At 68.3% G+C, this 42,099-nt stretch carries 36 protein-coding genes, 1 tRNA gene and 1 pseudogene (1 of these 38 running past the window's edge); 22 read left to right on the top strand and 16 right to left on the bottom strand.

Annotation, left to right across the window (positions count from 1 at the left end):
* Positions 1-192: the start of a class I SAM-dependent methyltransferase gene (locus tag M1L58_RS04830; protein WP_248658020.1), read on the bottom strand. The gene continues 693 nt to the left of window position 1, outside the view; the window shows 192 of its 885 coding nt (coding positions 1-192); it begins with the start codon at positions 190-192; the stop codon falls past the left edge of the window.
* Positions 193-240: 48 nt separating this feature from the next.
* Here M1L58_RS04830 and M1L58_RS04835 point away from each other — a divergent pair, with 48 nt between their 5' ends.
* Both M1L58_RS04835 and M1L58_RS04840 read left to right on the top strand, forming a co-directional pair.
* Positions 241-828 carry a helix-turn-helix domain-containing protein gene (locus M1L58_RS04835; protein WP_154884542.1) on the top strand — a complete coding sequence of 196 codons (588 nt, stop codon included), beginning with the start codon at positions 241-243 and terminating at the stop codon, positions 826-828.
* Between the two features lie 50 nt (positions 829-878).
* Positions 879-2,138, top strand: a complete 1,260-nt coding sequence (locus M1L58_RS04840) for a L,D-transpeptidase (RefSeq protein WP_248658059.1) — start codon at positions 879-881, stop codon at positions 2,136-2,138.
* On the opposite strand, the gene M1L58_RS04845 is transcribed toward M1L58_RS04840, so the two are convergent.
* Positions 2,135-2,902, bottom strand: a complete 768-nt coding sequence (locus tag M1L58_RS04845) for an SDR family NAD(P)-dependent oxidoreductase (protein WP_248658021.1) — start codon at positions 2,900-2,902, stop codon at positions 2,135-2,137. The two genes, M1L58_RS04840 and M1L58_RS04845, sit on opposite strands and share 4 nt — an antisense overlap.
* A gap of 86 nt (positions 2,903-2,988) precedes the next feature.
* Between M1L58_RS04845 and M1L58_RS04850 the strand changes: the two genes are divergently transcribed.
* Both M1L58_RS04850 and M1L58_RS04855 read left to right on the top strand, forming a co-directional pair.
* Entirely contained in the window at positions 2,989-4,116 is a 1,128-nt protein-coding gene (locus tag M1L58_RS04850) for an ROK family transcriptional regulator (protein WP_248658022.1), read from the top strand.
* A gap of 69 nt (positions 4,117-4,185) precedes the next feature.
* On the top strand, positions 4,186-4,995 hold the full coding sequence (locus tag M1L58_RS04855) for a transglutaminase-like domain-containing protein (RefSeq protein WP_040536437.1): 810 nt from the start codon (positions 4,186-4,188) through the stop codon (positions 4,993-4,995).
* A 6-nt stretch (positions 4,996-5,001) separates the two neighbouring features.
* Here the strand turns inward: M1L58_RS04855 and otsB are convergent, their stop codons facing one another.
* The 4 genes from otsB to M1L58_RS04875 all read right to left on the bottom strand — a co-directional run bounded on the left by otsB (position 5,002) and on the right by M1L58_RS04875 (position 9,104).
* Positions 5,002-5,787, bottom strand: coding sequence for a trehalose-phosphatase (gene otsB, locus M1L58_RS04860; RefSeq protein ID WP_248658023.1), 786 nt, complete (start codon positions 5,785-5,787; stop codon positions 5,002-5,004).
* Complete coding sequence (locus M1L58_RS04865; RefSeq protein WP_308221791.1) at positions 5,784-7,343, bottom strand: alpha,alpha-trehalose-phosphate synthase (UDP-forming); 1,560 nt, start codon at positions 7,341-7,343, stop codon at positions 5,784-5,786. Before M1L58_RS04865 ends, otsB begins: the two co-directional genes overlap by 4 nt.
* 4 nt (positions 7,344-7,347) lie before the next feature.
* A complete protein-coding gene (locus M1L58_RS04870; RefSeq protein WP_005200235.1) occupies positions 7,348-7,509 on the bottom strand; it encodes a hypothetical protein in 162 nt (53 codons plus the stop codon).
* A gap of 113 nt (positions 7,510-7,622) precedes the next feature.
* Positions 7,623-9,104, bottom strand: coding sequence for a threonine/serine ThrE exporter family protein (locus tag M1L58_RS04875; RefSeq protein WP_248658024.1), 1,482 nt, complete (start codon positions 9,102-9,104; stop codon positions 7,623-7,625).
* A gap of 134 nt (positions 9,105-9,238) precedes the next feature.
* Between M1L58_RS04875 and M1L58_RS04880 the strand changes: the two genes are divergently transcribed.
* The 3 genes from M1L58_RS04880 (at position 9,239) to M1L58_RS04890 (ending at position 10,353) form a co-directional block, all read left to right on the top strand.
* Positions 9,239-9,625: a RidA family protein gene (locus tag M1L58_RS04880; protein ID WP_248658025.1), complete on the top strand. Its 387-nt coding sequence runs from the start codon at positions 9,239-9,241 to the stop codon at positions 9,623-9,625.
* A gap of 51 nt (positions 9,626-9,676) precedes the next feature.
* A tRNA-Thr gene (locus tag M1L58_RS04885) sits at positions 9,677-9,751 on the top strand.
* A 149-nt stretch (positions 9,752-9,900) separates the two neighbouring features.
* Entirely contained in the window at positions 9,901-10,353 is a 453-nt protein-coding gene (locus M1L58_RS04890) for a hypothetical protein (RefSeq protein ID WP_248658026.1), read from the top strand.
* Here M1L58_RS04890 and M1L58_RS04895 read toward each other — a convergent pair.
* Positions 10,343-10,696 carry a Fe-S protein gene (locus tag M1L58_RS04895; protein WP_248658027.1) on the bottom strand — a complete coding sequence of 118 codons (354 nt, stop codon included), beginning with the start codon at positions 10,694-10,696 and terminating at the stop codon, positions 10,343-10,345. The two genes, M1L58_RS04890 and M1L58_RS04895, sit on opposite strands and share 11 nt — an antisense overlap.
* An 86-nt stretch (positions 10,697-10,782) precedes the next feature.
* Between M1L58_RS04895 and M1L58_RS04900 the strand changes: the two genes are divergently transcribed.
* Positions 10,783-12,414 (top strand): carboxylesterase/lipase family protein, encoded by a 1,632-nt coding sequence (locus tag M1L58_RS04900; protein WP_248658028.1) that lies wholly within the window; start codon positions 10,783-10,785, stop codon positions 12,412-12,414.
* Positions 12,415-12,417: 3 nt separating this feature from the next.
* Here M1L58_RS04900 and M1L58_RS04905 read toward each other — a convergent pair whose 3' ends face one another.
* Positions 12,418-16,170: an NACHT and WD repeat domain-containing protein gene (locus tag M1L58_RS04905; protein ID WP_248658029.1), complete on the bottom strand. Its 3,753-nt coding sequence runs from the start codon at positions 16,168-16,170 to the stop codon at positions 12,418-12,420.
* A 493-nt stretch (positions 16,171-16,663) separates the two neighbouring features.
* Here M1L58_RS04905 and M1L58_RS04910 point away from each other — a divergent pair, with 493 nt between their 5' ends.
* From M1L58_RS04910 to M1L58_RS04925, 4 genes are all read left to right on the top strand, one after another.
* Positions 16,664-17,845, top strand: a complete 1,182-nt coding sequence (locus M1L58_RS04910; RefSeq protein ID WP_248658030.1) for a winged helix DNA-binding domain-containing protein — start codon at positions 16,664-16,666, stop codon at positions 17,843-17,845.
* 76 nt (positions 17,846-17,921) lie between these two features.
* Positions 17,922-18,608 carry a DUF899 family protein gene (locus M1L58_RS04915; RefSeq protein ID WP_248658031.1) on the top strand — a complete coding sequence of 229 codons (687 nt, stop codon included), beginning with the start codon at positions 17,922-17,924 and terminating at the stop codon, positions 18,606-18,608.
* Between the two features lie 88 nt (positions 18,609-18,696).
* Positions 18,697-19,419 carry a response regulator transcription factor gene (locus M1L58_RS04920; protein WP_248658032.1) on the top strand — a complete coding sequence of 241 codons (723 nt, stop codon included), beginning with the start codon at positions 18,697-18,699 and terminating at the stop codon, positions 19,417-19,419.
* Positions 19,419-20,873 (top strand): sensor histidine kinase, encoded by a 1,455-nt coding sequence (locus M1L58_RS04925; RefSeq protein WP_248658033.1) that lies wholly within the window; start codon positions 19,419-19,421, stop codon positions 20,871-20,873. The genes M1L58_RS04920 and M1L58_RS04925 overlap by 1 nt, the downstream gene beginning before the upstream one ends.
* 9 nt (positions 20,874-20,882) lie before the next feature.
* On the opposite strand, the gene M1L58_RS04930 is transcribed toward M1L58_RS04925, so the two are convergent.
* Together M1L58_RS04930 and M1L58_RS04935 are read right to left on the bottom strand one after the other, a co-directional pair.
* Positions 20,883-21,722: a hypothetical protein gene (locus M1L58_RS04930; protein ID WP_006867218.1), complete on the bottom strand. Its 840-nt coding sequence runs from the start codon at positions 21,720-21,722 to the stop codon at positions 20,883-20,885.
* Positions 21,723-21,732: 10 nt separating this feature from the next.
* A complete protein-coding gene (locus M1L58_RS04935) occupies positions 21,733-22,833 on the bottom strand; it encodes a DNA adenine methylase (RefSeq protein ID WP_441316550.1) in 1,101 nt (366 codons plus the stop codon).
* A gap of 92 nt (positions 22,834-22,925) precedes the next feature.
* Between M1L58_RS04935 and M1L58_RS04940 the strand changes: the two genes are divergently transcribed.
* A complete protein-coding gene (locus M1L58_RS04940; protein ID WP_005201247.1) occupies positions 22,926-23,351 on the top strand; it encodes an HIT family protein in 426 nt (141 codons plus the stop codon).
* 47 nt (positions 23,352-23,398) lie between these two features.
* Here the strand turns inward: M1L58_RS04940 and M1L58_RS04945 are convergent, their stop codons facing one another.
* The gene (locus M1L58_RS04945; protein ID WP_248658035.1) at positions 23,399-25,510 is read right to left on the bottom strand and encodes a RecQ family ATP-dependent DNA helicase; all 2,112 of its coding nucleotides are present in this window, start codon (positions 25,508-25,510) and stop codon (positions 23,399-23,401) included.
* 135 nt (positions 25,511-25,645) lie between these two features.
* On the opposite strand from M1L58_RS04945, the gene M1L58_RS04950 reads away from it, so the two are divergent.
* The 4 genes and pseudogenes from M1L58_RS04950 (at position 25,646) to purD (ending at position 31,559) form a co-directional block, all read left to right on the top strand.
* A complete protein-coding gene (locus M1L58_RS04950; protein WP_248658036.1) occupies positions 25,646-26,899 on the top strand; it encodes a bifunctional glycosyltransferase family 2/GtrA family protein in 1,254 nt (417 codons plus the stop codon).
* On the top strand, positions 26,896-28,956 hold the full coding sequence (locus M1L58_RS04955) for an ArnT family glycosyltransferase (RefSeq protein ID WP_248658037.1): 2,061 nt from the start codon (positions 26,896-26,898) through the stop codon (positions 28,954-28,956). The genes M1L58_RS04950 and M1L58_RS04955 overlap by 4 nt, the downstream gene beginning before the upstream one ends.
* A 108-nt stretch (positions 28,957-29,064) precedes the next feature.
* A pseudogene (locus tag M1L58_RS04960) lies at positions 29,065-30,269 on the top strand (low temperature requirement protein A).
* Positions 30,270-30,305: 36 nt separating this feature from the next.
* Positions 30,306-31,559: a phosphoribosylamine--glycine ligase gene (purD, locus tag M1L58_RS04965; RefSeq protein WP_248658038.1), complete on the top strand. Its 1,254-nt coding sequence runs from the start codon at positions 30,306-30,308 to the stop codon at positions 31,557-31,559.
* A gap of 25 nt (positions 31,560-31,584) precedes the next feature.
* Here the strand turns inward: purD and M1L58_RS04970 are convergent, their stop codons facing one another.
* The 4 genes from M1L58_RS04970 to M1L58_RS04985 all read right to left on the bottom strand — a co-directional run bounded on the left by M1L58_RS04970 (position 31,585) and on the right by M1L58_RS04985 (position 35,587).
* On the bottom strand, positions 31,585-32,532 hold the full coding sequence (locus M1L58_RS04970) for an alpha/beta hydrolase (RefSeq protein WP_248658039.1): 948 nt from the start codon (positions 32,530-32,532) through the stop codon (positions 31,585-31,587).
* Positions 32,533-32,626: 94 nt separating this feature from the next.
* Positions 32,627-33,022: a DUF302 domain-containing protein gene (locus M1L58_RS04975; protein WP_248658040.1), complete on the bottom strand. Its 396-nt coding sequence runs from the start codon at positions 33,020-33,022 to the stop codon at positions 32,627-32,629.
* Between the two features lie 32 nt (positions 33,023-33,054).
* A complete protein-coding gene (locus tag M1L58_RS04980; protein ID WP_154884638.1) occupies positions 33,055-33,324 on the bottom strand; it encodes a metal-sensitive transcriptional regulator in 270 nt (89 codons plus the stop codon).
* Positions 33,325-33,412: 88 nt separating this feature from the next.
* Positions 33,413-35,587, bottom strand: coding sequence for an MMPL family transporter (locus tag M1L58_RS04985; protein WP_248658041.1), 2,175 nt, complete (start codon positions 35,585-35,587; stop codon positions 33,413-33,415).
* Between the two features lie 294 nt (positions 35,588-35,881).
* Between M1L58_RS04985 and M1L58_RS04990 the strand changes: the two genes are divergently transcribed.
* The 3 genes from M1L58_RS04990 to purB all read left to right on the top strand — a co-directional run bounded on the left by M1L58_RS04990 (position 35,882) and on the right by purB (position 38,411).
* The gene (locus tag M1L58_RS04990; protein ID WP_174310921.1) at positions 35,882-36,475 is read left to right on the top strand and encodes a TetR/AcrR family transcriptional regulator; all 594 of its coding nucleotides are present in this window, start codon (positions 35,882-35,884) and stop codon (positions 36,473-36,475) included.
* A 43-nt stretch (positions 36,476-36,518) separates the two neighbouring features.
* Complete coding sequence (locus tag M1L58_RS04995; RefSeq protein ID WP_248658042.1) at positions 36,519-36,920, top strand: hypothetical protein; 402 nt, start codon at positions 36,519-36,521, stop codon at positions 36,918-36,920.
* A 63-nt stretch (positions 36,921-36,983) separates the two neighbouring features.
* Positions 36,984-38,411, top strand: coding sequence for an adenylosuccinate lyase (gene purB / locus M1L58_RS05000; protein WP_248658043.1), 1,428 nt, complete (start codon positions 36,984-36,986; stop codon positions 38,409-38,411).
* Between the two features lie 225 nt (positions 38,412-38,636).
* Here the strand turns inward: purB and M1L58_RS05005 are convergent, their stop codons facing one another.
* On the bottom strand, positions 38,637-38,924 hold the full coding sequence (locus M1L58_RS05005) for a SelT/SelW/SelH family protein (protein ID WP_248658044.1): 288 nt from the start codon (positions 38,922-38,924) through the stop codon (positions 38,637-38,639).
* 61 nt (positions 38,925-38,985) lie between these two features.
* Between M1L58_RS05005 and M1L58_RS05010 the strand changes: the two genes are divergently transcribed.
* Both M1L58_RS05010 and M1L58_RS05015 read left to right on the top strand, forming a co-directional pair.
* The gene (locus tag M1L58_RS05010) at positions 38,986-39,885 is read left to right on the top strand and encodes a phosphoribosylaminoimidazolesuccinocarboxamide synthase (RefSeq protein WP_154884519.1); all 900 of its coding nucleotides are present in this window, start codon (positions 38,986-38,988) and stop codon (positions 39,883-39,885) included.
* On the top strand, positions 39,882-42,029 hold the full coding sequence (locus M1L58_RS05015) for a S9 family peptidase (RefSeq protein WP_248658045.1): 2,148 nt from the start codon (positions 39,882-39,884) through the stop codon (positions 42,027-42,029). Before M1L58_RS05010 ends, M1L58_RS05015 begins: the two co-directional genes overlap by 4 nt.
* The last annotated feature ends 70 nt before the right edge of the window (positions 42,030-42,099 follow it).

Below are 42,099 nucleotides of genomic sequence, written 5' to 3' on the forward strand. Positions count from 1 at the left end.
GAGCGCCTCGGTACCGGTGCCGGTTCCCGCGCCGAGATCGACGATCCGCTGCGGTGCTCGTCCGATGCTGCGGGTGATGGCCGCGGCGGCGTCGTCGACGTAATCGCCGAGGAGTTCGGCGTCCAGGTCGAGCACCGAAGCAAGGTGGACGTGGTCGTGGTGGTGCTCATTGTGATCGTACGAACGGGTCATGAGATCGACGGTAGCGTGCTGATGCTCAATCGGCATACCATCTTGCCTATGACGCAAGAACTCGATGCGGTGGTTCGGCAACGCATTCGTGGACTCCGACTGGCCAAGGGCTGGACCCTCGATGCGCTGGCCGCGCGGTGCTACCTGTCCCCGTCGACGCTGAGCCGTATCGAGACCGGGCACCGCCGGGTCGCGCTGGACCAGTTGGTCCCCATCGCGCGGGCGTTGGGAACGACGTTGGATCAGCTCGTCGAAGCCGCCGACGACACCGACGTCGTGATCCGTCCCCAGGCCCACACCGCCGAGGGGATGACGATGTGGCTGCTCTCCCGGGAGAACAGCCCGCAGGGGGTGACGGTCGCGAAGATGCGCTTCGAACGCGAACAGCCGCTCGGCGACCTGCGGGTTCACCCTGGGCGCGAGTGGTTCACGGTGCTCGCCGGCACGGTGCGGCTGCTCCTCGGCGACCGCGCGATCCTCGTCCCGGAGGGGGATGCTGCGGAGTTCTCGACCATGATCCCGCATGCGATCTGCGCTCACGACGGTCCGGCCGAGGTGCTGTCGATCATGGACCACGCGGGCGAGCGCGCCCACATGCCGTCCGCGGCGACCGTGGGCGACGATCCGCAACCCTGAGCCGTCAGCTCCGTGAACGATCACCGCAGATCGGTAGGCTTGTGCGGGTGATGACTTCTCAGGCCCCGGTGAACCGACGTGCTGTGCTCGCCGCGGCCGGGGTCGGCGTACTCGGGGTCGCGATCGCGGCGTGTACGGGTTCCGATGCCGGCCCGGGCGGCGGCGGCAAACCAGACGAACCGAAAGTCCGACTGACCTTCACCCCTCCGCTCGACGGTGAGGCGCCCAGCCCGATCGCCGAGATCTCGGTGCAGGCCGAGGACGGCACGCTCAACCCCGACGTGAAGCTGACGAACCCCCGCGGGCGGGTGGTCAACGGGCGGCTGTCGGAGGACCGGACGAGCTACACCATCGCCGAGCCGCTGGGGTACGGCACCGAATACACCTGGAGCGGAACGGCTCTCGGGACCGACGGCAAGACCGTGCCGGTCACCGGCAGCTTCACCACCCTCGAGCCGTCGAGCCAGTTGAACGTCGTGGTCAACATCGGCGACGGCCAGGAGGTCGGCATCGCCGCGCCGATCATCCTGAAGTTCAACGGGACCGTCGAGGACAAGGAGGCAGTGGAGCGGGCGCTCACCGTCACGACCACGCCGCAGACCGAGGGATCGTGGGCGTGGCTCGGCGAGGACAACGGCTCACGCGTCCACTGGCGTCCCCGCGAGTACTGGGCTCCCGGCACCAAGGTGCACATGGACGCCAAGCTGTACGGCCTCGACCACGGTGGCGGCGCCTATGGGGCCGCGGACGTGACGAGCGACTTCTCGATCGGCCGCGCGCAAGTCGTGAAGGCCGTGGAGTCCTCGCACCGCATCGTCGTGGTGCGCGACGGCGCCGAACTGATGTCGTTGCCCTGCAGCTACGGCGGCGGCGACCTCGACCGCAACGTCACCCGTTCCGGTATCCACGTGGTCACCGAGAAGTACGAAGAGTTCTTCATGAGCAACCCGGCCGCCGGTTACTTCAACCTCCGGGAACGCTGGGCCGTGCGCATCTCCAACAACGGCGAGTTCATCCACGCCAACCCGGAGACGGTCAACGTGCAGGGTGCCGCGAACGTCACCAATGGCTGCATCAATCTGTCCGAGGCAGACGCCGAACGCTACTTCCGCGTGGCCGTCTACGGCGACCCGGTCGAGGTCTCGGGTACGCGAATCCCGTTGTCGGAGGCCGACGGTGACATCTACGACTGGATCTTCGACTGGGAGACCTGGCAGGGCATGTCGGCGATCAAAGGCGAGGTGACGGAGTCGTCGGTGCCGGCGACTCCGAGCGGCGCGCCGACCTCCAACGTTCCCGCACCCCGCTAGCCGGTCTTGATGTTCCGTCGTGCCGACGCCTGATCGCGCGGCTTGAGCACGAGCTGGTCGAGGTTCACGTGCGGCGGGCGGGACGCGACGAAGCCGATGACCTCGGCGACGTCGTCGGCGGTCAGCGGGGTGAGGCCCTCGTAGACGGCGTCGGCGCGTTCCTGGTCGCCCTCGAAACGCACGAGCGAGAAGTCGGTCTCGACCATTCCCGGGCAGATCTCGGTGAGTCGCACCGGCTCTCCGAGCAGTTCGTAGCGCAGGGTGCGGTGGGTGATCGCCTGCGCATGCTTGGCCGAGGTGTAGCCGGCGCCGTTGTCGTAGGCCTCGAGTGCGGCGACGGAGGTGATGGCGACGATCAGTCCGTCCCCGGATGCGATCAGTGCGGGGATGAGGGCCTTGGTGATCCGCAGGCTCCCCATGACGTTGGTCTCCCACATCCAGCGCCAGTCGTCGAAGTTCGCGTTGGACACCGGGTCGAGGCCCTTGGCGCCGCCGGCGTTGTTCACGAGCACGTTCACGCGGTCGAGGCCCTCGACGAACGCGGCGACCGAGTCCTCGTCGGTGACGTCGAGCTGCTTTCCGGTTCCGCCGATCTCGGCGGCGAGCTCCTCGACGCGATCGACGCGTCGTGCGCCGAGCACCACGTGGTAACCCTGCTTCGCGAGTTGACGAGCAGTGGCGGCACCGATCCCGGAACTCGCGCCGGTGACGACGGCGATCGGTCGCTGGTCGGTGGTCTGGGCGGTGGCGGTGTCAGGGCTCATGGGCCCACCTTACGACGCCTACCGCACCCCGCCCATGAGGCTGCCGTGCGCCTCGGCGTGCACTCGCGCACTGCTACATTCGTCCCATGCGTGGGGGAGTGATCCCGGCGGCGCTGCAACTGACGTCCACTCCGGCGGCCGCGGTGTTGCACGCGATCCGGGTCGGTGGACCGGTGACCAGGGATCAGCTCGCCTCGACGACCGGGTTGTCCGCCGCGACGATCAACCGGCAGGTCCATGCGCTCGCCGCCCACGGTCTCGTCGCCGAACGGCCCGATCTCGCGGGACCGAAAACCATTGGCCGGCCCAAGAACCCGCTGACCATCGACCGGGATTCGCTGTGCGTCGCCGGACTGCACATCGGTGCGCGGCGCTCGGTCCTGGTCATCGCGGATCTCGGTGGACGCACGTTGCACAGCCACGCCGTGCTCACCCCATCGGGTGACCAGAAGGAGGCGATCGAGCAACTGTGCACGCAACTCGCCGAGCTCGCCGGCCGGTTCAGCGGACGCCGCCTGCTGTGGGGTGGGGTGGCGCTCGGCGGTGCGGTCGACGCGGAGACGGGTGTGGTGGATCACCGAGTTCTCGGATGGCATCAACTCCCGGTGGGCGAAACCCTTGCGGACCGACTCGGCACCCCGGTGTCGGTGTGTGAACACGTCGAGGCGATGGCCGCAGCAGAACTGTTGCTGGGCGGACCGCGGGACGCGACCGGCACCGGACTGTTCTTCTACGCCCGCGAAACCGCAGGCATGGCAATGACTCTCGAGGGCCGGGTGCACGTCCCCGAGCGAGGGGCCGGGACAATCGCGCATCTGCCCGTCTCCGCGCCGGTGCTCGCCCCGGGACACACCCGCGTCCGGTTGCAGAACGTCATCGGCGACGACGCCGCACTGGCGGCCGCTCATCGCCTCGGCATCGATCCGGACGCGTCGCGCATCGTCGACGAACGCGCGCGGGTGCTCGGGGAGGCGGTCGCGATGATCCGCGACGTGATCAACCCGGACACGATCGTCGTCGCCGGCGACGCGTTCGCGGCGCATCCGCACGGGCTCGCACCGGTGCAGGCAGCGTTCGACGAGGCCTCGACGCTCGACCGGCCGCTGGAGATCGCGCCGTCGAGATTCGGTGTGCACGTACAGGAGAGCGCCGCGGTCGTGGTTGCGCTGAGTGTCATCTACGCCGATCCGATCGCCGCCGTCGCCACCCTCTGACGGGCAGACCGTCTCCGAGCAGTAACCGCCCTGTGTGCCGTGCTGGGCTTCATCACCTACGGTGGGGGCATGACCCTGCCCCGCGATGTTTCCGCACGCCTCGAGGTGAGCATCGACGACCCGACCGAACTCGAGATGCAGATCACGGTGGCGAAGCTGCCCGGCCTGCAACTGGCCGAGGAACTCAAGATCGAGCTGGACGGCAGCCCGGTCGACGTCGAGGAGCTCGTCGCCGACCACGGGTCGCGCATCCACCGGATGCAGCTCGGCCGTGGACTGCTGACCATCGACTACACCGCCGAGGTCCTGACGGCTGCGAACCCGATCCCGGTGGAGAGCACCGACCGGTCGCGATACCTGCGGCCCAGCCGATATGCCGAGTGCGACAAGTTCTTCGGCTTCGTGGCCGGTCAGTTCGACCTGTCGTTGCCGGAGGGGGAACTCCTCAATCAGGTGGCGACGTTCGTCGAGCAGCGGCTCAACTACATCCCGGGTGCCAGCGATCCCATCGACGGAGCAGCCGACACCCTGCTCGCCGGGGCGGGCGTGTGCCGCGACTACGCACACCTCGTCGTGGCGCTGTTGCGTGCGCTGAACATCCCGGCGCGGCTCGTCGCCGTCTATGCACCCGGATGTTCACCGATGGATTTCCACGCTGTTGCCGAGGCGATCATCGACGGCGAATGGGTGGTCGTCGACAGTACGCGCCTGGCCCCGCGGCAGTCATTGGTACGTATCGCCACCGGGCGCGACGCCGCGGACACCGCATTCCTCGACAATCACCGCGGCACGATCACGCTCAACAAATACGAGGTGACCGCGACCGTTCGCGGTGAACTGCCCTACGACGACGCGACCGCCCGGGTCATGATCGGCTGAGCCGGTTCAGGCGTCGAGCGCGGCTCGGCGTTCGGTGGCCACGTGATCGAGGACGGCGGCGACGTCGTCGGTGTCCTCGATGCGGAATCCGGCTGCGGTGGCACCCTCGCCGACCTTGATGCCGATGTCGCCGACCTCGGGCCGCAGGTGCGCGAAGGCCTTCTCGTCGGTCACATCGTCGCCGAGGTAGATGACCACATCGCAGTCGAGCTGCTCCCGGAGGGTGTCGAGCGCGTGCCCCTTGCTGGTCTCGATGACCGCGAGTTCGAGCACGCTCTTCCCCTCGGTGGAGTGCACACCCTCCCAGGAGCCGGGGCCCCACCGTGCGGCCTCAAGTGCCGCAGCGGCGTCATCGGGATCGGCGTTGCGTACATGCAGCACGGTGCTCGCCGGCTTCGTCTCGACCGTCGAACCCGGGAAACGTGCTGAGATGTCCCGCAATTCGCCGATGATCCGGACGAGGAGGGCGCGTGCGGTGTCGGTCACCTCGACCGCGAACCCGGTGTCGAACTCGCTCCCGTGGCTCCCGACCAGCGTCACCGGTGCGCCCAGGCCGGACAGGCTTGCGAGGACGGCGAGTTCGCGACCCGAGATGACCGCGACCTCGGTGTCGGACAATGCTGCGGCCGCCTCGAGCGCGGTGATCGATGCCGGATTCGGGATCGCGTCCTCCGGACGTGACACGATCGGCGACACGCATCCGTCGTAATCCGACGCGACGAGGAGACGTCGTGCGCGCGCGGCCGTGCCGAGAGCCTCACGCAGATCTGCGGGAATCCCGGTGTCGCTCATGAATTGTCGAGGGAGTCTTCGACCAGGTGAACACCGCGGTTCGGTTCCAACTCGGTCTCCGAGTTCTCCCCGAGCGTGCCGAGGAAACTCCGGGCCCACTTGTCGACGTCGTGGGCGAGCACCTGACGGCGCAGCGCACGCATGCGGCGTCGTCCTTCGTGTTCGCTCTGGTTCACCGCCGCCACGATCGCGTCCTTGACACCGTCGAGATCGTAGGGGTTGGCCTGATAGGCCGAACGCAATTCCGCTGCGGCGCCGGTGAACTCGCTGAGGACCAGCGCACCGCCCAGATCGCTGCGGCAGGCGACGTACTCCTTGGCGACGAGGTTCATGCCGTCGCGCAACGGTGTCACCAGCATGACGTCGGCGGCGACGAAGAAGGCGATCAGCTCGTCGCGCGGCACCGGCCGGTGCAGATACTGGACGACCGGCCGGCTCACCGTGTGGCTGTGGTTGCCGTTGATGTTGCCGACCAGCTGCTCGATCCCGGCCCGCATCCGCTTGTAGCTCTCGACGCGCTCCCGGCTCGGCGTGGCGAGCTGGATCATCACCGTCTCGGACGCATCGAGCCGCTCCTCGTCGAGCAACTCCGAGATCGCCTTGAGGCGGACATCGATGCCCTTGGTGTAGTCGAGCCGGTCGATGCCGAGCATGATCGTCTTGGGGTTGCCGAGTTCGCGGCGGATCTCCGCGGCCCGGTCACGGATCTTCTTGGTCTTGGCCTTCGCGGCGAGCTCGCCGGAATCGATCGAGATCGGGAATGCACCCACCCGCACGGTGCGGAAGCCGACCTGCACCACTCCGAAGCGCGAGCGGACGCCGACGGTGCCCTTGCTGGTGGCCTGGCCGGCGAGCCGGCGGGCGAGGAACAGGAAGTTCTGCGCACCACCGGGGAGATGGAAACCGATCAGGTCGGCGCCGAGCAGGCCTTCGACGATCTCGGTGCGCCACGGCATCTGCATGAACAGTTCCACCGGCGGGAACGGGATGTGCAGGAAGAAGCCGATCTTCACGTCGGGCCGCAGCATGCGCAGCATCTTCGGGACCAGCTGGAGCTGGTAGTCCTGCACCCACACCACGGCACCTTCGGCGGCCGCCCGCGACGCGGCCTCGGCGAACCGCCGGTTCACCTCGACATAGGTGTTCCACCACTCGCGGTGGTACTCCGGCTTGACGATGACGTCGTGGTAGAGCGGCCACAGCGTGGCGTTGGAGAAGCCCTCGTAGTATTCGGCGATCTCCTGTGTGGACAGGGGCACCGCATGGATGTCGATGCCCTCGATGTCCGGGGGATTGTCGTCGGAATCAGGGATACCCGACCAGCCGACCCAGGCGCCGGTGTTGGCGCGCAGGATCGGTTCGAGCGCGGTCACGAGGCCACCGGGACTCCGCTTCCAGTTGACCGTGCCGTCGGGCAGGATCTCCTTGTCGACGGGCAGACGGTTGGCGACGACGACGAACTCGGCGCCGTCGTGCGGAGCAGCCCGGTTCGGCCCCTCCCCGGACTCGTTGTCGTGGAAGGGGGCGGTCCCGGTTCCAGCCGGTCGCGGCGTCACCGGATCAGGCGTTCTCGCCCGGCGCGATCCCCAGCATTGCGAGCAGCATCCGGCACTCGTCGGCGTCGGTGGCGTAGGCGGCCACGACGCGACGCGCCGAATTGGCGGTCTCGTCGGCTACCGGTTCCAGTTCTTCGTCGGCGATGTCGGTGGTCTTCGCGGGCATGTGAGTCCCCTCGTAGTGCGTGCGGTGTCGCGGTGTGGCTCGAGGCCGTGCGGGCTGGAGCGGCCGATGGGTGGCGCGCCCGATTCGCCATTCTACCCGGGTCGCGGGGGTGCTCAGAACCGCCGCGGTGGGGGCGGCCACCGACGGTTCTGGCGGATCGTGCGGCTCTCCCGTGCCTCGCGCTGTGCGAGGAGGCGGCGCCGCGGACTCCAGTCGGGTCGCGGCGGTAGCTGGGGGCGGCGCAGCGACCGGGCGACGAACTCACCGAGGGTGACGCCGGCGGCCAGCGCGCAGCCGATGGCGAGGGCGTTGGCGATCCAGGTGAAGCCGCTGAGCGTCTGCTCGCTGAGGATTCCGTACAGGCCGCGGTAGACCGCGAGACCCGGGAGCAGTGGGGTGATGCCGGCGACCGCTACGACGAGCGGCGGCGTCAGCGCGCGACGGGCCAGGAGGCCACCGACCAGGCCGACGAAGGCCGCGGCGAGTCCGTTGGCGATCACATCGCCGACCGTGGTGAAGGTCGCCGACGCCGCGACCGCGGTGCCGATGAGGCCGCCGAGGAAGGCGACTCCGAGCGCGCGGGTCTCGGCATAACTGGCAACTGCGTAGGCGCAGGCGGCGAAGGCGCCCGCGACCACCCGTACCGGCAACTCGACGGCCTCGAAGCTGGTCGAGGTGGTGATCGTGGGCAGGAAGATTCCGCCGGCCTCGAGCAGTCGGATCGCGACACCGACGCCGGCGATGATGCCGCCGGTCATGAGCAGGAGTTCGAAGAAGCGGGCGACGCCGGTGATCGGGGCGCCGGTGATGGCGTCCTGCACCGAACCGACCAGCGACAGTCCCGAGAGCAGGACGACGATGCCTGCCGCGATGACTTGTGAGGGCGCGATCTGCACACCGAGTGTCTCGGCCGCGCCGAAGACGAGGGCCGCCGGGACGACGGCGATGAACCCGCCGGTGAGCTGCTGGAAGAAGATCGGCGTACCGATCCGGTTCAGGTTCCGGTTGATGACGACGATCGCGACCGTGGTCAGGAATGCCAGTGCGGCGACGAGGTATTGGCCGCCGAGCAGGACGGAGATGCCCGACGCCATCGCGCCCCAGGCGACCGTCGCGACCCAGTGCGGGTACGGGTGTGGGGCCGTGATGATCTCGTCGACCATGCGGTGAGCGGTCGCCGGCGTGATGCCGGAGTCGCGGATGCGCCGGACGAGGCGGTCCACCTGGGCGAGCCGGGTGAAGTCCATTGAGCGGTAGTAGACCTGCTCCATCGTGGTGATCGGCGGGAGCGTCGCGCCGCGTCGGGCGCTGACGACGATCGTGTTGTAGGTGACGTCGACGTCCACGTCCTCGAGGCCGTAAACACCTGCGACGAACTTGATCTGGGTCTGCGTGTCGATCGCGCCGGTACCCGAGTCGAGCAGGACCGCGCCGATCTTGGTGGCGAGGTCGAGGACCTCGGTGATCGCCGCGACGTCGAACGGTTCGATCGGCTTGCGCGGCGACACCATGATGCTGCCGGGTTCGATCGTGTCGATCGTCGCCTGCCGGGTTCCGGTGAGTCGACGAAGCGCGCGGCCGAGGAACTCGCGCACCCATGCCTCCTTCGGGTCGGTCGAGCATTCGCTTCGTCGATCTTGGCACCGAATCGATCTCGGATGCGAACTACCCGGCCACGGCCGATCTCATGCAACCTCGCGGGTCCGCCGTCGCACTCTAGGATCGCGGCATGTCATCAGTACAGATCAACGGTCCCCTCGACGGTCACACCCGCAGTGCGACAGTGGCCCCCGGCAGTCTCGTCTTCACCGCGGGCGCCGCGCCGATCGACGAGCAGGGCGTCACCGTCGCCCCGGGGAACGTCAGCGAACAGGCACGGCAGTGCATGGCGAACCTCGAGGCGGCGCTGGCCGAGGCCGGTGCATCGCTGTCCGACGTCGCCAAGGTGACCGTCTTCGTCGCCGAACACCTCCAGGCCGACCTCGTGGTCGCCTGGGATGCGGTGACGGCGGCCTTCGGCGAGCACAAGCCGGCCGGCAGCCTGCTCGGGGTCTCGGTATTGGCCTACGACGACCAGTTGGTGGAGATCGAGGCGGTCGCCGCGATCCCGGGCTGACCGGGTCCGCTGGGACCGTCGCATGCGCGGTGGATATACTCGCGCACGCACGCCTCCTTAGCTCAGTGGTAGAGCACTCGCCTTGTAAGCGAGCGGTCGTCAGTTCAATCCTGACAGGGGGCTCCACGAGGGCCTCGGCCCGCGGGGGGAGCCAGATGACGAACGGTCACACCAGACCAGAGAGTCGATGGTCCTCGCCGCGGCCCGGGGCCTCTCCTGTCTCCGGGCCCGTTCCGTCCCCGTCGCGGCACCGCGGCCGCACACCGTGGTGGCTGGTGGGTTTCGCCGCGGCAGTGGCCCTGCTGGTCGCCGAGATGGTCGTCTTCGCGGTGCGTTCGGACGAGCCGGAGGAGGAGACGCCGGTCGACGACGCGGCCGTCGTCGAGTACGCCCGCCGGATGATCGTCGATCTCCTGAGCTATTCGCCCACGGACACCACGCGCGTCGAATCGGCCATCGACCGGTTGTGCGACGACTCGCCCGACGCCGGTTCCGCAGCGGGGCTCGTCGAGCAGCTGCGGAACTCTGGCGCCGGGTCCGAGGTCAGGGAATCGTCGATCGGTCAGATCGTCGCGCACACTCCGGACGGTGACCGGGTGGTGTCCTTCCGGATCATCACCCATGTCGGTGCTTTCGGCCGTCCCGCGGAGAAGACGAACCACGATCTGGTCACCGTCCGGCCCGAACCGGCGATGTGTGTCTATCGCCTGGAGATGGTCACCAGATGACGGCGAGTCCGGCGGCGAGCAGCGACAGTGCGCCCGCCGTCCAGAACAGCGCCCGCGGAACGGGTTCGCCGGTGCGCTTCTGACGAGCGCTGCCGATACCCAGGATCGCGCCCAGCACGAGCAGGATCACCAGCTTGATGGCGATCTTCGGGTAGTTGAGTTCGATTCCGGCGGGCCACGGTGCGGCCAGTGCCAAACCGGTGAGCAGCGACAGCCCGATGCCGTAGTCCATGACCCGGGTGAAGCGGAACTCGCGGGCGGCCACCTGTGTGAACCAGGCACCGAAGGTCACGGCGAAGCCGACGATGTGGAAAAGAATTACGACGTGGCGTAGTACATCCATGCTCGTACTCTACCCAGCAGGTCCTCGACATTCCCGTCACGCGGGAACGTGTGCCCGGAAACGAACTGTCGGTGCAGGATGTACGGATGGAGCACGATGAACCGGGTACCTCTGCCGTGGCCGAGACGACCCCGACTCCCACCGGCGCGGAGCCGCTCGCGCGTACCGCACTCGGTACCTACCGCGGGGTCGCCGGCGACCGCGCCGATGTCTGGCGCGGAATCCGGTATGCGAGACCTCCGCTGGGCGAACTGAGATGGCGTCGCGCCCGGCCACTCACGCCCGACGAGGACGGGAGTCGGGATACCGTCGTCGACGCTTTCTCGTTCGGGGCCGTCTGCCCGCAGGAACTCAATCCCGCGGTCCGGCTCGGCCCGGATGTCGTGATGGACGAGGACTGCCTCTACCTCAACGTGTGGACGCCGCCGGGTGCCTCGACCCATGCCCACGACGCCGTCGCGCTGCCGGTCATGGTCTGGCTGCACGGCGGGGCGTACGTCCTCGGGTCGGGTAGCCAGCCGTACTACGACGGTGCGGCGCTCGCGTCCACCGGTGACGTGGTCATCGTGACGCTGAACTACCGGCTGGGCGTCCTCGGGTTCGCCGACCTGTCGTCGATCGATCCGCGCTTCGAGTCCAACGTCGGGCTCAGCGACGTCCTCACCGCGCTGGCGTGGGTCCGCGACCACATCGCGGCCTTCGGCGGGGGCCCCGACAAGGTGACCGTGTTCGGCGAGTCGGCGGGCGCCGGCCTCGTCACCGCGCTGCTGACGATGCCCGCCGCCGAGGGGTTGTTCGGCCGGGCCATCGCCCAGAGTTCGCCGGTGACGTCGATGTACGGCGCCGACCGGGCCGCCCGCGTCGCGCGCATGCTGCTCGACGCCGCCGGGATCGAGGACACGGGTGACTCGGCGGAGGTGGTGGGCCAGCTCGAATCCCTGGACGCCACAAGGTGTTCGATGCTCACCACCGAACTGTTCGCGAAGGTGCCCACCGAATCGCCCGGCACCATCGCCTTCGCCCCGGTCGTCGACGGCGACCTGCTGCCCGACCATCCCCTCGACGTCTACCGGGACGGTCGGGCACTGCCCGTGCCGCTGATCATCGGGACCAACCGCGACGAGGCGAATCTCTTCAAGTACATGAAGTCGCCGCTCATGCCGATCACCGCCGAGGAGATCGAGCGGATGTTCGCCGGCATGCGCGAGGAGTATCCCGACATCGTGTTACCCGAACGCGCGCAGGTGCTCTCGGCGTACTCGGGTCTGCGGCCGAAGGTCACCGGGCTGGGCGTGGCCCGCGACGTCGCCTTCCGCATGCCGACGCTGTGGCTCGCCGACGCCCACGCGCGCCGGGCTCCCGTCTACGTGTACCGCTACGACTGGACCACCAGGATGTTCCGGCTGCTGGGCCTCGGTGCCGCACACGCCACCGAGGTGCCCTACGTGTGGGGGAACCTGGGTGCGGGTCCGCGGGACATCACCTTCCTCCTGGGCGGCCGCAAACACGGAGAAGCCGTGTCGCAGAGACTGATCCGCCGCTGGACGTCGTTCGCACACGGTCGCGCACCCGACACCGGGTCGCCCGGCGACGAGTGGCCCACCTACGACACCGGCCGCCGTCCCGTGTTGCGCATCGACGCCGAGGACCGGGTGGTGCAGAACCTCGACGGCGATCTCTGGGAGGCCTGGGGTGATGAGGTGCTCAGCTTCCGCTGAGCGTCAGTCGCAATCGCCCTTGAGGTAGGCGTGGGGCAGGTACGCCGCCCGTTGCGCCTCGGTCATGGGAACCGTGTTCGCACAGACCCATTCGCGGGCGTCGGGAACGTCGAGGGTGTGCACATAGACGCTGCCGGTCGTGTCGCCGCCGGCGAGGATCTCGTCGTCCGCGGGCAACCGGACCGGGACCTGCCACGTCGTGGTGGTGTCGGTCGAATTGAGCAGCGTCCCCACTGACTGTCGATCGTCGAGTGTGCCGTCGTCGCCGAGCGCGAAGCTGATCAGCTCGTGCGTGGATGTGCCGACGGCGATCCGGTTGGGCGACATGGACAGCGTGTTGGCGAACATGTCCTCGTGGCGATCGATCAGTTCGGGCTCGCCGGCGGTGTCCGTCGTCGGCAGTCGCCAGGTGGACAGGTCGCGGGCCGCGACGACGAGGACCTCCCCGTCGTCGTCGAAGGCCGCCTGGGTGACGGGGGTGTTGTCGGAGATCACCGTCACCGGGTCGGGGTTGCCGGACCCCAGGTCGTAGAGGTAGACCCGCTTGTCGTCGGAGGTCACCGCGGCGCGGGTGCCGTCGGGACTGAAGGCGACGCTGCGGATGAGGTCGGCGGGGCCGCGCAGGGGAGCGCCGATCCGACTCGGCGAGGTGGGATCGGAGGTGTCCCACAGTGCGATCGTGGTGTCGGTGTCACCGGTCGCGAGGACATCGCCGGTGGGCGCGAAGGCGACCGGGAACGAGTACCGGGTCGAGACGGGCAACCGGGCCGCGGCCCGTGGGGTGTCCGGGTCGCGGATGTCCCACAGTTCGACGAGACCGCCGTTGTTGTTCGCCGTCGCCGCGAGGATGCCGCGTTCGTTGACCGAGACGCGCGGGTGGTCGTTGACCCGCCGCTGGATGGGAGTGCGTGAACGCAACGACATCTCGCCGTCGTCCAGGGTCCACACGTTCAGGGTGGTGTCCGAGCCGACGGTCGCGAGGATGCGCTGCGCCGGGTCGGTGGCGACCCCGCTGATCGTGCCGCCGCGGTCGGGGACCGAACGGTCGGGCAGAGACCAGACGTCGATCGTCCCGTCGGAACGCCCGGACACCAGGTGCTCACCGGTCGGGTCGAAGGTGGCCGAGAAGGTACGGACCGAACCCTGCTCCGACGCGGTCTGCAGCGCCCACTGGGCCGTCGGTGAAGCCCGGTTTGTCGTGTTCCATACCCGCACCATGCCGTCGGCGCGGGCCGAGGCGACCTGCGAACCGTTCGGGTCGAAGGCGATGGACCAGGAACCCGCGGTCGCGGTCGGGAGCGAGGTGCTGAGCGGCAGCGGGGACTCCGGTTCGGTCACATCCCAGAGTTGAGCGTTCGGGCTGTCGCCGGTGACGGCCAGGGAACGGCTGTCCGGGCTGAATGCGACCGCGTGCGTGATGCTGGGGAAGCCGGTGATCGGCTCGCCGACGGGGGCGGGTTTCTCGCCGGTGGTCCACAGCCGTACGACGCGGTCGTCCCCGCCGCTCGCCAGCAGCTGCCCGTCGGGGCTGAAGGACAGTGTGCGTGCGGCGGCGCCGTGGCCCCGGAGCACGGCGGTTTCGCGCAGGGTTCCTGTCGGAGGCACCGCGAAAACGGTGATGGAACCGTCGTCCGACGAGGCGGCGAGCGTCCGGCCGTCCGCGGAGAAGCGGGCCATGTAGACGGTGCCGCGACCGAGCGATGCCGTGTCGCGCAGCACTGGGCGACCGGGGTCGGCGAGGTCCCACATCCGGACCGCGCCGTCGCCGCTCGAGGTGATCAACAACGGTCGGGTGGGATGGAAGGCGGTGGAGGTGACGTAGTTGCCGAAGCCGCGCAGGGTTGCCACCTCGCGATACCTCGGGGTGGCATCGGTGCTCTCCCAGATGCGGACCGTGCGGTCGCCGCTCGCCGAGGCGAGGTGGCGGCCGGTCCGGTCGAAGGCCAGGTCGTAGACCGGTCCGGTGTGGCCGGTGACCTGCGTCGCGAGCGGGCTGGTGGCCGCGCCGCGCAGATGACCGGCGATCGTCGGGTCGTCGGGGTAGAGCTGATGGGCGACGAGCAGCAGGCGCGCGGCCAGCGACGGGTTGGAGTGCTCCATGCTGTCGATGTGGGACAGCAGGGCCGCCCGTTCCGCGGCGTTGCGCTGTTGCCGGAGGTCGTGCGCCTGCCGGAACCCGAACACCGCGATGATCGACGCCGAGATCGCAAGGATCACGATCACCGCGACGGCACCCAGCTGCAACAGCCGGCGGCGTCGTTGCATCGCGACCGCGGAGTCGAGGAACTCGTCGTTCTCCCTGCTCAGCAGGTGTACGTAGTTGCTGCGCAGCGCTTCGCGGTGGCTCTTGGCGTCGTCGAGTCGCGAGCCGGTGTAGAGGAATGAGCGGCTGCGGCCGTTGGCCACCCACGACTGGGTGTCGGCGTCGAGTTGTTGCCACCAGACGTGGGTGTCGGAGTCGTCGGCGATCCAGGTGGCGAGACGCGGCCACGCGGTCAGCACCACGTCGTGCACGAGCATCACCGACTCCGCGGACACCGTCAGCAGGCGGGCCTGCGCGAACTCGTCGATGACGGTCGAGACCTCCGGCGGGAAGCGGCTGCTGAGGGTCGAGGTGGACAGCGGCACCCGCAGCGCGATCCCGGCCGGACCGACATGGACCATCGACAGCAGGACCGCGCGGGCGAGGTCGCGATGTTCGGGGGCGATGGCCTCCCAGGCGGCCTCCGCGGTGTCCGCGACGGCACGTGCGATGCCGCCGGTCGCGCGATACCCGGACAGCGTCATGCGGTTGCCGGAGCGTCGTGCCCAGGTGGCCTGCAGGACGTGGGCCAGCAACGGAAGCCGCCCGGCCCGATCCCCGACCGTCGACGCCTCGTAGAGGTCGGTGATCATCACGTCGGCAAGGCCTGCCTCGATGCGCCCACCGGCGAGGCGGACCGGGGCGGTGATGACCTCGCGGAGCTGCGTGCGCGTCATCTCCGAGACGATCACGCAGCGGTGCTGCCAGGCGTCGGCCAGCACGGGGTACTCCACGCACTGGCTGAAGAAGTCCGCGCGGATGCCGACCACCACGACGGTGTCGGCGGCGAGTTCCTCGACCTCGCGCATCGTGGTCGAGCGCAGTTCGTCGGGGAGTGAGAAGACGTTCTCGAACTGGTCGATGACGACCACTGCGTCGATCTCGCCGTCGACGGGTGGGGCGATGGACAGACCATCCGGGGTGACCTCGGCGAGGCGCGGAGTCGAGATCCGCGGGTCGCGGGCCAGGCCGGCACGCAGCAACGACGACTTCCCCGAGCCCGACACCCCGGTGACGACGACCAGCCGGGAGGCCGGGGACAGCGGCGCGGGCTCCGAGCCGGCGGTGAGAATCGTGTCGACGAGCGTGCCGACGAGGTCGTCGCGTCCGAAGTACAGCTCGCAGTCGGCGGCGGTGAGGGGCGCCAGTCCGGCGTAGGGGCGGGAGTGCTGGGCGGGCGGCTCCGGGGTACCCGGCGCCTCCTGATTCAGGTGTCGGTCCCACAGGTCTCTCCACTGGGGGATCGTGAGGACCTCGACGACGCCCGCCGCCACCGCGCGGGACGTCAGCCAGACGAGCAGTGGTTCGACGGTCGCGAAGTCGCGGGGGAGGTGTCGGCCGTTCCGCCAGTCGCTGATCCGCTGCGCGGAGACCTTGGCCCGGGCCGCCGCCGCTCGGAGGGTGGGGCGTCCCGCTTGCACGAAAAGGCGCGCGAGCGCTTCACCAAAATCCACTCACCCGACTCCACGCTCTGACCGTCCGACTGATCGACCGGTCCATCATGCGACACGCGACCCCGGTGCGCCACTGTCGGCGGGGCGATGGTGGCGACGGCCACGTCGGGATCGAGTCTTCAGGTCATCTGACCTGAACGCCTCCGGAACCGGGTTCGGCCGTGTCCGGACCGGATAGTCCGTTTGCTCGCTGACCTCGGTGTTCGTCTTTCGTTCCGGACCGGCGCTGTACTCCGGTCGCGGGGTGGGGTCTCCTTGGTGGGCGTTCCTGACGGGGGTCGGGAGCGCAAGGATGCGTTGGTCGCAGGACACACGGAGGTGTTCTCAGGCACTGCCCGTCGGGGGCTGTGTGTCGTCCGGCCCACGCAACCGGGCGGGTGCCGGGCACCGGGTCGATGGGGGTCGGCCGGTCTCCGGCACCCGCTTCCCCTCTTCTTTCTCCGGGCTCGCCGCTGTTCCCGGATTCCTCGCGTCGGCTCACTAGGATCGCGGCATGCCAGTGCGCCCCCGCATCACCGACACCGCGCGCCGATCCCGGTTGATGCGCCGCATGCACCTCGACGCCGCGTCGCGGGCCGGGTCCGTCGTCGAGGCGGCCGCGACGATGGTCGGTCTCCACGCCACCACCCCGTCGACGGTCTATCTGTCCGCGTGGGCGCGGGTCGACGGTTTGACCCGTGCCGATATCGACACCGCGCTCTACGACGACCGGAGCCTCGTCAAACATCTCGCGATGCGGCGAACTCTCTTCGCCTTCCCTCGTGACGTCCTCGCCGAGGCGATCGGCGCGCTCGGGCCCCGGATCACCGCCTCCGAGCGCACCAACATGCTTCGCGATCTGCGTCGCAGTCCCGACGTCGACGACCCCGAGGGTTGGATCGACACCGCGCGGGACGCGGTCCTCACCGAACTCGCCGGCGGTGAGTCGCTCACGTCGACCGAACTGCGTGCCCGGTTGCCCGTCCTGGAGGGCTCGATCACCTTCGGTGAGGGCAGGTCGTGGGCGGGGAAGAGTCATTTCGGCCCGCGGGTGCTCAACATGCTCGACGCATCCGGAGACATCGTCCGCGGACCCAACCGACTCGACTGGCATCTCTCCCGCCCGGCGTGGACGTCGATGAAGGTGTGGCTCGGCGAGACCCCGGATGCGCCGAGTGTGCATGACGGTCACCGGGCGCTCGTCGAACGCTGGCTACGCACCTACGGGCCGGGGACCGAGACGGATCTCGTGTGGTGGCTCGGCTCCACCAAGACCGCGGTGCGGGCCGCGCTCGCCGACCTCGGCACCGTCGAGGTCGATCTGGACGGCGGCGGCATCGGACATGTGCTGCCCGACGACCTGGGCACCGACGAGGCCTGCGAACCGCAGGCGGTGCTGTTACCCGAACTCGACCCCACGACGATGGGCTTCAAGGAGCGGGCCTTCTATCTCGGCGACCACGGTCCGGAGATCTTCGACTCCGTCGGCAACGGCGGCCAGACCGCGTGGTGGGACGGCCGGATCGTCGGCGGCTGGTATCGCCGCGACGACAATTCGATCGCGATCCACCCGCTCGAGCCCCTGCCCGCCGACGCCCGGAGGAAACTCGACGAGCGGGCCGAGGAGCTCGCGGCATGGCTCGGCGACGGATCGATGAAGATCGGATACGCCGCGCCGTACATGCGGAAACGATGAGTTGAGGGCGATGAGTTGAGCCCCGAGCCGCGGTCTGCCTCTGCGGAAAACCCCGCGTCGAGCGAAAGGCACTGCGATGAGCGATCGACTCCCACCTGTGACCGACCATGACACCTGGGCGAAGGCCCTCGACGAACTGCGGGTCCGCGAGAAGGCGGCCACGCGCGAACTCGACGCGATCGCAGCACAGCGGCGGCGGCTGCCGATGGTCGAGATGCCCGAGTACACCCTGACCGGGCCCGACGGGCCGATCCGTCTCGTCGACGTCTTCGACGCTCGATCCCAGTTGATCGTCTACAACCACATGTGGTTTCCCGGTGAGACCTACCAGTGTTCGGGATGCACCGGATTCACCATGCAGTTCGACCGGCTCGACTTCCTCGGTGACTACGACGCCCGGTTCGTCATCATCACCCACGGTCCCATCGACGAGGCCCTCGCCTACAAGAAGCGCGTCGGCAACCGCATGGACTGGTACTCGTCGGAGGGCACGACGTTCTCCGCCGCCGTCGGCGCGGGGCCGGGCGAGGGGTTCGCCGTCAACGTCTTCCTCCGCGACGGCGACAAGGTCTACCGCATGTGGCACACAACCGGCCGGGGGGTCGAGCAGCTCGGCTACACCTTCTCGCTCATCGATGTTCTCCCATGGGGAAGGCAGGAAGAGTGGCAGGACTCGCCCGACGGCTGGCCCCAGAGCCCCACATATTCACGGTGGCGTGAATCGGAGGCCATCGCCGCCGCCTACGGCGACGCCGCGATGTGAGGCCTGCGTCGAGCCCCAGGTCAGCGCTCACAGGAATCTCCCAGCGTCCGGCCAGTGACGTTCCAGGTGACTCTGGGACAGTAGTGATGTGACCGGACCGGGAAAGAACCACGATGTGCGCGGGGCGAAGGTTCTCGTCGTCGACGACGAGGAGAACATCCGCCAGCTGCTGTCGGTGTCGTTGAAGTTCCAGGGGTACGACGTCGACACCGCCGCAGATGGACCGGCGGCGATCGACAGGTGCCGCCGCAGCAAACCCGACATCCTGATCCTCGACGTGATGATGCCGGGCATGGACGGCTTCGGACTGTTGCGTCGTCTTCGCGCGGACGGGGTCGAGGCGCCCGCCCTGTTCCTGTCGGCCCGCGACTCAGTGGAGGACAAGGTCAACGGTCTGACGATCGGCGGCGACGACTACGTCACCAAGCCGTTCAGCCTCGAGGAGGTCGTCGCCCGCCTGCAGGTGTTGCTGCGTCGCAGCGGTTTCGATGAGGAGCAGCAGGCCTCGTCCCGGATCACCTTCGCCGACATCGAACTCGACGACGAGACCCACGAGGTCTTCAAGGCCGGCAAGCCGGTCCAGCTCTCGCCGACCGAGTTCACCCTGCTGCGTTACTTCATGGTCAACGCCGGCACGGTGCTGTCCAAACCCCGCATCCTCGACCATGTCTGGAACTACGACTTCGGCGGCGAGGTCAACGTCGTCGAGTCCTATGTCTCCTACCTGCGTCGCAAACTCGACAACGGCGAGAAGCGTCTCATCCACACCCTGCGCGGTGTCGGCTATGTGATGCGCGAGCCGCGCGACTGATGACCGTGTCCCAGCCGACCGCGAACGCCCGCAGACGCGGAGTGCCGCTGCGGTTCTCCCTCGTCGCACTCACGCTCGCCCTGGTGGTCGTCGGGTTGCTGGCCTCCGGGGTCGCGGTCACCTCGTCGATGCGCCAGGACCTCATCTCCCGCGCCGACGAGGGACTGGTCAACGCCACCCGCACCTGGGCCGATCCGCGCTCGCCGGCCAACGAGCCGCGCCCCGGTCCGCCGGGGCCGCGTCGTCCGCCGTCGCCGTACTACGTGGAGTCGATTCTCCACGGGCCGGCCGGTCTGTCCACGGTCAACGTCTACAACCAGTTCGACCACGCCCCGGACCTCGACGGACTCACCGGTGACAATGTCGGCCCGGTCACGGTCGGATCGGTGGAGTCCGGCGGCCCGCAGTGGCGGGTGATCAAGCGCAGCAACCAATTCGGCACGTCGATCGTCGCCACACCGATGTCCGACATCGACGCCACGATCAGCCGGCTGATCTGGTTGCAGTTCGCGATCGGTGCCGCGGTCGTGGTGCTCATCGGGGTGCTCAGCTACCTGCTGGTGCGGACGAGTCTCCGTCCCCTCCGCAGGGTCGAGGAGACGGCACATGCGATCGCGGCGGGCGACCTCACGCGACGGGTTCCGCTGGCCGCACCCAACACCGAGGTCGGCAGCCTGTCGGATTCGCTGAACACGATGCTCGGCCAGATCCAGCACGCCTTTGCCACCACGGCGGCCTCTGAACGGCAGGCCCGCGCCTCCGAGGAGGAGATGCGACGCTTCATCGCCGACGCCAGCCACGAACTGCGCACCCCGCTGACGTCGATCAAGGGATTCGCCGAACTCTATTCGCAGGGCGGCGTTCCCGACGTCACCGACGCGATGCGCCGGATCAACGACGAGGCCGGCCGGATGAACGTGCTCGTCGAAGACCTGCTGATGCTGGCGCGTCTCGACGTGCAACGCCCCATCGCCACCGCACCCGTCGACCTGCTGAGCCTGGCCGCCGACGCCGTCCAGTCGGCACGCGTCGCCGCCCCCGAGCGCGACATCGAGCTCGAGGTGACGACCGGCGACCAGCCGCCGCTGGTCTCCGGAGACGGACCGCGGCTCCTGCAGGTGCTGCGCAACCTCATCGGCAACGCGATCAACCACACGCCGGCGGAGGCATCGATCACGGTCGGGGTCTCGGTCGACACCGGCGCGAACGGCACCTCCGAGGCGGTGCTCACGGTCGCCGACACCGGACAGGGCCTGACCCCGGAGGACGCGGAACACGTCTTCGAGCGGTTCTACCGCGGCGACCAGTCACGCCACCGGGGCTCGGGCGGCGGAAACGGCTTGGGACTGTCCATCGTCGCCGCGCTGGTCGAAGCGCACGGCGGCCGGGTCGGTGTCGATTCGACACCCGGTGAGGGCGCAACCTTCTGGGTACGGCTGCCGCTGTCCAGCTGAGTGAGGGCATCAGATCAGGCGCCGCAACCTGGCGAACTCGGCCACGTCGGTGCGGAACTGGTCGAGGGTGACGAGGGTGTACATGCCGTCGATCTGGCGGGTGGCCCAGAGCTGGTGGATGCGTCGGAGGTCGGATTGCCGTGACTTCCAGCCGATCCCGTCGATCACCGCGAGCACGAGCTGGGTGGGGAGGCGGACCTCGGCCATCTCCTCGATCTCGCGCACGGCGTCGGTGAGCTTCGAGCCGGTCGAGTCGAAACCCTTGGCGGCCACCACGATGTCGGCGGAGTTGGGGTCGCCCACGATGAGGTCGGCGGGGGCGGTGCGCCCGTTGCGGCCGACGAACCGCGATCGCGTCGTGTAGTCCAAGCCGAGATCGCGTGCGATGTCCTCGATCTCGTCCTCGATGCGACGGCCCGATGCGCCGGCCCGGGTCGCGGTGGCCCGGGTCCCGGCGCGCGCCACGAGGATGTCGGCGAAGGTATAGGTGCGTTCCATCTGGGCCCGCAACATCCGGACGAGGTCGAACTCGGCGTCGAGCCAGGTCACCAGGTCGACGGGCTGGGTGCGCGCCAGTCCGTGCCATCCGCTGGTGTCGAACCGGTCGCGCAATGCGTTCTTGAGTTTCTCCTGCGACAACCCGACCGCGAGCCCGAGCACCGGGACGTCGTTGGGGTTGTCGCGCACCCACGCGGCGAGACCGGTGATGTCGGTGTCGAGGAGTCCGCCGAGGCTGGCGGTGGCCTCGACGATCCGCTCGGCCTCCGGGGTGGAGGCGGTGGGGTCGACGTGAGAGGTCAACCGTCCCAACGACTTCAGGTAGTCCTCGAAGTCAACTGCGTCACTCATGTGTTCGGCGTCAGTCCCGTCCGATGAACAGGAACTCGCTGACGTCACGACGGGTGGCAGCAGCGTGCGTGCCGAAGCTGTACTTGTGGTCGATGGCGATCACCTCGACCGAGGGCTTGACCTTGCCGAGCAGGTCGACGATGCGGTCCTTGCCCGGCAACGCATTCGACGAATACGACAACACGATCGCGCCTGCGTCCTCGAAATGTTCGAACGTCCGCAGCAGTGCGTCCTCGATGGTCCGTTTGTAGGCGAACGGCGTGAAACGCTTGGGCAGCTTCTTGGTTTTGGTGTTCTCCATGATGGTCATGCCGCGCCAGTACGCGGAGAGGCCCTCGAGGAAGTGATAGCGCTTGATGTAGTCGTTGTCGTCGGTGGGCGGCGCGTACGGAGGGTCGAGGTAGACGAGGTCCGGCGGCGCCGACCACGGAAGTTCGAGGTCGAAGATGTCGCCCTGGACGCTTCGGTTGCTGCAGCCGTTGCTGAACACAGTGCCGTTGTAGTCGGCCGCCGCGCGCAGCCGGAAGTGGTCGCGCAGGGACATCGTGAGGTCGCGGCGCCCGTCGGCATAGCGGGTGGAGTCGGTGAAGGTGAACACCCCGCGCGGCTGCTTGCGGGCAGCGGAGAGAACGAGCGCGGAGATGGCCAGGTCGCGGCGGTATCCACGCAACGCATCGATATGCGACCAGGCCGAGTCGAGGAATGCGCGGTCCTCTGCGGTGAAGTACAAGCCGTCGAAGGTGCTGGAGATGTAGTCGCGGTCGTCGGCGGCCGGCCCGCAGATCTGCTCGACGAGGTCTGGTTCGAGGCGGACGCTCGAATTCGCCACCGAGGCACGCGTGATGACGTGCGGGAAGTGGAGGAAGTCGTTGCTGAGGACTTCGAAACCCTGGGCCTTCAGCAGGTAGGACACCACGCCCGACCCGGAGAACGCGTCGACCGCGGTCGACCCGCCGATCTCGGCGAAGGTGCGTTCGAGATGGGGGAGCAGCCGGTACTTCGACCCCATGTACCGAAGCCGCGGGAAGCGCTGTGCGCGGGCCAGGACGTCACTGGATCCGACAGGTCTGCCGGTGCTGCGTCCCGATCGGGAGGATTCTGGCCCACTCACACCAAAAAGAATGTCATGGACCCCCGACAGCGCCGCGGAGAACACGGTTCCGGCAGGTGGTGCCGAACCCCACAACATCTAGACTCGGCCCCATGGCATCGGTCTTCAGCATGATCATCAACGGCGACATCCCGGGTCGATTCGTCTGGAAGGACGGCGAGGCCGTCGCGTTCCTGACCATCGAGCCGGTCACCCCCGGCCACGTACTGGTGGTGCCGCGCAACGAGGTCGACCACTGGGAGCAGATCGACAGCTCGCTGTTCGCCCACCTCAGCGGCGTCGCCCAGAAGGTCGGCCAGGCCGTCAAGGACGCCTTCGACGCACCGCGCATCGGCCTGCTCATCGCCGGCCTCGAGGTTCCCCACGTGCACATCCACGTCTTCCAGGGGCTCTCACTCGAGACCTTCGACCTCGCCAACGCGGACAAGAACGCCAGCCCCGAGGACCTCGACGCCGCGGCCGAGAAGATCCGTGCCAGCCTGCGCTCGCTCGGCTACGGCGAGTACGTCGCCGACTGACCCCTCTCGTGCTCCCTGAGGAGCGAGCTTGCGAGCGTCTCGAAGGGTCAGACGGTCCGGTGGATCAGCAGCGGTAGGACCGCGCCCGCCCCGGCTTCGCGGAGTGCCGCGGCCGCCAGGGTGATCGGCCAGCCGGAGCTGTTGGCGTCGACAACCAGCATCACGTTCTGTCCGGCGACGTCGGGCGGATCGCCGAGGTGGTCACGCCAGTAGGCGGCCTCGACCGCGCCAGTGGCGTCGGTCGGCGGATCGCCCAGGCGGACGGGGAAGGTTCCGCCGCCGCGTTTCCCGACTGTGCGCAGGTGCTCGGCGAGTGTTTCGGCCAGGTTGGTGCCGGTGAGGCGGAGAGACACGATGACGTCGGCGCGGATACCGGTCTCGCGGACCCAGGATGAGAGTGTCGCGACGGCGGCGTCGCCGAGTTCGGCCAGTGCACGCTCGTCGCCGTTGCGGGCGGCCGCCAGCACCTCCACCCATTCGGGTGCGTCGGCGTGCGCCAGGACGCGGCCCGGTTGAGCGAGGAGGTCAGCGGGAATCCTTCCGCGGCGGCCGAATTCGCCGCCCGGCCACATCTTCCGCGGATCGAGGGTCGACGCCTTGCGGCGCAGCGTCGACGTGACGGTGCGGACCACCTCGGTGTCGACCGTGTCGGGGAGCCCCTCGCTCAGCGAGCCGCGGCACACCGAACAACGACCGCAGTCGGCGGCCTGCGGGTCGTCGAGCGATTCGGTCAGCAGGCGCATGAGGCAGGTGCGTCCGGCGATGTAGGCGCGCATGATGTCGGCCTCGCGACGGCGGATGGCGAGCACCCCGTCGTAGTGTGCGGCGTCGTAGGTCCACGGTTTGCCGGTGGCGACCCACCCGTCCGGGGTGCGGTCGGTGACGCCGTCGACGGCGAGTTGCTTGAGCATCAACTCGATTCGCGTACGACGGAAGCGGGTGGCGGCCTCGAGCTGGATGACCGACTGGGGTTCGTCGGCGGTCTCCAGAGCGGCCAGGAGGTCACGCATCTTGTCGGGGTCGGGGATCGTCGCGGTGGCGAAGTGATCCCATATCCGGTCGTCGGTCTGGGACGCCAGCAGCATCACCACGGCGTCGTCGAGCGCGCGCCCGGCACGACCCACCTGCTGGTAGTAGGACACCGGCGACGGAGGTGATCCGACGTGCACGACGAAGCCGAGGTCGGGCTTGTCGTAGCCCATCCCCAGCGCCGACGTCGCGACGAGCGCCTTGACCTTGTTGTGCAGCAGGGCATCTTCGAGTTCGTGCCGGCGGTCGGCGTCGAGTTGTCCGGTGTAGGCGGCGACCTCGACCGAGTCACCGTGCACCGCGCGGATGGCCTCGACGAGCCGGTCGGCATCGGCGACGGTCAGGACGTAGACGATGCCCGAGCCCGGGAGATGGGGAAGTGACTGCGCCACCCAGCCGTACCGCTGCACCGGCGACAGTCCGTCGAGGACGTTGAGGTGCAACGACTTTCGGGCGAGGGGTCCGCGGAGCACGAACGTCGGCGTGTCGGAACCCGAATCGAGCTGCGCGGCGACGTCCTCGGTGACGCGCGCGTTGGCGGTGGCGGTGGTTGCCAGTACCGGCGTCGTCGGGTTGACAGTGCGCAGTACGTCGGCGACGCGACGGTAGTCGGGCCGGAAGTCGTGGCCCCAGTCGGAGACGGCATGAGCCTCGTCGATCACCAGCAGCCCGAGATTGCCGGCCAGCGCGTCGAGCACGCGGCGTCCGAAGCCGGGATTCGCCAGACGTTCCGGGGAGACGAGCAGGACGTCGAGGTCGCCGGCCCGCAGCTGCTCCTCGATGGCCGACCACTCCTCGACGTTAGAGGAGTTCAGCGTCGCCGCGGACAGACCGCCACGAGCCGCCGCGGCCACCTGGTCGCGCATGAGCGACAACAGCGGGGACACGATCAGCGTGGGTCCGCCGCCGCCCGCGCGGATGATCGCGGTGGCCGACCAGTAGACCGCGGACTTGCCCCAGCCGGTCGCCTGGACCACCAGGACCCGTGCGCCGGGACCACCGGGCTCGCCACCGGCCAGTGCGGTCACGGCGCGCAGCTGGTCCTCGCGCAACCGGGCGCCCTCACCGGCCAGGCTGGTGATGACCCGATCGGCGGCGGTCAGCTGGTCAGGGGAGAGGGTGGCAGCCATGAGCCCAATGTAGTGGCGAGGCCCGACACCACCGGTCGGCGGTGCACAGCGGCGGCGACCCGGTCCGATCCGTTCACAGGAACCTCGCAGCGGGGTTCCAGAGAGGTTCGAGGGTTCGGGCCGATCGTGGTCCACATGATCCAGCAAACACCGCCGGGCCGGACGGCGCAGGTGTCCACGCTCGCCGACAGCTCGGTGTCGACCCCGGTCCTCGACATCGTCGTCCCCGTCTACAACGAACAGGCCGACATCGCATCGTCGGTGCGCCGGCTCGCCGACCATCTGCGGCGGCACGTGCCCTATCCGGCGCGCATCACCGTCGCCGACAACGCCAGCACCGACGACACCCTCGCGATCGCCGTCGGACTCGTCGACGACGTCGAGGGCGTCCGCGTCGTCCACCTCGACGAGAAGGGGCGTGGTCGTGCGCTGAACGCGGTCTGGCAGCACAGCGACGCCGAGATCGTCGCCTACTGCGACGTCGATCTGTCCACGGACCTCAACGCGCTGATGCCGCTGATCGCCCCGCTGGTGTCGAAGCATTCCGACATCGCGATCGGCACCCGGCTCAGCCGCTCCTCGCGTGTGGTCCGCGGACCCAAGCGGGAGTTCATCTCCCGCTCGTACAACCTCATACTCCGAACGGCCATGGGCGCCAGGTTCTCCGACGCGCAGTGCGGATTCAAGGCCATGCGCACCGACATCGCCCGCCAGCTGCTGCCCTTCGTGGTCGACACCGGCTGGTTCTTCGACACCGAGCTGCTCGTGCTCGCCGAACAGATCGGGCTGCGGATCGCGGAGATCCCGGTCGACTGGGTCGACGACCCGGACAGCACCGTCGACATCGTGCCCACCGCTCTCGCCGATCTGAAAGGTTGTGCGCGAGTCGGTCTCGCGCTGGCCATGGGCCGGCTGCCGATCGCCCAGCTCCGAGCCTCCATCGGTCGCGACCGTGCGGCCGGACCCCAGATCGACGGCGTGCCCAAGGGACTGGTCGGGCAGCTCGCCCGGTTCTGCGTGGTGGGCGTGGCATCGACGCTCGCTTTCGCGGTGTTGTTCCTGGCGCTTCACTCGTTCCTGGGGGCGCAGGTCTCGAACCTGGTCGCCCTTGCGATCACCGCTGTCCTCAACACCGCGGCCAACCGCCGGTTCAGCTTCGGGGTCCGCGGACGCGACAATGCGCTGAGACACCAACTGTTCGGCCTCGCCGTGTTCCTGTTCGGTTGGCTGGTCACCGCCGGCGCGCTGCTGTTGCTGCACACCGTCGCCCCGGAGGCGACCAAACACATCGAACTGATCATCCTGGTGATCGCGAATCTGGTGGCCACACTCACCCGATTCGTGGGTCTCCGCTGGGTGTTCCGCAAGACACCGGAGATTGCCGCATGACGACAACGATCATCGACCCGCCCGCCACCCCGACGGAACCCATCGCGGCGTCAACCCCGTCGAAGAACGTCCTGTGGCAGCGTCTCTGGCTGGCCGCGCTGCTGATCGGCACCGGCGTCCTCTATCTCTGGAATCTCTCGATCAACGGTTGGGCCAACACCTTCTACTCGGCGGCCATCCAGGCCGGTTCGGAATCGTGGAAGGCGTGGTTCTTCGGATCGTCGGACATGGCGAACTCGATCACCGTCGACAAACCGCCTGCCTCGCTGTGGATTCCGGGCCTCAGTGCGCGCATCTTCGGCGTCAACTCGTGGTCCATCCTGGTACCTGAGGTCCTGATGGGCGTGGCGTCGGTCGCACTGCTCTACCTGATCACGCGAAAGTACTTCGGCCACTGGGCCGGAATCCTCGCCGGTACGGTGCTGGCGCTGACGCCGGTCGCGGCGTTGATGTTCCGCTTCGACAACCCCGAAGCCCTGCTCATCCTGCTGATGATCGCGGCCGTCTGGTCGTTGATGAAGGCCATCGACGACGGTCGGTGGCGGTGGCTGATCCTCACCGGCGTCTTCGTCGGGTTCGGATTCCTCACCAAGCAACTGCAGGTGATGCTGATCGTGCCCGCGCTGTCGGTCACCTACCTGGCCTTCGGTCCGCGTGGCTGGCTGCGGCGGTTGGGCCAGCTGTTCGCCGCACTCGGCGCGATGATCGTCAGTGCCGGCTGGTGGATTCTCGCCGTCGAACTCTGGCCGGCGTCCTCGCGGCCGTACATCGGTGGCTCGCAGAACAATTCGATCCTCGAGCTGACTCTCGGCTACAACGGCTTCGGTCGTCTCAACGGCAACGAGACCGGCGCAGTGGTTCCCGGCCGTTCCGGAATGGGCGAGATGGGTGGCGCCGGCGGACCCGGTGGTGGCGGCGCGTGGGGTGAGACCGGATGGCTGCGGATGTTCGAACCCGCACAGGGCGGTCAGATCGCCTGGCTCATCCCGACCGGTCTGCTGCTCGCGATCGCGGCGGCAGTCCTGATCGGCAGGTCCCGGCGGACCGATCCGCGTCGCGCATATCTGGCGGTCTGGGGACTCTGGCTCCTGGTCACGATGGGTGTCTTCAGCTTCATGGCCGGGATCTTTCATCAGTACTACACCGCAGCCCTCGCCCCGGCGGTCGCTGCTCTCGTGGCCGGTGGTGCGGCGGTCTGCTGGACGCACCGCGATCGTCTGTGGGTTCGGGTCGCGCTCGGCGCATCCGTGTGGATCGCGGCCGTCTGGGGCTTCGTCCTGCTGAACCGGACGCCCGACTTCGTGCCGTGGCTGCGCTTCGCGGTCCTCGTCGTCGGCCTGCTCGCCGGTGTGGCGATGGTCTTCGCAAACGTGCGCAGCGTGGCGGCGGCAGCGGTCACCGGTGCGATCCTCGCCGGTCTCGCGGGACCGGTTGCGTACACGATCGACACGGTGGCAACCGAGAAGAGCGGATCGATCATCACCGCAGGCCCGCGGGTCGAGGGCGAGTTCGGTGGCCCGGGTGGACGCGGCGGCCCCGGTGGAGGCGGCGGTCCCGACGGTCGGGGCATGCCCGGTGGACCGGGTCAGCGCATGCCAGGCGCGCCCGGGCAGGGGATGCCGGGCGCCCAGGGAATGGCCGGCGGCCAGGGCATGCCCGGCGGAAGCGGCGGCGACGGCCCCGGTGGCCTGCTGCGCGGTTCGACACCGACGGCGGCCGTCGTCGAGAAGCTCAACGCCGACGCCGGCCGGTACACGTGGGTCGCTGCGGCGATCGGGTCCAACTCGGCGTCGGGCTACCAGCTCGCGACCGGCCACTCGGTGATGCCGATCGGCGGGTTCAACGGCAGCGATCCGTCACCGACCCTCGCCGAGTTCCAGAAGCTGGTCGCCGAGAAGAAAATCCACTATTTCATCGGCGGCGGAGGACCGGGGATGGGCGGCCCAGGCATGGGTACGGACTCCGAACGTCCGGCGTCGCAGATCAGCGCGTGGGTTGAAGAGAACTTCACCGCGGTGACGGTCGACGGGGTCACGATGTACGACCTGACCCGGTAGAGCAGCCGGGCCTCCCCTGGCGATCTGGAGTTCACCATGTGACACCCGGGGGACGGCACCAGCACGAGTGATGCGACCACTATTCGCTCACGATCGCGACTGACTCGGATGACCGGTCGCGACCCGCACCAGGACGGGCGGGTCGCGACCGGTCTCGAGTTGTTCTACGACCTCGTCTTCGTCGTCGGCTTCTCCGTGGCGACGACCCTGGCCGGTCATCAGTTCGCCGAGGCGCACTACACGGCGGCCTTCATCGGCTTCTTCCTCTGTACGTTCTCGGCGATCTGGGCGTGGATCAACTTCGCCTGGTTCGCGTCGGCCTTCGGCACCGACGACTGGGTCTTCCGCGTCGTCACGCTCGTCCAGATGATCGGCGTCGCGATCATCGCCGTCGGTATGCCGCCGGTGTTCGACTCGGTGGCCGGCGGCGGTGACATCGACACCGCATCCTGATCCTGGGCTACATCGTGATGCGCGTCGGCATGGTCATCCAGTGGCTACGTGCGGCGTCGCAGAGCGAACGCTGCCGGCGCGCGTGCCTGATCTACGCCGTCGCGACCGTCGTGGCCCAGATCTGGTGGGTGGCAGTCCTGATCGCCCACCTGCCGCTGGTGATGACCGTCGTGGCGATGCTCATCGGCGTCCTGATCGAGTTGACGGGTCCGGTGATCGCCGAGACCCGGACCGCCGGCACGCCGTGGCATGCCCACCACATCGCCGAGCGGTACTCCCTCCTCACGATCGTGACCCTCGGCGAGGGTGTCGTCGGTGTGGTCGCGCTGCTCGGCGCCCAGGTAGCCGTCGACGGGTGGACCCTGGACACCGCGATCCTCGGCTTCGCGACGATGACCACGACCTTCGCCATGTGGTGGATCTACAGCGCGGTGCCCACCGGCGACGTCCTGCACGCCCGCCGGGAGAAGTCTTTCGTGTGGGGTTACGGCCACATCGTCTTGTTCATGGCCGCCGTGGGTGTCGGCGTCGGCCTCCACCTCGCGGCGCTCTATCTGGAGCACCACGCCGTGCTCGACGACGCGCTCGTCGTCGCGAGTCTCGCCATCCCGCTCGTGGTGTTCTGTCTGGGCGTGGTCGCGATGGAGGGGTATCTCCTCGGCTTCGACGGGTTTTCGCTCGTACAGGCGCTCGCGGTCGTGGCGACGGTCGCCGCGGCCATGCTCCTGTGTCTGGCGGGCCTGTCGGTGATCACGACGATCGTGGTCGCCTCGCTGGCGCCGGTGGTGATGGTGATCATCGACGAGGCGTTCGGGACCGCGCGTCGAGAGCGGGCCGTCCGGGAGCTCACCGGCGCGTGACGCGGTCCGTGTGCGCGGTCGTTTAGAGTCATGGTCGTGCGAGTACTCGTGATCGGCTCGGGCGGCCGCGAACATGCCCTTCTCATCGGCCTCAAGAACGATCCGTCGGTCACCGACCTGCATGTCGCTCCAGGCAACGCCGGAACCTCGGCGATCGCCACCAATCATGCCGTCGACGCGGTCTCGGGCGAGGCCGTCGTGGCTCTGGCGCAGAAGCTGGAAGCCGACCTCGTGGTCATCGGACCCGAGGTCCCCCTGGTCCTCGGTGTCGCCGACGCCCTGCGCGAGGCCGGTATCGCGACTTTCGGCCCCGGTGCGCAGGCCGCGCAGATCGAGGGTTCCAAGGCCTTCGCCAAGGACGTGATGGCCGCTGCGGGCGTCAAGACCGCGCACGCGGAGATCGTCGACAACCCGGCCCATCTCGACGCCGCCCTCGACCGCTTCGGACCCACCTGGGTCGTCAAGGACGACGGTCTCGCCGCGGGTAAGGGCGTCGTCGTCACGCCCGACCGCGACGTCGCCCGCGACCACGCAGCCGAATGCCTGGAGAGCGGACACCCCGTCCTGCTGGAGAGCTTCCTCGACGGACCCGAGGTGTCCCTGTTCTGCCTCGTCGACGGCGAGACCGTGGTGCCGCTGCTGCCTGCACAGGACCACAAGCGCGTCGGCGACAACGACGCCGGACCCAACACCGGCGGCATGGGCGCCTACACCCCGCTGCCGTGGCTGCCCGAGGCGATGACCGAACGCATCGTCGACGAGGTCGTCAAACCCGTTGCGGCCGAGATGGTCAAGCGCGGAATCCCGTTCTCAGGTCTCCTGTACGCTGGTCTCGCGATCGGCAAGGACGGGCCCGCGGTCGTCGAATTCAACTGCCGCTTCGGCGATCCCGAGACCCAGGCGGTCCTCGCGCTGCTGAAGTCGCCGCTCGGCGCGGCGCTGAACGCCACCGCCACCGGCACGCTGGCCGACCTGCCGGCGCTCGAATGGCACGACGGCGCCGCGGTCACCGTGGTCGTCGCCGCCGAGAACTACCCCGGCAAGCCGCGCACCGGTGACGTCATCACCGGCGCCGACGCAGAGGGTGTCCTGCACGCGGGCACGTCCAAGAATGCCGATGGTGCGATCGTGTCCGCCGGAGGTCGTGTGCTGGCCGTGGTGGGTACCGGCGCCGACCTCGCCGAGGCCCGCGCCCAGGCCTACGCCCGGATCGAGAAGATCAAGCTGCCGGGTTCGCACTTCCGCACCGACATCGGTCGCAACGCCCTCGAAGGCAAGATCAGCATCTGATGGCAGACCCGGGCGGGTCGGGAACTCAGTCCGCGAGATTGCGGCCGAGGAACTCGATCTGCTCGGGCAGCACGCTGCGCCAATACCGGTTGGTGTGACCTCCGGCGGCGGTGCCGAAGGCGGCCGGCGGGTGAAGGCCCGCGGCCCACTGGCGGGTGTAGGTGTAGAACTGATCGCTCGAACCGATGTTGATCAGCAGCGGGATCTTCGCGAAACTCGGCTGCGCACCGAACAGTGAGTTGGCCTGGTAGTCGGCGAGGCCGTCGAAGGCGCGCGGCGGGAAGTTGCGCGGATCGGCCCACATCGCCGGCGAGCTGACCGCCACGGCGGCGACGCGCGGCGCACCGAGCATCGATGCCAGACGCAGCGCGCCGTATCCACCCATCGACCAACCGAAGAGCCCGATGCGGTCGGTGGACAGGTTGAGCTGCGGGTCGTTCGCGAGCATCGGCAGGAACTCGTCGAGGATCATCGCGCCGCCGTCGGTGCCGTCGGTCCGGCGGTGGTAGTAATTGCGACCCACGTCGGCGGCGGCGAGCGCGAACGGGGTGTTGCCGGCGTCCACGTACTGCTGCATCACGGTCTGCATCTCGAGCTTCGACCCGAAGATGGTCTTCTCGTTCGTGTTCAGCGCGTGCAGCACGACCACGACGGGCAATTTGCCGGTCACACCGTTGGGTCGGGCGACCGCCCAGCGGGTGTCGCGACCGCCCATGCGGGCGGACTTGAAGCTGCCGGTGATCAGCGGGGGACCACTGGTGACCGGCGGCGGCGAGGTCTCGACCGGCAGCTCGTCGTCGGCGGCGCGGCCTTCGAGGTTGCGCGGCTGCACCGGCGCCGACGGCGACTTGTCCGAGCATGCGGCCAGTCCGATTGCGGCGGCCCCGACGCCGGCGGCGAGCACGGCACGACGACCCACACGCGGAAGGTCGCGGTCGGCAGCATCGGAGAATCGGGATCGCAGGCTCGTCATCGAAGGAACAGGGTAATCGGGGAACCCGGGCCCCACGCAACGTCGAGTCGGCCGACGCGCCGACGCTGTGAGAAATCTGTCTCTGACTTGACGCTCAGTCGAGCGACGCGATGGCCTTCTGCAGGAGTTCGGCCGCTCCGGATGCCACTTCGGGGAGGCCGGGGGCGTCGGTCACCGCGACCATGATGTCGGGGTTCATCGCCTCGACGATGACGGTCCCGGGGTTGTCGGTGTCGTCGCGCACCACGACATTGCAGGGGAGGAGCAAACCGATCTGCCGCTCGATCCCGAGCGCGCGATGGGCGGATTGCGGATTACAGGCGCCGAGGATGAGGTAGTTCTCCATGTCCTCGTCGAGCTTCTTCTTGAGCGTCGCCCTCACGTCGATCTCGGTGAGCACACCGAAACCCACGTCGCTCAGCGCTTCCCGCGTCCGCGCGACCGCGTCATCGAAGCCTGTCTGCAGGGTCGTCTGGTAACCGAGTTTCATGATTACTCCTCTCGTGGTGCTTGTTCCTTGCATCAGGCGAGCGCGAGGAACAGCTTCTCCAGTTGGTCGATCGTCATCGGCTCCGAGTCCTTCGACTGTTCGCCGGTCATGCATTCGCGGAGGCCGGTCGCAACGATCTTGAAGCCGGCGCGATCCAGTGCACTCGACACCGCGGCGAGTTGGGTCACGACGTCCTTGCAGTCACGTCCCTGTTCGATCATCGAGATCACGCCGGCGAGCTGCCCGTGGGCGCGGCGCAACCGGTTGAGTACGACGCCGATCGATTCTTCGTCGCCGACCATGGCGACCTCCTTCTGGTTCATGCGCAGTTGAGCTGCTCTGACAAGTGCCGACTATACCCCTTGGGGTATCGGCGTCAGCCGTCGCGAGTCAGTGGCGGAAGCTGATGTCGGGCAGGACGCGGTCGAGTGCCCGGGGCGTCCGCCATGCCGCATGGCCGGCGATCGACAGGAGAGCGGGCAGCAGGACCAGTCGGATCAGGGCTGCGTCGAGCAGCACCGCGACACCGAGGATGATCCCCATCTCCTTGGGCGGCAGCGGGTCGGCCAGGGCGAAGGTGAAGAACACCGCGACCATCACCGCCGCGGCCGCGAAGATGACACGACCAGAGTGCGCGAGGCCGTCGACGAGCGCGGTCCGCGGATCGCCGGTGCGCTCGTAGTGCTCCTTCGCCGTGGCCAACAGGAACACCGTGTAGTCCATCGCGATGGCGAAGATCATCGCGAAGAAGAACACCGGTCCCCAGCCGTTGAGAAACCCCTGGGGTTCGAAGCCGAGCAGTCCCGCACCGTGTCCGTCCTGGAAGATCAGTCGTGCGACGCCGAACGCGGCTGCCGTCGACAGCAGGCTGACGAGCGTGCCCATCAGGGCGATCAGCGGCGCCCGCAGCGCAACCAGGAGCAGCAAGAATCCAAGGGCCAGGATGACGGCGACGATGATCGGGAACCAGTCGTCGAGTGCCTGCTGGAGATCCAGGTTCTCCGCCGGAGCCCCGCCGACGAGTGCCTCGGCGGGCAGATCGGCGCGTAGGGCGTCGACGATGTCGCTCATCTGCGCATCCGACGGGTCGACCGCTGGAGTCGCCTGCAGCAGAACGAGATCGCTTCCGTCTGCGGAGGGCATCGGTAGGCCGACCGCGGCGATGCCGGAGGTCTGGTCGGCGATCGCGGTGACCTCGTCGACCGTCGACGACGGGGTGACGATCTGCAGGGCGCCGGGTGCTCCGGGGCCCATCGCCTCGGCGACGGTCTCATAGCCCTGGCGAACCGGGGCATCCTCCGGGACGACGCCGATCGACGGCATCGCGACCTTGATCCCCAGCACGGGGAGGGCGAGGAGGACGAGCATCACTGCCGAACCGACGGCGAACGGCCATGGTCGCCGACTGATCAGACCTCCCCAGCGGGCGAAGGCCTTCGAGCCGCTGTTCTGTTCCTCCGCCTGGCCCCGCGCCCACGGCAGGGACCCGGCGTTGACCTTGGAGCCGAGTGCCGACAAGACGGCAGGCAACAGGGTGACGGTCGCGGCCAGGACGAAGACCACGGCGAGCATGATCCCGACGGCCATGGTGCGCACCGCGGGCGCGGGCACCAGGAGAACGGCCGACAGGCTCACGAGAACGGTCAGCCCGGACAGTCCCACGGCCTTGCCCGCGGTGTCCATGGTCTCGACGACCGCAAGCCGCGCAGCGTCCTTCGTGTCGGGGCGTCCGAGCATCGCGGAGCGGAAGCGCGACACCATGAACAGTGCGTAGTCGATTCCCAGGGCCAGTGCGAACATCATTGCGAAGTTCATCGCCCACACCGAGATCGGCGTCACCGAGTTCAGCAGGACCAGGCCGCCGGCCGAGGCGACGAGTCCGGCGAGCGTCAACAACAGCGGGAGGCCGGCGGCGACGAGCGAGCCGAAGGCCACGACCATGATGGCCAGGGTCAGCGGCCACGACATCATCTCCGCGGCGATCATGGCGTCGTGATTGGCCTCGTTGAAATCGCTCCACAGCGCCGATGCGCCGGTGGGGTAGATCTCGATTCCGTTGCCCGACAACGCCGACAACGCGTCCTTGTGATCGTCGACTGCGCGGACCATGTCGTCGGGTCCGGCGTCGGCGCCGATGATCGCGATGGCCGTGCGAGCGTCCGGGCTGAAGGTCCGGCCCGGCTGCGGCGCGAGGACCTGGCCGAATCTGTCGTCCGACGCCGCCAACGCGGTGATCTGCTCGACGGCGCGACGGGTCTCCGTCTCGGTGAGAGGTGCGTCGGAGTGGATGACGACCTGCACCGCCGACGACGAGTTGCCGTCGAAATGCTCCTGCGCCAGCTCGCGTACCGCCACCGATTCCGAGCCGTCGGCCTGCCAGCCCGCGCCTGCCAGTGAGCTGAAGACCGTGGGCGCGGCAGCCCCGAGGCCGAGGACGACGAGAGCCCAGAGCGCGAACACCCAGCGTCGATGCAGTGCGGTCCACGTGCCGAGTCGGCCGAGGATTCCCGGGGTGCGTGGGGCGAGCGATGGCGCTCGCGATGGCGTGTGCGGAGTCGTCGACATCCGTCCTCCTATACCTAGGGGGGTATCCTGTTGAATGAAGGGAACATACCCCTGGGGGTATCGAGATCGCAAAAAAGTGGGTTCAGTCGAGATCGGGGGCGAACGCGGACTGTCTCGGTGCGGTACAAGCCGGGAGCGGAGGAGATCCTGTTGTCCGACTACCGACCGACGTCGACCTGAACCGGCCATCCATCGCGGTTGTCCTGCTCTTATACGGGAAATCGACTGTGCTTGTACTGCTTTGGTCAAAAGCAATACGGCGGTACGGACGGCTTTGGCAGCATGAACCACATGATGACGTCGGCGGCGACCCCCAAGGGTGCGCGACGGCGGTCTCGCTTGATCGAGGCCGCCGGCGAGCTGCTGCTCGAAGGCGGCTTCGACGCCGTCCGTCATCGTGCGGTCGCCGAACGTGCCCAGTTGCCACTGGCGTCTACGACGTACTACTTCGCCTCCCTCGACGATCTGATGGCCGAGGCGGCGGCCAGTCTCTGCAGCCACGACGCGGAGGCAGTCACCGAGCGCTGCAACACCCTTCCGCGTCGACGCCGCGGAAAGACCGCGACGTCGACCGCCCTCGCCGAGGTGATCGTCGGGGAGGACACGACGATGCAGCAGCTGTCCGCCCGCTACGAGATGATCGCGTTGTCGGCTCGGTACCCGATGCTTCGCGAGGTGGTCAGCGAACGATGGCAGGCGCTGTCGATGTGCCATCTCGACGTCCTTGCCAAATCCGGCCGGGTCGCCGACCCCGCCCACATCGCTCAGCTGATCGGGATCGAGGACGGTGCCATCGTCGGCGCCCTCGGACAGAACGGCGTCCGGCCCCTCGACGCGGTGCGCGACGCCCTGCTCGAGGTGATCGACGTCCTGGCACCGCGGGCGTGATCGCAGCGGAACAGAGAGAAGGGATCGGATGTCGGGGGATTCGATGAGCAGGCGCCGTACCCGCGCGGGTGTGGCCGCCGCATTCCTGTCCATGGTCTTCGGGGTCACGATGCTCGTCGCCCCCGGTGCGCAGGCCGCTCCGGCCGGTCGCGTCGACGCGGGCGTTCCGTTGTCGTCGGTGGTCTACGGAACCGGGTGCACCTATCCGGTGACCGTCCCGGTCAACTCGTCCGGCTGGGTCGAGTTCTGGGAGGTCAAGCCGGGTCTGCCGGTCCGGTTCATCGGCCGCGATCTCCCCTCGGGTGCCCTCGCCTCGGTCACCTGGGTGCCCCGTCGCATCGGAGACAAGTACCTCTACGCCGTGCAGAACGGCAAGGCCTCGCCGCCCACTCTCGTGAAGGTGCGCCAGGGCTACGGGTCCAACGGGACCTGCTTCGCGTTCTGAGCGGGCGCGAGGGCAGGCACCGGAGAATTCGGGATCCGCTCGCGATCGACCTACACTGAGCGGGTGTCGAAGCCCGCCATTGCCAACGTCCTGGCCAGCCGCTATGCCTCCACCGACCTTGCCGAGCTGTGGTCGGCCACCACCAAGATCGCCCTCGAACGGCGACTGTGGATCGCGGTGCTGAAGGCACAGGCCGACCTCGGGATCGATGTCCCGGCCGACGCCATCGCCGACTACGAGCGCGTCGTCGACCAGGTCGACCTCGCCTCGATCGCCGACCGTGAGCGCGTCACCCGCCACGACGTGAAGGCCCGCATCGAGGAGTTCAACGCCCTCGCCGGTCACGAGCAGATCCACAAAGGCATGACCAGCCGTGACCTCACCGAGAACGTCGAGCAGCTGCAGATCCTCCGTTCTCTCGAACACGTGCACGCCCACGGTGTCGCCGTCCTGGCCCGCATCGTCGAACGTGCCGCCCAGTACTCCTCGGTCGTCATGGCCGGCCGCAGCCACAACGTCGCCGCGCAGGCCACGACCCTCGGCAAGCGTTTCGCGTCGGCCGCCGACGAACTGATGATCGCGCTCACCCGGCTCCGCGAGCTGATCGACCGCTACCCGCTGCGCGGCATCAAGGGCCCGATGGGCACCTCGCAGGACATGCTCGACCTCCTCGGCGGCGACGCCACCAAGCTCGCCGACCTCGAGGCCCGCGTCGCCGACCACCTCGGTTTCGCGCGGTCGTTCACCTCGGTCGGCCAGATCTACCCGCGGTCGCTGGACCACGACGTCGTGTCCGCGCTCGTGCAGGTCGCCGCCGCACCGTCGTCGCTGGCCCACACCATCCGGCTGATGGCCGGCCACGAGCTGGTGACCGAGGGCTTCCAGCCCGGCCAGGTCGGCAGCTCGGCGATGCCGCACAAGATGAACACCCGCAGCTGTGAGCGCGTCAACGGTCTCGCCGTGGTCCTGCGGGGCTACGGCTCGATGGCCGCCGAGCTCGCCGGCGCCCAGTGGAACGAGGGCGACGTCTTCTGCTCGGTGGTCCGCCGCGTCGCACTGCCCGATGCCTTCTTCGCCATCGACGGCCTGATGGAGACCTTCCTGACCGTTCTCGCCGAGTTCGGCGCGTACCCCGCGGTCATCGCCAACGAACTCGACCGCTACCTGCCGTTCCTCGCCACCACCAAGGTGCTGATGGCATCGGTACGCGCGGGTGTGGGTCGCGAGACCGCGCACGAGGCGATCAAGGAGAACGCCGTCGCGGTGGCGCTGGCCATGCGCGAGGAGGGCCGTGAGCCCGATCTGCTCGACCGTCTCGCCGCCGACGACCGCATCCCGCTCGACCGGGCCCAGCTCGAGGAGCTGCTCGCCGACAAGTCGGTCTTCGTCGGTGCCGCCGAACAGCAGGTCGCCGACGTCATCGCCGCCGCGGAGAAGATCATCGGCCAGTACCCGGAGGCCGCCGCCTACACGCCTGCCCCGATCCTCTAGGGCTGGTTTCGATACGGCTCGTCGCATGCTCCTCGCCTACTCAACCGGCGGATCTCCTGGTTTCGATACGGCTCGTCGCATGCTCCTCGCCTACTCAACCGGCGGATCTCCTGGTTTCGATACGGCTCGTCGCAAGCTCCTCGCCTACTCAACCAGCGGCTAACCGAGCGGACCTCCGCTGGCCGAGTAGCGAGGACCGAGCGCAGCGAGGACCGCGTATCGAGGTCACTCCGGCGCCGAGGCGTCCGCGTGGCCGAGCTTCCAGTCGGGGAGCGCGACGTCGCGCACCAGTCGCTTGAGTTCGGGTGCCCCGGGGAACCCGCCGTCGCGTTTGCGTTCCCAGATCTGCGTGCCGTCGATGTCGATGTGGAACACGCCACCGGTCCCGGGGACGAGCGTCACCGAACCGATCTCGGTGCCGAAGGTGTTCAGCAGCTCCGATGCCATCCACGACGCCCGCAGCAGCCAGTTGCACTGGGTGCAGTAGGTGATGGTGATGTGGGGTGCGGTCATCGGTCAAGAATGTCAGAGCCTGCTTTCCCGTGCCGCCCGCCGAACCTCTAGGGTCGAGTCCATGCGTCCTGAACTGCAGTCCTACCGGCATCTGGCGTCGGGAAAGGTCCGTGAGATCTACGAGATCGACGCCGACACCCTGCTGTTGGTGGCCTCCGACCGGATCTCGGCCTACGACCACATCCTGAGTCCCGCGATCCCCGACAAGGGACGCATCCTGACGGCGATGAGTTTCTTCTGGTTCGACGAACTCGGCGTCCCAAATCACCTTGCCGGCGGTCCCACCGACGAGCGCATCCCGGGCGAGGTCGTCGGCCGGTCGATGGTGGTGAAGCGCCTGCCGATGGTGCAGGTCGAATGCGTGGCGCGTGGCTACCTGACGGGTTCGGGTCTGCTGGACTACCAGGCGACCGGTGCGGTGTGCGGTGTCGAACTCCCGGCAGGTCTGTCGGAGGCGTCCAAGCTGCCCGAGCCGATCTTCACCCCGGCAACCAAGGCCGAGCAGGGTGAGCACGACGAGAACATCAGCTTCGAGCGCGTCGTCGAGCAGGAGGGTGCCGAGCTCGCCGAGGCGCTGCGGTCGGCGACCCTCGACATCTACGGGCGCGGCGCAGCGGTCGCTGCCGACCGTGGAATCATCCTGGCGGACACCAAGTTCGAGTTCGGCCGCGGCCCCGACGGCGAGCTCGTGCTCGCCGACGAGGTCCTGACCCCCGACTCGTCCCGCTACTGGGAGGCCGCGACCTACGAGGCGGGCAAGGTCCAGCCGAGCTTCGACAAGCAGATCGTCCGGAACTGGCTCACCAGTGCCGAATCCGGCTGGGACCGGGCCTCCGATGTCGCGCCGCCGTCACTGCCCGACGACGTCGTCGAGAAGACACGTCAGCGGTACATAGATGCCTACGAATGGATCTCGCGAAAGTCCTTCGCCGACTGGCCCACCGCGGAGGTGTCCTCGTGACCGACGAGCGCAACGCGGCCACACCGCCGGTCGCCAAGAAGGTCCCGAAGGAACGCACCCACCACGGTGACACGTTCGTCGACGACTACGAGTGGTTGCGCGACAAGGACGATCCGGAGGTGACCGCCTACCTCGAGGCGCAGAACGCGTTCACCGAGGCGCACACAGGGCACCTGGCGGATCTGCGCAAGCAGATCTTCGGCGAGATCAAGAGCCGAACCAAGGAAACCGACATGTCGGTGCCCGTCCGGCGCGGACGCTTCTGGTATTACGCCAGAACACAAGAGGCCAAGCAGTATTCGACGTCCTGCCGGTGCCCGATCGCCGGCGACGACGACTGGACCGCGCCGAAGGTCGACGACGGTGTGCAGTTGCCCGGCGAGGAGATCCTGCTCGACAGCAACGTCGAGGCCGAGGGACACGACTTCTTCAGTCTCGGCGCTCTGACCGTCAGCGACGACGGCAACTGGCTGGCCTACAGCACCGACGTCGTCGGCGACGAGCGATACACGCTGCGCATCAAGGACCTCCGTACCGGTGAGGTCCTCGACGACGTCGTCACCGACACCTCGGGCAGTGCGGTGTGGTCGGCCGACGCCCGCCACGTCTTCTATTCGACGGTCGACGCCGCGTGGCGTCCGGACACGGTGTGGCGCCACGACCTCGGTGCGGGCACCGAGGACGTCAAGGTCTTCCACGAACCCGACGAGCGGTTCTGGGTCGGCATGGGCACCACCCGCAGCGACAAATACCTCGTCATCGGTGTCGGCTCCAAGATCACCTCGGAGAGTTACGTTCTCGAGGCCGACAACCCGACGGGTGAGTTCCGCAGCGTCGTACCGCGCGTCGACGGCGTCGAGTACAGCGTCGATCATGCCGTGATCGGCGGGGACGACTACTTCGTCATCGTGCACAACGAGGTCGTCGACGGTGAGAAGGCGGAGAACTTCGCCATCGACATCGCGCCGGTGGACGACCCGTCGGACCGGCGTCCGCTGATCGCGCACGATCCGGCCCGCCGCATCGAGGATCTCGATGCCTTCGCCGACTACCTGGTGCTGTCCTACCGGCGAGAGGCGTTGCCGCGCCTAGCCATCGCCGACCTGCGTCAGATCGACGGCATCCCGGTCGAATCCGACTTCCACGAGGTCGAATTCGATCAGGAACTGAGTACGGCCGGGCTCGGCGGCAACCCCGAGTGGTGGTCGCCGAAGCTGCGCATCGGTTACGGCAGCTTCATCGAACCCGCGGAGTTGTTCGAACTCGACGTCGCCACCGGTGAACGCACCCTGCTGAAGCGGCAGCCGGTGCTCGGCGGTTACGACCCGTCGGACTACGTCCAGTCCCGTGAATGGGCGGTGGCCGACGACGGCACCCGGATCCCGCTGTCGGTGGTGCGCCGCAAGGAGACCGACGCCGCGAAGCCGGCCCCGCTGCTGCTGTACGGGTACGGCTCGTACGAGGCCAGCATCGATCCCTACTTCTCGGTGTCCCGGCTGTCCATGCTCGACCGCGGCATGGTCTTCGTCCTCGCCCACATCCGCGGCGGCGGCGAGATGGGTCGCTACTGGTACGAGAACGGCAAGGAACTCAGCAAGAAGAACACCTTCACCGACTTCGTCGCCGCCGGACGCCATCTCGTCGAGACGGGATGGACGACGCCGCAGCAGATGGTCGCCGAGGGCGGCTCGGCCGGCGGACTCCTGATGGGTGCGGTGGCCAACCTCGCGCCGGAACTGTTCAACGGCATCCTGGCGTCGGTGCCGTTCGTCGACGCACTGAACTCGATCCTCGATCCGTCGCTGCCGCTGACGGTCATCGAGTGGGACGAGTGGGGCGACCCGCTGCACGACCCGAAGGTCTACGAGTACATGAAGACCTACACGCCGTACGAGAACGTCGACGCGAAGCCGTATCCGCCGATCCTCGCGTTGACCTCGCTCAACGACACCCGGGTGCTGTACACCGAGGCGGCGAAATGGGTTGCGCGGCTCCAGGAGAAGTCGACCTCGGGCAACCCGATCCTGCTGAAGACGGAGATGACCGCCGGCCACGGCGGCGTCAGCGGACGCTACAAGCAGTGGGAGGAAGTCGCTTTCGAGATCGCCTGGATTCTGCAGCAGTCCGGCGCGTTGGAGAACTGACCTCGATACGGTCCTCGCCTAGCGGCTCAGACCTACTCGGCCGGCAGTTCTTCGCTGGTTGAGTCCTTGC

It is taken from the genome of Gordonia sp. C13, assembly GCF_023218005.1.
Classification (GTDB): Bacteria; Actinomycetota; Actinomycetes; order Mycobacteriales; family Mycobacteriaceae; genus Gordonia; species Gordonia namibiensis.

Bases quoted from the DNA above. Each gene is read 5' to 3' on its own strand.
- M1L58_RS04840 (WP_248658059.1), top strand. From the start codon at position 879: ATGACTTCTCAGGCCCCGGTGAACCGACGTGCTGTGCTCGCCGCGGCC.
- M1L58_RS05010 (WP_154884519.1), top strand. From the start codon at position 38,986: ATGCGTCCTGAACTGCAGTCCTACCGGCATCTGGCGTCGGGAAAGGTC.
- M1L58_RS04980 (WP_154884638.1), bottom strand. From the start codon at position 33,324: ATGGTCGGCGACGAAGAATCGATCGGCGTCGTACTCAACCGGTTGCGC.
- M1L58_RS04870 (WP_005200235.1), bottom strand. From the start codon at position 7,509: ATGCCCGCGAAGACCACCGACATCGCCGACGAAGAACTGGAACCGGTA.
- M1L58_RS05005 (WP_248658044.1), bottom strand. From the start codon at position 38,924: ATGACCGCACCCCACATCACCATCACCTACTGCACCCAGTGCAACTGG.
- M1L58_RS04970 (WP_248658039.1), bottom strand. From the start codon at position 32,532: ATGACGAGCCTGCGATCCCGATTCTCCGATGCTGCCGACCGCGACCTT.
- M1L58_RS04990 (WP_174310921.1), top strand. From the start codon at position 35,882: ATGACGTCGGCGGCGACCCCCAAGGGTGCGCGACGGCGGTCTCGCTTG.
- otsB (WP_248658023.1), bottom strand. From the start codon at position 5,787: ATGAGCGACACCGGGATTCCCGCAGATCTGCGTGAGGCTCTCGGCACG.
- M1L58_RS04845 (WP_248658021.1), bottom strand. From the start codon at position 2,902: ATGAGCCCTGACACCGCCACCGCCCAGACCACCGACCAGCGACCGATC.
- M1L58_RS04850 (WP_248658022.1), top strand. From the start codon at position 2,989: ATGCGTGGGGGAGTGATCCCGGCGGCGCTGCAACTGACGTCCACTCCG.
- M1L58_RS04855 (WP_040536437.1), top strand. From the start codon at position 4,186: ATGACCCTGCCCCGCGATGTTTCCGCACGCCTCGAGGTGAGCATCGAC.
- M1L58_RS04910 (WP_248658030.1), top strand. From the start codon at position 16,664: ATGCCAGTGCGCCCCCGCATCACCGACACCGCGCGCCGATCCCGGTTG.
- M1L58_RS04930 (WP_006867218.1), bottom strand. From the start codon at position 21,722: ATGAGTGACGCAGTTGACTTCGAGGACTACCTGAAGTCGTTGGGACGG.
- M1L58_RS04950 (WP_248658036.1), top strand. From the start codon at position 25,646: ATGATCCAGCAAACACCGCCGGGCCGGACGGCGCAGGTGTCCACGCTC.
- M1L58_RS04995 (WP_248658042.1), top strand. From the start codon at position 36,519: ATGAGCAGGCGCCGTACCCGCGCGGGTGTGGCCGCCGCATTCCTGTCC.
- M1L58_RS04940 (WP_005201247.1), top strand. From the start codon at position 22,926: ATGGCATCGGTCTTCAGCATGATCATCAACGGCGACATCCCGGGTCGA.
- M1L58_RS04915 (WP_248658031.1), top strand. From the start codon at position 17,922: ATGAGCGATCGACTCCCACCTGTGACCGACCATGACACCTGGGCGAAG.
- M1L58_RS04895 (WP_248658027.1), bottom strand. From the start codon at position 10,696: ATGGATGTACTACGCCACGTCGTAATTCTTTTCCACATCGTCGGCTTC.
- M1L58_RS04880 (WP_248658025.1), top strand. From the start codon at position 9,239: ATGTCATCAGTACAGATCAACGGTCCCCTCGACGGTCACACCCGCAGT.
- M1L58_RS04900 (WP_248658028.1), top strand. From the start codon at position 10,783: ATGGAGCACGATGAACCGGGTACCTCTGCCGTGGCCGAGACGACCCCG.
- M1L58_RS04955 (WP_248658037.1), top strand. From the start codon at position 26,896: ATGACGACAACGATCATCGACCCGCCCGCCACCCCGACGGAACCCATC.
- M1L58_RS04835 (WP_154884542.1), top strand. From the start codon at position 241: ATGACGCAAGAACTCGATGCGGTGGTTCGGCAACGCATTCGTGGACTC.
- M1L58_RS04925 (WP_248658033.1), top strand. From the start codon at position 19,419: ATGACCGTGTCCCAGCCGACCGCGAACGCCCGCAGACGCGGAGTGCCG.
- M1L58_RS04985 (WP_248658041.1), bottom strand. From the start codon at position 35,587: ATGTCGACGACTCCGCACACGCCATCGCGAGCGCCATCGCTCGCCCCA.
- M1L58_RS04975 (WP_248658040.1), bottom strand. From the start codon at position 33,022: ATGAAACTCGGTTACCAGACGACCCTGCAGACAGGCTTCGATGACGCG.
- M1L58_RS04945 (WP_248658035.1), bottom strand. From the start codon at position 25,510: ATGGCTGCCACCCTCTCCCCTGACCAGCTGACCGCCGCCGATCGGGTC.